Genomic DNA, 56,228 nt, shown 5'->3' on the forward strand with positions numbered 1-56,228 from the left:
GAACGCGATGCGCTGGTGGTAAAGAATTTCGAATCGGTCGGCATGGGGCTGTTTGAAACCGGCATGGCGTGGTTCTGGCCCAACTGGCGCATCGAGCGCTGGTTCAAGGTCAGCGGCCTGGAGCATATCCAAAAAGCGCGCGACAACCAGCAGGGCGTGCTGCTGATTGGCCTGCACTTTTTGACGCTGGAGCTGGGCGCGCGCATCTTCGGCATTCACAACCCGGGCATCGGCGTTTACCGCCCGCACGACAACAAGCTGATGGACTGGCTGCAAACCTGGGGGCGCATGCGTTCCAACAAGTCGATGCTGGATCGCAAGGACGTCAAAGGCATGATCCGCGCCCTGAAACAGGGCGATATCATCTGGTATGCGCCGGATCACGACTACGGCCCGCGCAGCAGCGTTTTCGTGCCGCTGTTCGCAGTGGACAAAGCCGCCACCACCACCGGCAGCTATGTGCTGGTGCGAATGGGTAAACCGGCGATCATTCCGTTCACCCCGCGCCGCCTGCCGGACGGCAAAGGGTATGAGCTGATCATGCAGCCGGCGGTGGAAAACTTCCCGCTGGATAATGAACTCGACGCCGCCGCCTTCATGAACAAAGTGGTGGAAAAAGAGATCCTGATGGCGCCGGATCAATACATGTGGCTGCATCGCCGCTTCAAGACCCGCCCGGAAGGCGAGCCTTCGCTTTACTGATAAAACCAACCCGCCGCCGGCGGGTTTTTTATTGCGCGCCTCTTGAGAATCGCCGGCGAGGGTGGGATGGTAATGCCTTTGCCGCCACCCCCTGGAGCCGCTATGTACATTGTCAGCCTGACCTACCATCGCCCGATCGCCGACGTCGACAGCCACCTTGACGGGCACATCGCCTGGCTTAAGAAATATTTTCAGGACGGCACCTTCGTCGCTTCCGGCCGCAAGAATCCCCGCACCGGCGGCGTGATCCTGGCCAAAGGCATTGAGCGTGCGCAACTGGACGCCATCCTGGCCGAAGATCCGTTCAACGCCGTGGCCCACTACGAGGTCACCGACTTTAGCGCCACCACCACCGCTGCCGGTTTCGAGGCGCTGGCCGGCTTATAAAACGCTGTAAATTCCGCGCGCCAAGCGCGGAATAAGGTTTAAACGTTATTTTTAAAACTTTATTTCATTTTTCGCCCAATCTTTGTCCCCTCATTTGCCGTCGCCGCGCTTGCGGCGCATACTTACCAGGCTAACTTTTCACGTTTTGCCCCTTCATCTTTGCCACCGGCAAAACGCGTCACCTTTCGGCAATGGACATTTATGGCTTCGGCAGCAGAACCCGTTAACTGGAAACGCAACCTTTTCGTCGCCTGGCTGGGATGCTTTCTCACCGGCGCCGCCTTCAGCCTGGTGATGCCGTTTCTGCCGCTGTACGTAGAGACGCTGGGCGTAACCGGCCATCAGGCGCTCAACATGTGGTCCGGTCTGCTGTTCAGCATCACCTTCCTGTTTTCCGCTATCGCCGCGCCGTTCTGGGGCGCCCTGGCCGACCGACGCGGCCGCAAACTGATGCTGCTGCGTTCGGCGCTCGGTATGGCGATCGTCATGGCGCTGATGGGCATGGCGCAAACGGTCTGGCAGTTTCTCGCGCTGCGTGCGGTGCTGGGGCTGCTCGGCGGCTTCATTCCCAACGCCAACGCGCTGATCGCCACCCAGGTGCCGCGCAACCGCAGCGGCTGGGCGCTCGGCACCCTGTCTACCGGCGGCGTCGGCGGCGCGCTGGTCGGCCCGCTGATCGGGGGGCTGCTGGCCGATTTATACGGCCTGCGCCCGGTGTTTTACATCACCGCCGCGGTGCTGTTCGTCTGCTTCGTGCTGACGTTGCTGTATGTCAAAGAACAATTCACCCCGGTGCAAAAGCGCGACATGTTGCATGCAAAACAGGTGTTCGCTTCGCTGAAAAACCCGAAGCTGGTGCTCAGCCTGTTCGTCACCACCATGATCATCCAGATCGCCACCGGCTCGATCGCGCCGATCCTGACGCTGTATGTGCGCGATTTGGCCGGCGCCACCCATAACCTGGCGTTTATCAGCGGGCTGATCGCCTCGGTGCCCGGCGTCGCGGCATTGATGAGCGCCCCGCGGCTGGGCAAGCTGGGCGATCGCATCGGCCCGGAACGCATACTGGTATTCATGCTGATCGTCTCGGTGCTATTGCTGATCCCGATGGCGTTCGTGCAAACGCCGTGGCAGCTCGGGGTGCTGCGTTTTCTGCTGGGGGCGGCCGACGGCGCGTTGCTGCCGGCGGTACAGACGTTGTTAATTTATAACTGCACCAATCAGGTGGCCGGCCGTATTTTCAGCTATAACCAGTCGTTCCGTGACGTCGGCAACGTCAGCGGTCCGCTGCTCGGCGCCGCAGTCTCCGCCGGTTACGGTTTTCGCGCGGTCTTCGCCGTCACCGCTTTAGTGGTGCTGTTCAACGCGGGTTATTCCTGGTGGTGTCTGCGGCGGCGGCCGAGCTATTTGCGGGAAGACACACTGCAGGAAGAGCAATAGCTGCATTTATCGCCAGTTGCCTCCGTTGACCAGATCAATGGCGCATTTCCCCCACTTTTAATAATGCCTCCTTCGGGCTGGCGTATTTTCGCCCCACCCAGAACATTCTTATCCCAACGCTTTGTTTATCAACAATTAATTAACTTTCAGCGTATAAAACCCGCTGTCAATCATATTCCTGTCATAACCAACAGAAAAACCAGAAAAGGAGATGCTTGTCGACTTTTCGTCTAAAAAATGGGATACAGGTACTAGACAAAACCAACGACCAGTTATCAAATGGTTAAATAATATCACGCCAGATGTGAAACATCGGCCAAGTGAAGAAAAGGTCAGCACGCTTTCCACGGTTTATCAGCGTTGCAGCCGCGGTGTTTGTCGGGTAATCCGCATTGGGCGGATCGCCTTCATTAAATACACATACATACCACAGTACGGGCTGCAGCCTTGCAGCGCCTTTTATTGGGAAATCGTTATGCAATCCTCTGTCAATAAGTCAGAAAGCCGGACCTTCTTCGGCCATCCCTATCCGCTGGGTTCTCTGTTCTTCACCGAAATGTGGGAGCGTTTCTCGTTCTACGGCATCCGTCCGCTGCTGATCCTGTTTATGGCCGCCACCGTGTACGATGGCGGTCTGGGTCTCGCGCGCGAGAACGCGTCGGCGATCGTCGGCATCTTCGCCGGCAGCATGTACCTGGCGGCACTGCCGGGCGGCTGGCTGGCGGACAACTGGCTCGGCCAACGCAAGGCCGTCTGGTACGGTTCGATCCTGATCGCGCTCGGCCACCTGTCGATCGCCCTGTCCGCGGTGATGGGCACCAACCTGTTCTTCATCGGCCTGATGTTCATCGTGCTCGGTTCCGGCCTGTTCAAAACCTGTATCTCGGTGATGGTCGGTACGCTGTACAAAAAAGGCGATGCGCGTCGTGACGGCGGTTTCTCGCTGTTCTACATGGGCATCAACATCGGCTCGTTCATTGCCCCGCTGATCTCCGGCTGGTTGATCAAGTCACACGGCTGGCACTGGGGCTTCGGCATCGGCGGCATCGGGATGCTGGTGGCGCTGGTGATCTTCCGGGTATTCGCCGTACCGGCGATGAAACGTTATGACCACGAAGTGGGCCTGGACTCCACCTGGAACAGCCCGGTCGCGAAGAAAGAAGGCGTCGGCGTCTGGTTGCTGGCGCTGGCGGCCATCCTGGTGGCGGTCATCGTGCTGATCGCTCAGGGCACCATCGTCATCAATCCGGTCGAGGTGGCCAGCGTGCTGGTATACGTCATCGCCGCGTCGGTCACCCTGTACTTCATCTATCTGTTCGCCTTTGCCGGCCTGAGCCGCAAAGAGCGTGCGCGCCTGCTGGTGTGCTTCATCCTGCTGATCTCCGCTGCGTTCTTCTGGTCGGCGTTTGAACAGAAACCGACCTCGTTCAACCTGTTCGCCAACGATTACACCAATCGCATGATCGGCGGCTTCGAGATCCCGGCGGTGTGGTTCCAGTCTATCAACGCCCTGTTCATCATCCTGCTGGCGCCAGTGTTCAGCTGGGCCTGGCCTGCGCTGGCACGCAATAACGTGCGTCCGAGCAGCATCACCAAGTTCGTGATCGGTATCCTGTGCGCCGCCGGCGGTTTCGGCCTGATGATGTTGGCCGCGCAGAATGTGCTGAGCAACGGCGGCGCCGGCGTATCGCCGATGTGGCTGGTGGGCAGTATCCTGATGCTGACGCTGGGTGAGCTGTGCCTGAGCCCGATCGGGCTGGCCACCATGACGCTGCTGGCGCCGGAGAGAATGCGCGGGCAAATGATGGGGCTGTGGTTCTGCGCCAGTGCGCTGGGCAACCTGGCGGCCGGTCTGATCGGCGGCCACGTCAAGGCCGACCAACTGGATATGCTGCCGAATCTGTTCGCTCGCTGTTCAGTCGCGTTGCTGATCTGCGCCGCCGTGCTTATCGTGCTGATCGTGCCGATTCGCCGCATGCTGGAAAATACCCAGTCCAAGAGCGCGCAAAAACCGGCGACCAACGTCTGACGGATAACCCGTTTTTCTCTCGCAAACCGGCGCTCGATGCGCCGGTTTTTTTATGCTTGCCAGGCCTGATGTTGCAAGACCACCCGGTAGCCGTCAGGATCTTCAAAGGTTTGCCCCGCGCGATCCCAATAGGGATTATAGGCGGCGACCGCCAAGAACCCCGCCGCCCGCATCCGCTCACACGCGGCCCGCCATTCGTTCTCATCCGGCAGATAAAATACCAGCAGATGATCCTGCGTCGGCGCCTGCCCGACCCGCACCCCGCGGTGCTGCGTGAACTCCAGATGGTAGGCATGCTGCGGATGCCCAATCATCATGCCGTCGAACCCCTGATGATCGACAAACTCGCCCAGTTTTTCGAAACCCAGCCCGCGGCAATACAACGCGGCAATTTCCTGCAACCGATCGGTGGGGCGCCCGATGCGCAACACCGCTTTGGCTATCGACATGTACGCCTCCGCCTCATGATAACGTCATACAGCGCCATGCCCGCCAGCATCGCCAGCAGGAACGGCCATACCCGTTGTATCTCCGCCCCGGCCAATACCCAGGCCGGACCGGGGCAAATGCCCGCGATGCCCCAGCCGATGCCGAACAGCGCGCTGCCGGCCAGCAAACGGCGATCCACACGCCTGGCGGCCGGGATCTGCAGCGGCTCGCCCAACAGACTCCGCTCGCGTCGCCGCGCCCACAGGAAGGCCGGGGCTGCCACCGCGATCGCCCCTGCCATCACCAACGCCAGCGAGGGATCCCACATGCCGGTAACGTCGAGAAACGCCAACACCTTGGCCGGATTGGCCATGCCGGCGATAATTAACCCCAGACCGAAAATCACGCCGCTCAGCAGCGCCAACAGCGTTTTAAGCATTTTCAACCTCCCAACGTATGGCGCATCAGCCACACGGTCATAAAGCCCAGCAGCATAAACACCGCCGTGGCGGCCAGTGAACGCGGCGCCAACCGCGCGACGCCGCACACGCCGTGCCCGCTGGTGCAACCGCTGCCCAATCGAGTGCCCAAGCCCACCAACAGCCCTGCGGCCGCCAGCCAGCCGTTGCCAACCGAGATCTCACCGGGCGGCAACGCCGCAGCGGCAGCATACAGCCAGGGAGAGAGCAGCAACCCGCCAATAAATGCGGCGCGCCAGCCCCGCTCCCGGCCGCCCGCGCTCAATAAACCGCCGGTAATGCCGCTGATACCGGCGATCCGGCCATTGAACAGCAGCAGCAGCGCTACCGCGCCGCCGATAATGGCCCCGCCCGCCAACGCGGAATACGGCGTGAAGTGCTGCCAGTCAATGGTCATCGCGGTTCTCCGGCTGTGGGCAATACAGTTGATACAGGGTCGTGAGCAGCGCCAGCACTTTGGCATCGGCCACCGCATAGTAAATCTGCTTGCCGGCTCGCCGGGTGGAGACCAACCCCTCCTCGCGCAGCACGCCAAGCTGTTGGGACAGCGTCGGCTGGCGGATATCCAGCGCCTGCGCCAGCTCACTCACCGCCATCTCGCCCTGACTGAGCCTGCACAGTAACAGCAGCCGATCTTCGTTGCCCAAGGTACGCAGCATCGCACCGGCCTGCGCCGCCGCCTTGCGCATCGCATCAATATCCATTGCCTCTCCATCAATTTATAAAATTATATAATATAATTTTATAAACCATTTTGCCGTGCCGCGCCACAGACTGGTGTGAAACAGCGCCGCATGGCATGCTGTCCTCCCCCTTTTGCCGCGCGGAGCCTGCTTACGATGCTGTTGTTTCACGACGTTCTGCCGCCCGATCGGCCTGTACGGCCATTAGCCAGAGATTATCGCCACGGCGACAGCGAGCCGGACCACTACCATAACTGCGCGCAGCTGATTCACAGCCTGAGCGGCGTGGTGCAGGTCACGACCCGGCTCGGCAGTTGGGTGGTGCCGCCCGGCCGCGGCGTCTGGGTGCCGGCGAAAGTGGTGCACAGCCTGCGTATCACCGGCCAGGTGGCGGCCAGGACGTTGTTCGTCGATCCGTTGGCGCGCGCCGATCTGCCGGCCCAATGCCAGGTAGTGCAGGTTTCCCCGCTGCTGCGCGAGTTGATTATCTGTGCGATGGAAATTGCGCCCGGCTATCCAAGCGGCGGGCGCGATGAGCGCGTGATGGAACTGATTCTGGATGAGTTGCGAATGCTGCCGATTCTGCCGCTGCACCTGCCGGAACCTCGCGAAGCCTCGCTGCTCGCCCTGTGCCGCCATATCCAGGCCACGCTGGCGCAACCCTGGACGCTGGAACAGGCTGCCGCTCATCTCAGCGTCAGCGGACGCACTCTGTCGCGGCGCTTCCAGCGAGAAACCGGGCTGCATTTTAGCGATTGGGTGCGACGCGCCCGTTTGCTGGCGGCATTAAACGCGCTGGCGACCGGCCGCTCGGTGTTGGAAGTGGCGCTGGATCTCGGCTATGACAGCCCCAGCGCGTTCAGCGCCATGTTCCGCCGGCTGCTGGGAGTAGCGCCCAGCGACTATTTCAGCCGGACTGCGCCGACGTTGGCGCCAGATAGCGCCCGGCGACGTTGAACAGCGCCTGCAGCGAGGCGCTGGCGGAGTCGGCGTCGATGCCAACACCGTAAGTCGCCTCACCTTGCGGCAGCGTACAGCGAATATAGGCCACCGCTCGGCTATCGCTCTGATGTCCCAACGTATGCTCGTGATAATCCTCGATCGCCAGCGACAAGCCGAAGCGCTGACGCAGCGCATCCACCGCGCTGGAAAGCAGACCGTTGCCGGCCCCCTGCAGGCGCAGTGGCTCTCCCTCGCAGGCAACTCGCGCGTTGAAGCTGTAGGCCTCTACCCCATGGCTTTCCGTTTGGTAGCTTAACAGCTGCAAACGCGGCTGCTCCACCAGCCCGTAAGTATCGCGGAATAAACGCCACAGCTGCGCGCCGCTCATTTCTTTGCCGCTGCCGTCGGTCGCGCGCTGCACCACTTGGCTGAAATCAATCTGCAAACCGCGCGGCAACGCCAACCCATGATTCTGTTCCAACAACCAGGCGGCGCCGCTTTTGCCGGACTGGCTGTTGACCCGGATCACCGCTTCATAGCTGCAACCGACATCGGCGGGATCGAGCGGCAGGTATGGCACCTGCCAGCGGCCATCTTGCCGCTGCCGTTGCGCGGCGAAACCTTTCTTGATCGCATCCTGATGCGAACCGGAAAAGGCGGTAAACACCAACTCGCCGGCATAAGGATGGCGAGGATGCACCGGCAGCTGATTGCACTGCTCCACCACCTCCACCACCTGCTTCAGGCGGCTGAAGTCCAGACCCGGCGCCACGCCCTGGGTATAGAGATTCAACGCCAGCGTGACCAGATCGACGTTGCCGGTGCGCTCTCCGTTGCCGAACAGGCAGCCTTCGACCCGATCGGCGCCGGCCAGCAAGGCCAGCTCCGCACAGGCCACGCCGGTGCCGCGATCGTTATGCGGATGCACGCTGATCGCCACATCGGCGCGACGGCTGAAGTGCCGGCAAAACCATTCGATCTGATCGGCATACACGTTGGGCGTGCTCACTTCCACCGTCGCCGGCAGGTTGATGATCATCGGCCGCTGCGGCCCCGGCTGCCAAACCTCCGCCACCGCTTCGCAGATCTCCAGCGCGAACTCTAACTCAGTAAAACAGAAGGTTTCCGGCGAATACTCGAAGCACCAGGCGGTATCGGGCTGTGCCTCGCACTGCCGGCGGATGCGCCGCGCGCCGTTCACCGCCAGCGCCACGGTGGCGGCCTTATCCTGGCGGAACACGATATCGCGAAACATCGGCGCCGTGGCGTTATACAGATGCACGATAGCCCGCGGCGCCCCCTGCAGCGCTTCGAAGGTGCGATCGATCAGATCGTCGCGCGACTGCGTCAGCACCTGGATCGTGACGTCGTCCGGGATCAGCCGCTCGTCGATCAGCGCGCGTACAAAGTCGAAATCCGTTTGCGACGCCGAAGGGAAAGCCACCTCGATCTCCTTGAAACCGCACTGCAACAACAATTGATAGAATTCGCGCTTGCGCGCGTTATCCATCGGCTCCGCCAGCGCCTGGTTGCCGTCGCGCAGATCGCTGGAGCACCAGCGCGGCGCCTGCCGCAGCGTACGCGCAGGCCATTGGCGGTCCGGCAACGCCACCGGCGGGAACGGTCGGTATTTGCTTGAAGGGTCGATTAACATGGGCTTCTCCTGACGCCAGAGTGAACGATGCGTCATTATTTCCCGCCATCGCCTCCTCTTCTCCCGCTTTGCGGACAACCATCGTCGCAAAGCGGACAACAAAAAAATTTGCATCCTGCGCCAGTGAGACAACAATTAGTTTTGACGTTTCCCCCACCGCACCGGCAGTGCGCCGGACGCTTTACTCTCATTGTCAACGGAGGCGAACATGAGCCTGTATGCAACCCTGGAAGAAGCCATCGAGGCCGCACGCGAAGAGTTTATCGACACCGCCGAAGGCGGCAGCGGTGACGAGCCGCCGGTGCCCCAGCAGTTCAATCTGCAAAAGTACGTGATGCAGGATGGCGACACGATGTGGCAGGCGGAGTTCTTCGAAGAAGAAGGAGAGGCGGTGGAATGCCTGACGCTGCGCAGCGGTGCGGCGGCGCAGGCGATCTTCGACGGTGACTACGACGAGGTGGAAATTACCGCCGAGTGGATAGATGAAAACACCCTGTACGAATGGGAAGAAGGCGACTTTCAGCTCGAACCGCCGCTGGATACCGAAGAAGGCCAGGCCGCAGCCGATGAGTGGGATGAACGTTAACCTGCGCCGCGCTTTCATCGCCAAGGAGGCCGCATGATTATTCGCCGGGCCCGCCCTACCGACTACCCCGCCATTTTGCAGCTACAGGGGGAAAACGTGCCGGAAGCGCTCGACGAGAGCCAAAAACGGCAGGGATTTATCGTATCACGCATGAATGAGGTGCAGCTGGCGACGATCAACCGCGGCATCGGCATATGGGTGGCCGAACAGGAGAACCAACTGGCGGGGTTTGTTTGCCTGATGCCCGCCGACGCGCAACCGCGGCCGCCGGTGGTGGATGCGATGCTGGCGACGCTCGCCACGCAATCCTTCGCCGGACGGCCGCTGCGTGAGCAGCGGGTATTTCTCTACGGCCCCGTCTGCCTCGCCGCCGCCTGGCGCGGCAAAGGCGTGCTGAAGCGCCTCTACGCCGCGGTCAAAGCGCACACCCGCGATGATTACGACGTGGGCGCGTTGTTTATCGACGACGACAATCCGCATTCGTTGGCCGCTCACGTGCAAGGGCTGGGGATGACGGCGCTGGCGCCTTTCCATTGCGGGCAGAAAGGCTATCAGCTGGTGGTGTTCGCCACCCGCTGAACGAAATTACTCGTAGGGGCCATGCTGCGCATCAAACGGCAGCATAAAGGTGTCCACCACCATCGACAGCGGCACGTCTATCACCGTGACATAGCGCCAGGGCGTATCGCGCAGATCCCACTGCACGCCGGGATAATACTGGTGACCATGCCCGGCGCCGGGCACGGTGCGGCTGATAATGCTGCCGCAGCCGGTGAGTGCCATCACACCGGCCGCCACGCAGGCCAGCCGAAGGTAGGAAGAGAGCTTCACGACATTGACTCTGAGCAAGGGGTTGTTTCGCGAGTGAACAACGCATCGGCCGCAGTCTATCACAGTTCCCGTTATCCACCGGCGTCGGCGCACGTAAGCAAAAGGTAAAAAAAACGGGGAATGCGCCATGCGCATTCCCCGTCTGAGCGTTGCCGTTAAGCGATTAACGCCGGCCCGTAGGGTGCGCCAGCGGGTTGTGCGGCAACTGCTGATAGTGCTCACGCCAGGCGGCGCCTTCCGGCAACAGCCAGACGCGCTGATGCAAACGAGCCAGCGTGACCGGATCGCTCAGCAGCTCCAGACGTTTGCCCTTCACCAGCTTCTCCGGTCCCAGCTGCAGTGCTTCGTTCACCCGCTCCTCGCGGTTGCGATCGAGCGTCGCGCGCAGATGGTGACGCGCCGTCGCCAACGCCGTCGCCAGCGCGTTGAAGGATGGGTTGACCACCGCATGCATAAAGCCGTTGGTCAGCGCGCGGTTGCGGTTGAGATGCAGATATTCTTCCGTCGCCAGCAACTCGCGCGGCGGGTTGTACTCTTCCGGGATCAGGAACAGCTTGGCGCGTTTGCTTTTCATGCCCAGCGTTGCGCGGCTCGACAGCACCGACACGAACGGCGACAGGATCAGCGAAAACACGATCGGCGCCAACCACCACAGGAAGCGCAGATCCAGCCACGCCATGCCGCCGGCCCACACCAGGCCCAGCAACATCTGCGAGCCATGGCGGCGGAACGCTTCCCCCCACGGCGTATCGTCATCGTCACGCTGCGGCGAATTCCACACCACTTCCCAACCGAGGAAGGCGCTCACCACGAATACGGTATGGAACAGCATGCGCACCGGCGCCAGCAGCACCGAGAACAGCATTTCCATCAGCATCGAAATGAACAGACGGAACGCCCCGCCGTACTCTTTCGCGCCCTTGGCCCAGATCAGCACAATACTGAGCAACTTCGGCAGGAACAGCAGCACCAGCGTGGTGGAGAACAGCGCTATCGCCAGCTCGGGCCGCCACTGCGGCCAGACCGGGAACAGCTGCCGTGGCTGCAGGAAGTATTGCGGTTCCATCAGGGTATGCACCACCTGCAAGGCGGTGGAGAGCGCCAGGAACATGAACCACAGCGGCGCCGACAGGTAGGACATGACGCCGGTCAGGAACACCGCGCGGTGCACCGGGTGCATGCCTTTCACCAGGAACAGGCGGAAGTTCATCAGGTTGCCGTGACACCAGCGACGGTCGCGCTTCAGCTCGTCCAGCAGGTTTGGCGGCAGCTCTTCATAACTGCCCGGCAGATCGTAAGCGATCCACACGCCCCAGCCGGCGCGGCGCATCAGCGCCGCTTCAACGAAGTCGTGCGACAAGATGGACCCGGCGAAAGAGCCCTCGCCCGGCAGCGGCGCCAGCGCACAGTGCTCGATAAACGGCTTCACGCGGATGATAGCGTTGTGCCCCCAGTAGTGCGACTCGCCCAGCTGCCAGAAATGCAGGCCGGCGGTGAACAACGGCCCGTAAACGCGGGTGGCGAACTGCTGCACGCGCGCATACAGGGTATCCATACCGGACGCCTTCGGCGCCGACTGGATGATGCCGGCGTTCGGGTTGGCTTCCATCAGACGCACCAGCCCGGTGAGGCATTCGCCGCTCATCACGCTGTCGGCATCCAGGATCACCATGTAGCTGTACTCACCGCCCCAGCGACGGCAGAAGTCGTCGATGTTGCCGCTCTTGCGTTTTACGCGACGGCGGCGGCGGCGATAGAAGATGCGGCCGTGGCCGTCGACATCGCGGCACAGCTCCATCCACGCCTTTTGCTCCGCCACGCAGATGTCCGGATCGTAGCTGTCGCTCAGCACGTAGATATCGAAGTGTTCCAGCTGACCGGTCGCGGCGACGGACTCATAGGTCGCACGCAGGCCGGCGAACACGCGTTCGACGTCTTCGTTGCAGATCGGCATGATCAGCGCAGTGCGGTGCGCCGGGTTGATCGGCTCATCGCCCTTGATGGTGGAGGAAATGCTGTATTTGTCCTTGCCGATCAGCAGCTGCAGGAAGCCCATCAGCGCGGTCCAAAAACCGGCCGAGACCCAGCAGAACAGCACGGCGAACAGGATCAGAATGCCGGTTTGCAGCACATACGGCAGCAGCTGCAGCACCGACTGCATCAGATCCTGATCCAGCATGGCGATAGGATCGATCAGCGCCCAGCCCTGATAAGGCAAGATGGTTTTCATATACCAGGTAGCGATGCCGGTTTGCACCAGCATCAGCACCAGCAGCACATAGCGGCGCATGGAGCCGACGGTACGCCAGCGGTTTTCAGCCTCGGCCTCCTCTTTGGTGGCGTGCCGATTGTGCGGCGAACGCCCCAGCAGAGAATCCCAGAAGCGCGCCACCGGGTTGGTGCGCCAGGCTTCCGGGAACATGGTGGTTCGTTTGATCGGCGGCGTCGCCTTCAGAATGGCGCGCCCTTCGGCGTCGGTGTCGAAGTCGTCATCGCTGACCGCATCCGGCCAGGCGTTTTCGATACGCGGTTTGACCGAGGCCAGCGCCACGTCATCCGCCGACAGGCTATTGACGTTGGCGTCAGCGGCGCCCATCTGCCGATGGAGCGCCTCCAGTGCCTGAGCGTCATCCGCCGTTTGAGGGTTGAGCGCCTCCGACCGCTCGGCGGTCAGAGGCAGCGCCGCAAGATAATCCTGGGCGGGTTGAGTAGGCTTATTCATTGGCAGGTAGCTGATAGCTCCAGGTTTCCGACAGAGTCTTATCGCCATTGACCAGTGCCGCACGCATTTCTACCGGCTTCTTGTCGTCTTTCACTTTCAGACGCACCGTCAGGCGCCAGCCTTTGGTCACTGGGTTATAGCGGACGTTGTTTTCTACCATCTCACCGTTGTCGCCGATGCTGATCTGAGAGGCGACCGGCGTATTGGCATCCAGCCCTTTCAGCACCGGGCCAACGAAGTCGACCAGGAAGGCCACGCTGCCGTCTGGCTCGCGAATCAGGTTGGACTGCTTCACGTCGCCGGTCGAACGCATGGTACGAGCCACATAGGCGATATCTTGCGAATGCAGTTTGTCTTCATCGCGGGTGAAGTTCAAACGGTAGCTCAGCGTCAGCGGCTTTTTGGCCTCCGGCAAGGTATCCGGCGTCCAGAACGCGACGATGTTGTCGTTGGTTTCATCCGCCGTCGGGATCTCCACCAGCTCGACCTTGCCTTTGCCCCAGTCGCCCTTCGGTTCGATCCAGGCGCTCGGACGCAGATCGTAACGATCGTCCAGATCTTCATATTCTTTGAAGTTGCGACCGCGCTGCAGCAGACCGAAGCCTTTCGGATTCTCGACGGTATAGGTGCTGACGGACAGGTGTTTAGGATTGTTCAGCGGACGCCAAATCCACTCGCCGTTGCCGGCATGGATAGACAGACCGTTGGAATCGTGCAACGCCGGGCGGTAGTTCAGCGTCGGCGACGGCTGGTTCGGCCCGAACAGGTACATGCTGGTCAACGGCGCCAGGCCCAGTTTGCCCACCTTGTCGCGCAGGAACACTTTGGACTCGACGTCCACGGTGGTGTCGCGACCCGGGATCACCGTAAAACGGTAAGCGCCAGTGGCGCGCGGGGAATCCAGCAGCGCGTAGATCACCAGGTGCTTGTCGCCCTGCTTCGGACGCTCAACCCAGAATTCGCGGAAACGCGGGAACTCTTCGCCGGACGGCAAAGCGGTATCGATAGCCAGGCCGCGAGCGGAAAGCCCGTAAACCTGCCCTTTACCCACCACGCGGAAATAGCTCGCGCCCAGCAGGCTCATGATCTCATCGTTTTTGTCGGCGCTGTTGATCGGGTAGAGCACCTTGAAGCCGGCAAAACCGAGATTTTTCACCGATTCAGGGTCGTGTTTGACCGAACCGAAGTTGAAGTAATCCGGGCTGTACTTGATCTGTTTTACGCTGGTGGAGGTGACTTCGTTGATTTTCACCGGCGTGTCGAAGTACATCCCCTGATGATAAAACTCAAGCTTGAAAGGGGTTTTCAGCTTGCTCCAATAGGCTTTATCGTGATTGAACTGAATCTGCTGATAGTCTGCGAACTTCATCTCGCGGAACTGAGAAGGAAGGTTGCTCTTCGGGGCTTCGAAACCTTTCGCCGCCAGATCCTGCGCCTGCTTGGCGACATCATCAATAGAAAAGGCCCAAGCCGGCGAACTGAACAGCGTGAACAATACGGTCGCACCTAACCAACGAACGCTCGCGGCGCGTGGTTGTCCGGATAATATATTAACTAGCACATCCCCCCCTATTCGTGTGCTCAAATCATTTAAATCCATATTAATGGATTACTCAGCTTTCCGACAACATGATAAATGGATGGTTCATGTTTACGGCTCATTGTTTAAGCAGCTGATGGAACACCAGCGTAGCAAGCCGCGCAACAAGACGCTATGGAAAAATGCGGGGGGCTATAGTAGGGTTCCGGATAACAATTTAACGTTTGACGACTTATTAAGCGTGTTAATGAACTCTCGATTAAATCACCAGCGGTAATCTATGACTAAAGGCAGCAAACAGCGCGAGTTTTTCCTCGACTCCATCAGAGCCTATTTGATGTTGCTCGGCATTCCGTTTCACCTCTCCCTGATTTATTCCAGCCACGCCTGGGCGGTGAACAGCGCGTCGCCCTCCTTCTCGCTCACGGTGCTGAACGACTTTATCCACGCCTTCCGCATGCAGGTGTTCTTCGTGATATCCGGCTACTTCTCCTACATGCTTTACGAGCGCTACGAGCGCCACCAGTGGCTGAAGGTCAGGCTGGAGCGAGTGGCGATCCCGCTGTTGAGCTCCATCCCGCTGATCACGGTGCCGCAGTTTTTCATGCTGAAATATTTCACCGATAAATTAAACGGCTGGGATGAATTTTCTCTCTATCAGAAAATAAATGTAACAGTTTGGGAATTGGTTTCTCATCTGTGGTTCTTATTGACGCTGTCATTGTTAACCTGCGCCTGTTTTTATCTGTTCCGTAAAATCAAGCGTCAACCCCGTGAACATATTCCAACGTTAATAAACAGAATGCGCGGATTAGGAAACATCTCACTGTATTTCTTTATTTATGCGGTATGCTATTCGGCCGCGCACCGTATTATTTTAATTTTCGCCCCACAGCTATTATCCAACGGCCTGTTCAATTTCGTGGTGATGGAGACGATGTTCTACCTGCCGTTCTTCCTCCTCGGCGCCTATGCGTTTAAGTACGTGTGGCTTAAGGAGATTTTTCTGCGCCGCTCGCCGCTGGCGCTGCTCGGTTCGCTGCTGCTGTTTATCGCATATATGCTGAACCAAAAGATGTTGGCGCACAGCAGCTATATGTTCGAGCTGGAAGTGGTGATCAAAACCCTAATGGGGATCCTGATGACCAACGTAGTGTTCTCTTTCGGGCATAACCTGCTGAATTATCACTCGCCGCGCATCACCTATCTGGTCAACGCCTCGCTGTTTATATATCTGGTGCACCATCCGTTGACCCTGATATATGGCGCTTTCGTGACGCCGTATATCGGCAACAACCTGTTGGGATTCTTGCTGGGCCTGCTGTTTGTGTTCTCTCTGGCCTTCGCGCTATATGAACTGCACAAGCGCATTCCGGTGCTGCGCTTCCTGTTCTCCGGCAAGCCGCAATAGGCTTCCCACCCCATTTCTGGGTGATGATTTATCATCCAGAAATTAACCTCACCAATGATAAAGCGCCTCACTACCTCGGCGCAGCGATAGCTGCCCTGAGCATTTTCCTAATATTAATCCTAATCCCCGGGATACATTGCAAAACGGCAACTGCCTGTTACGCTCATTATTCATACTTATAAATCAGTTGCGTTACTTTCTGGGCTAGGTACACATATGAGAGAAGCATGGGTCGATTATGCCAAGGGAATCGGCATCATTCTCGTGGTTTTTGGCCACGTCAATCGGGGTCTATACAGCGCGGGCATTCAGCTTTCTGGTTCATCCTATCTACTGACAGACAGCATCCTCTACAGTTTTCATATGCCACTGTTTTTCTTCCTTTCCGGCCTGTTTTTTACGCAGTCCTTGGATAAAAAGGGAAAAACACGCTTTGTGATCAGCAAGATAGACACCATCGTTTATCCCTATGTCATCTGGTCGCTGCTGCAAGGCATGGTGGAAGTGCTGTTGTCGCGCTATACCAATAACCCTGCCAGCCTGGGCGATATCCTGTCGCTGTTTACGCATCCGCGCGCGCAGTTTTGGTTCCTGTATGCCTTGTTCATGGTCTTTATTTTGGCCACCTTGCTGTATAGCAAAGAAACATACCGCTATCTCTTGCCGGTATTGATCGTTATCAGCGCGGGGCTGTATGTCTACCAAGACAGCCTCACCAAAGCCTTCCATTTTGATTACATTACCCGATTCTTGATCTTCTTCCTGCTGGGCGTTTTTGCCATTCGCTACGCTTCGCTCATCGCCAATCTGGGTTTCGGTTCGCTGCTGGCCTCCCTGATCGCGTTTATCGCGTTGCAGTGGGGATTCCACGGCTATTCAGGCTTGCTGTATACCGATACCGGAAGTTTCTCCCTGTTACTGGCGATTGAAGCCATCTTCTTCATCGTCAACCTGTCGGTTCTGTTGGCCAAAACGAATCTTTCCTGGCTGCGCCGACTCGGCGAATTGAGCATGGTCATCTATTTGATGCATATCCTCGCGGCCAGCGGCTTACGCATCGTACTGACCAAGTTTATGCATATCAGCCATTGGCCAACACAAGCGATCGCCGGCACGCTGTTCGGGCTAATCGCCCCTGTTATCGCCTATGCGCTGATACAACGCCTGCATCTTACTTTTCTGTTGGAGCGTCCTCGTTTCAATAGCCGTCTGCGAAAAGAAAAAATCTCCTGAAGGCGGTTCAACCGCCTTCACGTTTTCTCCCCGTCGCTATACTTGATGGCGCAACCTATCGGTTGCGTCATCTCTCTCTTGCCATGCAGAGCACACATTGCTCAGCCTGGCGTCGCCCGTTAGGGCAAAGTGATACGGCTGCATAGATAACCTAGCCGTTATAACTGCAATGCATAAGTAGAAATCCGGATCCCTGCCTTACGGTAGTGATTGGGCTCAACACCCCCGAAGGGCTGCGCGATCGTTTAATTTATTCGATGGCGTTAGCTGCATCTCCCTTCCGTCACGACAGAGAGGATTTTGAATGACCGATAAGACCCCCCCGGCTCAAGAAGCCATAGCGGAAAACGCCACCCTGCTGAAGATCCTCGGCAGGTTGCTGTCCGCGCTGGACGCTTCGATCAGCGGCAAAGAACGCAGCGTTTTGGTCGCTGAGCTTTCCAACTTCAATCTCGACGGTATTTCTGAAGCGGAAAGCAAGCTGGCCACCGAACTGATCAAACGGGCGCTGGAATCGCTCGATCATTAATCCTACCGCGCCTGCAAACCATTAAGCCTGCCTGCGCGGGCTTAATGGTTTTTCCTCCGCCGAATGGGACATTATTGCCGAAACAGAAATACAGCAGCCTGATAATGTTAGATAAAAGGCAGAATTTCCCCTCTTCTCCTCACTTTCGTAGTTCAAACGTGCCAACAGGCAATAATTGATCGGTTGTTTTCACAATCAGCCTTGGCGTTTTACCCACTAAACACGTTATCATCGGCACACGCGCAGTGCCCCCTATTCCCAGCCTCAGGAGAGCAATATTTTGGATGCCAGCACCATTAACAGTTTGTTCGTCATCGGTGCCGTGCTGGTGGGGGCAAGCATTCTGCTCAGCTCATTTTCTTCCCGGCTCGGCATTCCGATCCTAGTGATCTTCCTGGCGATCGGCATGCTGGCCGGCGTCGATGGCCCCGGCGGCATCGTCTTCAGCAATTACCCGGTCGCTTATCTGGTCAGCAACCTCGCGTTGGCAGTGATCCTGCTCGACGGCGGCATGCGTACCCGGGTCAGCTCTTTCCGCGTCGCCCTGTGGCCGGCACTCTCTCTCGCCACCGTCGGTGTAGTGATCACCGCCGGTCTGACCGGCATGGCCGCCGCCTGGCTGTTCAATCTCGATCTGCTGCAGGGGTTGCTGATCGGCGCCATCATCGGTTCCACCGACGCCGCCGCGGTCTTCTCCCTTTTGGGGGGCAAAGGTTTGAACGAACGCGTCAGCGCCACGTTGGAGATCGAATCCGGCAGCAACGATCCGATGGCGGTGTTTCTCACCATCACGCTGATTGCGATGATCGCCGCCGGGGAAACCGCACTGAGCTGGACCTTCCCGCTGCATCTGATGCAGCAGTTCGGCATGGGCATCGTCTTCGGTCTGGGCGGCGGCTGGCTGCTGCTGACGCTGATCAACCACATCAAACTGGCGGACGGCCTCTATCCGCTGCTGGCGGTAAGCGGCGGTATTCTTATTTTCGCACTGACCACCGCGCTGGACGGCAGCGGCATTCTGGCGGTGTATTTGTGCGGCCTGCTGCTGGGCAACCGGCCGATCCGCAACCGTCACGGCATCGTACAAACCTTCGATGGCCTGGCCTGGCTCAGCCAGATTGGCATGTTCCTGGTGCTCGGGCTGCTGCTCAATCCGCACGAGCTGCTGCCGATCGCCATCCCTGCTCTGCTGCTGTCGCTGTGGATGATCCTGTTCGCCCGCCCGCTGTCGGTGTTTATCGGCCTGCTGCCGTTCCGCAGCTTTACCCTGCGCGAACGCGGCTTTATTTCCTGGGTCGGCCTGCGCGGCGCGGTGCCGGTGATTCTGGCGGTATTCCCGATGATGGCCGGGCTGCCCAACGCACAGCTGTTCTTCAACGTGGCGTTCTTCGTGGTGCTGGTCTCCCTGCTGCTGCAGGGCACCACACTGTCGTTCGCCGCTAAAAAAGCCAAGGTGATCGTACCGCCGGCGCTGACGCCGATCTCCCGCGTTGGGCTGGATGTACACCCGGAAAACCAGTGGGAACAGTTCGTGTATCAGCTTTCGGCGGAAAACTGGTGCGTCGGCGCGGCGCTGCGTGAGCTGAAAATGCCGCCCAATACCCGCATCGCCGCCCTGTTCCGCGGCAAAGAGCTGCTGCATCCTAGCGGCAGTACCCGGCTGCGGGAGAACGATATTCTGTGCGTCATCGGCCATGAGCACGATCTGCCGATCCTCGGCAAGCTGTTCAGCCAGGCGCCGGCCGTGACGCTCGACGAACGCTTCTTCGGCGACTTTATCCTGCAATCCGACGCCCGTTTAAGCGACATCTCGCAGGTTTATGGCCTCAATCTGCAAGACGACGTCGACGAGCAGCAGACGCTGGGGCAGTTCGTCATTCAGCTGATCGGCGGTGAACCGGTGATCGGCGACCAGGTGGAATGGGACGGCCTGACCTGGACCATAGCCGAAATGGACGGCAATCAAGTCAGCAAGATAGGCGTCCGAATCGTAACCGACTGACGCTACCGCGGGCGGCGTTACCCGATGAGGGAACTTCTGGCCTTAAGAACGTTCTTAATCACTATCAAGATGCATGAAATAGAGCGTCGCTGAATGATATCCCTTTGATATAAAAACTAACAGCGACGTCCACAGGGATTAAGGATGTGAACGGCAAGACTCGATTTCTTTCGGTGATGATGCTCATGGCGCTGGGCGTAGCGGCAGCCGATCTCAGCATCGCCGGTTTGGTCCATAGACTTTTAATTGGATAATTTCAACGTGACGCAGCAGGAACAAGAAAAAGACATTCTGGGGAAAATACTGGTGACGGTGTCCGCGCTTTGCCTGATTCTGGTGGCGGCGTTCCTGATCTGGGGATTCGTGCTGGATTGATAATACCCAGCGACGCTCAGACATAAAAAAAACCGCCGCGGCGGTTTTTTTTATGGGGCAGGCGATCAGATCTTGCAACCTTCGCAGTCCGCTTCGTCTTCGAGGAACTCGGGGACCTCTTTTACCTTCTGCGCCGCTTTTTCTTCGGCTTTCGCCAGTTCGGCATCGATATCAAAATCGAAAATATCATCACTCATCGCTTGGTCCTCATTCTGCTTCGCGTTCAAACGCTGAGTATAATCGACAAGCCGCCGGCCGGAAACCTTTCAGTTTGCCGCCGCCAACTGAGGTGTCTCATCCTGCGGCTTTTTTCCGTAGGCCATGTCGTACACGTCGTAGAAGTCGATTTCGCCCTTGTTGCCGATGATCACGCGCATCTTCTGTTTCAGCGCGGCGCCGATAGATGGCTCATCCAGCAGCTGCTGCACCGCATAAGGCGACAGCGCGCGGGTGAAGTACCACTCGCCGTTGTAGCAAACTCGCAGATCCAGCACCCCGATGTCCTCGAAGCGGTACACCGGCCGGATCTCGATCAGCAGCATGGCGAACATGAACAGCACGAAAGCGGTGAAGCCCAGGAAGGCATATATCCCCATGTACGGCACCTGATACATCACGGCGATCACCGCGAAATAACCGGCGAACATGGCAAGGCACAGATAGCGGTGAGTGCGGGCGAATTCGCTGTTGAAGCGCGGCTTGCCGTCCCGCCCTTCACGCCGATTGATCTGTTCAATCTCTTTAACCAAGATGCTTTTAATCGCGTCCATCGTTACAACCTTATGCTGGAAACAGCATTGCCATCAAATCTCACCGCTAAAAGTAACACAAGTACAGTTTCGCCGGGTAGATCAGTTAGCCAACTTAATGGCGGCAACTGTTATAGTTCGACTTCAGCGCGGCTGGGCGGCCTTGCCTTGTGCAAACATGAACATACGCTGCGCCACATCGTCGGCCTGTTTGATCTTCTGCTTTTGCGGTTCGTTGCTGCGTTGAATGGCGCGGGCGTAAGCGATTTCATGAGCCTGATCGATCATCGCGATGATCCGGTCACGTTCGGTCTTCTCCATATTGCCCAACATGGTGGTGATAATCGCCTGATAAGCGTTGGACGCGGCGCTCAGCGCTTTCTCTCTCGCCTCGAGGGCGGCGACGCGTTGCAAGAGTTCCTGCAGTTGCTCGGAGTGAGACATATCGACCTCCTGTTGCCGGGCAGCAAGCCTGCCTGATTACAGTTTAGCAAAGGATCGAAAGAGAAAGAGGAAGGAAAGCCAGCGGTTACGGTAAAGCACACCCGAAAATCCCAACGAGGAGCCGATAGTGCAAATCAACCCGGGTGCGCTTTACGATAAGCGCGGTGAGATGAAGGAAAGAAAGCTGGCGCGCTATGCAGGACTCGAACCCGCGTCTATCAATTTTCAAGCCAAAACAAGCCATTATAAAACCAATCACTCTGCCAACTGAGTTAATAGCGCATTCCTTCGCTTCGGGGCGTCATTATCCATAACAACATTATGGACTCAAGCTTTTTTAGCATAATGCCCTGAATTTACGGATAAGTCTTAGGTTATCGATAGCGTTATAGCATTACGGCAGCTCAATAATCCGATAATCGCCGGCCATGAGCGGCTTGCACAAAATCTTGTAGCCATCGCTATCAAAATGGCTGGCCGCGCTCTGGAGCCGCTGCGCCTGCGCCAGGCTGTTGACCGAACCCAGATAAAACCAATTGTGAATCACATGGTACTGACGCAGCGTCTCGCCCTGTTCTTCCAACGCCACTCGCCCGGCGAACGGCCAACAGGCGATGCGCAGCTGTTCAAGCGCCGCGCCGAGCCGCAGCGCATGCTCCTGCGCCGACTCCACGCCACAGCAGGCGCCCGCGCACTTGCGCAGGCTGTAGCGGAAACAGGCTCGCCCTGCCGGCAGCTTGTCGATCCCCAGCTTGCCGTAACATAAACGATGCTCGTCGGCGATGGCGCGCAGCTTTTCCAGCGCGGCGTGGCGATTGGCAAACAGCCCGTAGAGATGGGGCGTAACGGCGAAATCGATCTCTTTGGCGTGAGCAATCGTCACCGTGTCTGCCTGCACGCGCAGCGCGCACAGCTGCTTCGAGCGCCGCAGGCGCTTGTTGAACAGCGGCTGTTGCTGTTTGATCAATTGCGCCTCCAGCAGCAGTGCCCCCAACTCGCCGGCGGTCTCGATAAAGCTGATGCGTCGGGTTTGCCGCAGCATTTTAGCCTCGTCCTGCGCGCGGAAATGCGCCATCACCCGGCTGCGTATATTGACGCTTTTACCGATGTAAAGCGGCAGGCTCTCGCTTTGACCGTGAAACATATACACACCCGGCCCTTTGGGCAACGGCGCCAGGCAGGCGCGCAGGTGCTCCGGGTATTGATAAATGTCGAGTTCCGGCTCGAGGCGGTTTGGCATCATGGCGGCGGTATTGTCCTGCTGATGAATGAACACTGGTTTTTTAGCCAGTATAACGCGCCCTGCAGCCGGTTGCACACCCGAAGGATAATAACTCGCCGTGATCTTTGGCGGGAAAGCCTTTACCATCCCCTTTCCAGCGGGAAAGCGCCTCACGTTTAGCGCCAGTTCAAGCTGGCGCTGCCATGATGGCAGACTGGAACCGCCGCTTTTATCGTTATGGAAAACCTGGGTATGTCACCACTGAAACTCCCCTCCCGCCGTCTGGCGTTGATCGCCGCCATCGTTTTCATCGCCGTCGCTGTCGCGCTGGCCATCTACTGGCAACGCCCGCCGCAGCAGGATTGCGTTACCGCGCCGGCCCGCCTGGGCGATATCGAGAACGCCGTGCTGGCCACCGGGCGACTGGATGCCGTCGAGCGCGTTAACGTCGGTGCGCGGGTCTCCGGTGAAGTCAAATCGCTGAAGGTCAAACTGGGCGATCGCGTCACCAAAGGGCAGCCGATCGCCGACATCGACGATCTGCAACAGCGCAACGATCTGCGCAACGCCGAGGCGGCGCTGAACGTCATCAAGGCCGAATTGCAGGCCAAACAGGCGCAGTTGAAGCAGGCGGAATCGCGTTTCAAACGCCAGCGCCGCATGCTGAGCGACGAAGCCAGCTCGCGTGAAGACTTCGAGACCGCCGAGGCCACGCTGGCCACCACCCGCGCCGAACAGCTTTCGCTCAATGCGCGCCTGGTGCAGGCGCAGATTGAAGTCGACAAGAAAAAAATCGATCTGGGCTATACCCGCGTGGTCGCGCCGATGGACGGCATCGTCATCGCCGTGGTGACGCAGCAGGGGCAAACGGTCAACTCCAGCCAAAGCGCGCCGACCATCGTCAAGCTGGCGCGGTTGGATATGATGACCATCAAGGCGCAGATCTCCGAAGCCGACATCACCCGCATTTCACCGGGGCAAAAGGCGTACTTCACTATTTTTTCCGATCCGGATAAACGGTACGACGCCACGCTGCGCACCATCGAGCTGGCGCCGGAATCGGTGATGAAAGACGACTCGCTCGCCGGCACCAGCTCCGCGTCCGGTTCCGGCACCTCGAACGCCTCGGTCTATTACAACGCGCTGCTGGACGTGCCCAACCCGGAGAACCGCCTGCGCATCGCCATGACCGCGCAGGTTTCCTTACTGCTCGGCGACGCGAAGAACACCCTGCTGGTGCCGATCCAGGCGGTGCATAAAACCGAAGGAAAAGTGCAGCAGGTGCAGGTGCTGACTCAGGATCAGCGGCTGGAAACGCGCGAAGTGACCACAGGCATCACCAACAACGTCGATATTCAGATCCTCAGCGGCCTGAAAGCCGGTGAAACCGTGGTGCTGTCGCAGCCCGCCGCCAAGTCGGCTGAGGATGGCATTTTCCTGTGAACGCGATCATCGAGCTAAAAGGCATCAGTCGAACCTACACCAACGGCGGTCAGACGCTGACGGTGTTGAAAGACATCGATTTGACCATCGCCGCCGGCGAGCTGGTGGCGATCATCGGCGCCTCCGGTTCCGGCAAATCGACGCTGATGAACATCATGGGCTGCCTCGACGTGCCGGATCGCGGCGACTACTACATCAGCGGCCAGAACGCCGCCCACCTGTCGCCGGACGAACTGGCCCGCCTGCGCCGCGAGCATATCGGCTTTATCTTCCAGCGTTACCACCTGATGCCCGATCTCAGCGCGCTGGGCAACGTCGAAATTCCGGCTATCTACGCCAACGCCCGGCGCGATCAGCGGCGGCGGCGAGCGGCGCAACTGCTGGCGCGGTTGGGCCTTGAGGGACGCGAAGACCACAAGCCCGGCCAGCTTTCCGGCGGCCAGCAGCAGCGCGTCAGCATCGCCCGCTCGCTGATCAACGGCGGCGAAATTATCCTGGCGGACGAACCGACCGGCGCACTGGACACCCAATCCGGCCAGGAAGTGCTGGCGATCCTGAGCGAATTGAATCAGCGCGGCCACACCGTGGTGATCGTGACCCACGATATGAACGTGGCGCAGCATGCGCACCGCGTCATCGAGCTGCGAGACGGCGTGATCATCGCTGACAGCGGCCGCAAGTCGGCGTCCGGCCCATCGCTGCCGCCGCCGAACCGCAGTCGGCAAAGCGGCTGGCAAAGCCTGATTGACCGCACCCGCGAATCGCTACATATGGCGCTGAAAGCGATGAACGCCCATCGCCTGCGCACCGCGCTGACCATGACCGGCATTATCTTCGGCATCGCCGCCGTGGTAACGGTGGTGGCGCTGGGCGAAGGCGCCAAGCAGCGTACGCTGGAGAATATCAAGGGGCTCGGCACCAACGTGGTGAGCATCTATCCGGGGCGCGACTTCTTCGACGACGCCATCGACAGCATCCGCACCCTGGTGCCGGCCGACGCCGACGCGCTGGCGCAGCAAAGCTTCGTCGACAGCGTCAGCCCTGAAGTCAGCGCGTCCGACAGCATCCGTTTTCGCAGCAAATCCGCCACCGCCTCGATCACCGGCGTCGGGCGCGACTATTTCCGCGTCAACGGCATCACGCTGGTGCAAGGCGCCACCTTCCGCGACGATCGCAACGCGCTGCAGGAAGTGATCATCGACGATAACGCGCGCCAGGCGCTGTTCGGCGATTTTGGCGTCGAGCCGCTCGGCCAGATCGTATTTCTCGGCTCGGTGCCGGCGCGGGTGGTCGGCGTCGCCAAAAGCGAACGCAACTATGCGCCTAACCGCATCAGCGTCTGGATGCCCTACAGCACGGTGATGTACCGTATGGTCGGCAAGACCACGCTCAGCGGCATCACCGTGCGCCTGAAGGACGACGTCGCCAGCGAAGCCGCCGTCAGCGCCATCACGCAGTTGCTGACCCAACGCCATGGCGTCAAGGATTTCATGACGTTCAACCGCGATCAGTTCCGTAAATCGATCGAACGCACCTCGATGACGCTCAGCCTGCTGATCCTGATGGTGGCCTCGATCTCGCTGGTGATCGGCAGCCTGGGCGTGATGAACATCATGCTGGTCTCGGTAACCGAGCGCACCCACGAGATCGGCGTACGCATGGCGGTCGGCGCACGGCGCGGCGATATCATGCAACAGTTCATGATCGAGGCGGTGCTGGTCTGTCTGATCGGCGGCATTTTGGGCATCGCGCTGTCGTTCGCCGCCGGTTCGCTATTCACCTCGCTGGCGGGCGGCATGTTCACCGCCATCTATTCCTGGCAAGCCGCCGCGACGGCGTTTTTCTGTTCAACCTTAATCGGCATGATCTTCGGTTATCTCCCCGCCCGTAAAGCGGCAAGGATGGATCCGGTCGTTTCATTGGCCAGCGAGTAACCCATGAAAATTCTCTCTCCCCTGGCGTTAAGCCTCGCCGCCCTGCTCACCGCCGGCTGCGGCAACGCCCTGAAAAGCGACTACCGGGCGCCGCAGGTCAACTATCCTGCGGGGTGGCAATACGCCGCCGAAAACGCCGCGCCGACGCCGTTCGACTGGCGTGATTTCCACGATCCTGAGCTCGATCGCTGGCTGCAACAGGTGATGGCGAGCAACAACGATCTGGCCGTCGCCGTGCTGCGCGTCTACCGCGCGCGGCTCGAGGCGGAACGCGTCGGCATCAGCACCGCGCCTGACGTCAGCGCCTCGTTAAGCAGCGGCATCAATCGCCCGTTGTCCGAGTCCTCCGCCTGGAATAAAACCAGCGGCGCGACTCTCTCTACGAGCTATGAAGTCGATCTGTGGGGCAAACTGGCTCGCCAGCGCGACGCCGCCGAGTGGGCCAGCCAGGCTTCCGAGCAAGATCTGCGAACGGCGCGGCTGACGCTGCTGGCCGACGCCGCCACCAACTACTGGCGCATCGGTTTTCTCAATCAGCAGATCGGCGTCAGCCAGGCGAGCATCGCGTATGCCAAAACGACGCTGCGGCTGGCCAACGCCCGTTATCAGGCCGGCAGCATCTCGGCGCTGGACGTGGTGAACGCGGAACAAAACCTGTTGACGCAGGAAAGCCGGCTGTTGACGCTGCAACACGATCGTCAACAGGCGCTGAATGAACAGGCGGTGCTGCGGGGCGCGCCATCAGGCCAGGCCACTATCGCGCCCGCGCGTCTGCCGACGACGGCGATGCCGCAGATCAACACCGGCATTCCCGCCAGCGTCTTGAGCCGTCGTCCGGATCTCAACGCTCAAGAACTGCGGTTGCGCGCCGCCCTGGCCAACGTCGACGAGAAACGTCTGCAATACTATCCCGCGTTCAGCCTGACCGGTTCACTGGGCGCCAGCAGCAGCGCGCTGCTGGAATTCCTGCGCAACCCGACGGGCAGCCTCGGCGCCGGCCTGACGATGCCGTTCCTGCAATGGCGACAAATGGGCGTGGAGATCAAGATCGCCCGCAATGACTATGAACAGCTGGTGCTGGAGTTCAGGCAGGCGCTGTACAAGGCGATGGGCGATGTGAACAACGCCCTGTCGCTGCGCGCGCAACTGCTGGCGCAAGAGACACAGCTGCAGGCCTCGCTGGCGCTGGCGCGCAAATCGGAACGGCTGAACGAAGTGCGTTACCGGCAGGGCGCCGTCACCATAACCGACTGGTTAAACGCGCAGGAGCAACGCCGTCAGGCGGAACTGGCGGTGGACGAAAACCGCTTCGCGCAGTACCAGAACCTGGCGAAAATCTATCTGGAGTTCGGCGGTTCGTCGGCGCCCTAATCCAAACTGCCTGGCCAGTGGGTCAGGCGTTTTTTTAGCGGCGAACACATCAATTTTTCCGGTTTTATCTCCCGCACTCTCTATACTTGAAACATCACCAATTAGACGAAAAATCGTCAAATCGCACATTTATTAGACCATTCTCGCACCAAATCGGTGCAAATACTTAAGTTAAACTGCTGGATTTGATCGCCGCAAGATATAACGTTAAGCTATAGATGCAAAATAATTAGTCACCTAAATGACATAACCTTGGCATAAATGACGGTATTTTGTGATCCACATCCCAACTTAAATGTGGATAATGAATCGTCTTGAACCGCGATTCGATTAGCCTATTTGATAACTCGAAAACAACAGTGAACGGAGATTACGCTTTCACGAACAACGAATAATTCATTAAGGGATGATTATATGAAGTTAAGAAAAAAACGACATAAACCGATGCACATTAACGACATCACCATCATCGATGACAGCAAACTCAAGAAGGCGATCACCGCAGCGGCCCTGGGCAATGCGATGGAGTGGTTCGACTTCGGCGTATACGGCTTTGTCGCCTACGCACTTGGCCAGGTCTTCTTCCCCGGCGCCTCGCCCGGCGTACAAATGATCGCCGCGCTGGCGACCTTCTCCGTGCCCTTCCTGGTGCGTCCGCTCGGCGGCCTGTTCTTCGGCGCCATGGGCGACAAGTTCGGCCGGCAAAAAGTCCTCTCGGTCACCATTATCATCATGGCGGTCAGCACCTTCTGTATCGGCCTGATCCCGTCCTATGCGTCGATCGGCATCTGGGCTCCGATCCTGCTGCTGCTGGCCAAACTGGCGCAGGGCTTCTCCGTCGGCGGTGAATATTCCGGCGCGGCGATCTTCGTCGCCGAATACTCGCCGGACCGCAAACGCGGCTTTATGGGGAGCTGGCTGGATTTCGGCTCCATTGCCGGCTTTGTGATGGGTGCAGGCGTAGTGGTGCTGATCTCCAGCATCGTCGGCGAAGCCAACTTCCTCGACTGGGGCTGGCGCATTCCGTTCTTCATCGCCGCGCCGCTGGGCCTGATCGGTCTCTATTTGCGCCATGCGCTGGAAGAAACCCCGGCGTTCCAGCAGCACGTGGATAAGATGGAGAAAGAGGATCGCAACGCCATCGAAAATCCGCCGAAAACCTCGTTCAAAGAGATCGCGGCCAAACACTGGAAAAGTTTGCTGGTGTGCGTCGGTATCGTGATTTCCACCAACGTGACCTATTACATGCTGTTGACCTACATGCCGAGTTACCTGTCGCATAACCTGCACTACTCGGAGGATCACGGCGTTCTGATCATCATCGCCATCATGATCGGCATGCTGTTCGTGCAGCCGGTGATCGGCCTGACCAGCGACCGTATCGGCCGTAAGCCGTTCATCATCGGCGGCAGCATCGGCCTGTTGGCGCTGGCGATCCCGTGCTTCATTTTGATCAACAGCAACGTCATCGGCCTGATCTTCGTCGGTCTGCTGGTGCTGGCGGTGCTGCTCAACTCCTTCACCGGGGTGATGGCCTCGATTCTGCCGGCAATGTTCCCGACGCACATTCGCTACAGCGCGCTGGCGATTTCGTTCAACATTTCGGTACTGATCGCCGGTGCGACACCGACCGCCGCTGCCTGGCTGGTCGAAGCGACCGGCAACCTGTATATGCCGGCCTACTACCTGATGGTTGTGGCGGTGATCGGTCTTATCACCGGTCTGTACATGAAAGAGACCGCCAACAAGCCGCTGCGCGGCGCGACGCCGGCCGCTTCTGACCGTACCGAAGCGAAAGAACTGCTGCAGGAGACCTACGACAATATCGAACAGAAAGTCGAGGACATCAACGCGCAGATCGCCGAGCTGGAAAAGAAAAAGCAGATCCTGATAGACCAGCACCCCAAGCTGGACTGATCGCCGCTGAAAGACAAAAGCCACCCGTTTGGGTGGCTTTTTTACTTTGATTTCAAAAGAAATAATGCGCAGCGCATTTTTATGACAATCAGGATTGGTGGTACGCTTTGCCGCACACTCTTTATTGATGAAGAACATAATCATGAGCAAAATGGACCTTCCCATCATCATCGGCATCCTGGTGATGCTGACCCTGTGGCTCGGCGCGCTCTTCAACATTGGCGATATCACCTGCAGCATTTCACGTCTGTTTCACTGGATTGAAAGCCAACGCGGCTAACCCGACGCCGCCGCAGGCGGTGGAAAACTTCGGCTATGATTGATAGACGTTACGCTATTTTCCGAGACTGTCGCTCGCGATAAAGAGGACTGCATCATGACCGACTATGAGTTCTACAATCAGATCCTGACCCGGCTGGCCGCCAATCACCCCGGCACGCTGGATGAAAAAACCTACGAACTGTGGAAGCAGGACGCCACCAGCCCGCACGCCTTCGCCGATCCCTTCGCCTATCTCAAAACCAAGGGGCTGATACAAGCCTACGTGATGAGCGACATCGACGAGAACAACTATGATATCGATCCGCACCAAACGCGGATCACCACCGCCGGTCTTGAGTTCATGCGCAACGGCGGGTTTAAGTAAGCAAAAAAACCGCCGGGCGGCGGTTTTTTATCCTAAAAAGCCTGCGGACCGGTGGTTCAGGCGGGGAAAGGCCGATAAAAAATGCGCAGCACTTCGTTGTCGCCCTGGCGTAAAAAACCGCCTTCCGGCTGCCAGCGCAGATCGCGCGCCAGATTGAGATTTTCCCAACCGACCGCGCCCCCCACGCCGATGCAAAGATTTTTATTGCCCGCGGCAAATCCCGCGCCGGTGCCGATCATGGCATGCAGTAAACGGGGCGCCGCCGCGTCGCGCAGGGAAAATATACCGATAAAACATCCCTGCGGCGCGCGCAGCATATCCGCCATGGTGCGGATCTCGGTATCATCAGGGCTGACGAAATGTTTGTATTGCTTATCGAACACCGTCAGCCACAGCTGCTTGTATTTCGCCTTGCTGAGCGCGCCTGAACGATGAGCGCAAAGCACCACCGCATCCCAGCACATCTCCCCGCTCAACGAAAGGTACTCTTCCGTATCGGCTTGCGGCTTGTCAGCGTAATGCCGCGCAAACTCAGCCGCATTCAAATGCGGCGGCACAGCCTGTTTGGCAACGTCACTCTTGTAGCGCTTGAAATTCAACCAATGCATGGGAAGTATCCTCTTCACCCGCGAGATTAATGAATCTGAAGCCGTGGATGAGACGAGCCATCAAATCCAGGGCGTCGTCGGCGATGGCGGTTTCGTCATCATCCAGCCCCTGCTCCACCGACCGCTCAATCGCGTTCATCACCGCCGGAGCGCTGGTTTCTTCCCCCTGCGCCACCACGTCTAATACGGCTTTGCCGATCGCCAGACAAAGCTCATGATCAAACTCAACCTCTTTATACGGCTGCATAATCACCCCGATAAATTTTCACCCAAGAATACTAGACCACAATGGCGTATCGCGCCTGCCATCGTAGCGCAGCAAGGTATGCAGCCAAAGATAAATGCATCAGGCTCCGGGTTGATAGCCCGAAGCCCGATAAAGAGCAGGTTATTGCGGTGCTTGTTCGGCGGGGCGAATAATAAAACAAGTGGCGGTTGCTGAAGCCAGCTGCTTCCCTTCCGCCGTTTTGAGCGTGCCTTCAGCGAAAGCGACGTTCTTCGCCGCATAGACCAGACGCCCCTCGGCGATCAGATCAGTTTCCTTCGGCACAGGGCGCAACATTTTAACCTGCAGATCGACGGTGCCATAGCCAATCCCCGCGCCCAGCGTACTGTGCACCGCGCAACCGGTCACCGAGTCCAAAACCGTGGCGGCGAAACCGCCATGTACGCCCCCCAGGGGATTCAGATGGCGCCCGTCGGCCCGCGCCGCGATGCGGATATACCCCTCTTCCACCGCGACCGGTTTCATGGGCACGGTTTCAGCGATCGAGGCCGGTGGGATCTTGCCAGCCATCGCAGCCTGTAATAACGCCAGCCCGGTCATTTTTGTCGGGTCCATTGCTCTCTCCTCTGGTGGTAAACCGGTTATATAGGAGAGGTCTGACCTCTTAACTTGCTTTTTCGTGCTGATGTCGTCAGCCGCCTGCTCTTCAGATTCTCTGAACGTGACCGTCATCACTCTTTAGAGCTAATAACCACAATTTTTTAGCGCCTTTAGATTTAAAACAACTTTCTACTGTAAACACCGCCGGAAACTGAACGCAGTTAAGTTCAACATTATTAAGGCGTATCTATCATGGATTTCTTTCTGCAATTAGCGGTTATATTGGCATGCCTGCTGTATGGGGCGCGTAAGGGCGGCATTGCGCTGGGGTTACTGGGCGGCATCGGTTTGATGATCCTGGTGTTTGGCTTTCACCTGCAGCCCGGCAAACCGCCGGTAGACGTGATGCTGGTGATCATCGCGGTGGTGGCGGCCTCCGCCACCCTGCAGGCTTCAGGCGGGTTGGACGTCATGCTGCAGATCGCCGAGCGGATGCTGCGGCGCAACCCGCGTTATGTCTCGATCATCGCCCCCTTCGTCACCTGCATTCTCACTATCCTGTGCGGCACCGGCCATGTGGTGTACACCATCTTGCCGATCATCTATGACGTGGCGATCAAAAACAATATCCGCCCGGAACGGCCGATGGCGGCCAGTTCGATCGGCGCACAGATGGGCATTATCGCCAGCCCGGTGTCGGTGGCGGTGGTGTCACTGGTGGCGATGCTCAGCAGCTACACCTTCAATGGCCGCCATCTGGAATTCCTCGATCTGCTGTCTATCACCATCCCTTCGACGCTGTGCGGCATTCTGGCGATCGGCATCTTCAGCTGGTTCCGCGGCAAAGACCTGGACAAAGACCCGGAGTTCCAGAAGTTCATCTCGGTGCCGGAAAACCATCGCTACGTCTACGGCGACGCCGCTACCCTGCTGGACCGGGTATTGCCACGCAGCAACTGGATCGCCATGTGGATTTTCCTCGCCACCATCACCCTGGTGGCGGTGCTGGGAGCCTTTTCCGGCCTGCGGCCCAGCTTCGGCGGCAAGCCACTTTCCATGGTTCTGGTGATCCAGATGTGCATGCTGATGGCCGGGGCGTTGATCGTTATCATCACCCGCACCAACCCGGCGTCTATCTCTAAAAACGAGGTATTCCGCTCCGGCATGATCGCCATCGTGGCGGTGTATGGTGTTGCCTGGATGGCGGAAACCATGTTCGGCGCGCACCTGGCGCAGATCGAGGCCACACTGGGTGTGTTAGTGAAAGAGTACCCTTGGGCCTATGCGCTGATCCTGCTGCTGGTGTCGAAATTCGTCAACTCGCAGGCCGCCGCACTGGCGGCGCTGGTGCCGGTGGCGCTGGCGATCGGGGTTAACCCTGCCTATATCGTCGCTTCGGCGCCGGCCTGTTACGGTTATTACATTCTGCCAACCTACCCCAGCGATCTGGCGGCAATCCAGTTCGATCGCTCCGGCACCACCCGCATCGGCCGCTTCGTGATCAACCACAGCTTTATTCTGCCCGGCCTGATCGGCGTCAGCGTCTCCTGCGTCTTCGGCTGGATCCTCGCTGCGGCGTTCGGTTTCTTATGAGTTGTACTTCGGAGCCCTGCGGGGCTCCCTGCAAGCAGGATGACAATCCATGGGTATAAGACATGACAAGACAGGGAAGAATGCAGGTGTAATGCGAATGACAGAAACAAAAAAACCGCCTCTCGGCGGTCTACGACATTACTACTTATTGCTTTGATTATTCGGTATTTTCGTTCCCTGGTACCCGGGGCGGGACTTGAACCCGCACAGCCATAAGCCGAGGGATTTTAAATTCACCTTGTTAATCTTACATATCCATAATAATTCTGTTGTTCCGTTTGGGGCCGCCGCGCCGCTGGTCTGGAACGCGGTTTACGTTTGGATGTATGAGGGGGAGTAGTCCACGGCGACCTCATGATCACCATCTGATGACTGCCAATCTTCCCGCCCCTGAGCTGGTCGGTTTTCCGACCAATTTTCTCCGATGCGCACGGGCGTCTCGCTGTTAGCCCCCGTCCCGGAATCGCTGAAGTCGTCCGGCTGGTTGGTTACCACCGGGTTGAAAACGCGCATTTGGTCATAGGCCGACCCGTCTAGCACGTCGCTATGCGCCCACAGAAAACAGGGCAACAGCGGCGCCTCAAATGCGTCGAGAATGCGTTTTTGTCTGTTGGTTATCGTGACTTCACGAACACCGCAACCGGTGCCTTTCAGCGCCTGACGCAGCAACTTGCCGGCGAAACTGCCGGGCCCGTTCACTTCAACCACCACCTGCGGTATCTGGTACCGGATCACCAGTTCGCGGATCTGCACTACCTGGCCGCCGATGATTTTGTCGCGCTCGTTGAACTCGGCCAGATCGCCGATCAGCTCCTGGCACACGTGCCAGTACAGGTGCCCGCGTGCGTCGGTCAGCACCAACGATCTGCTGGCTGCCCCGCCACATCGAGGCGGTGCGGTTCGCGCACCGGGTTTCCTGCTGCACGTTGTACTCGCGGATACGCTCAGGATCGAGGCGGATTCTGCGTAGCAGTCCACCGTCGTTCTTGGCGGTTCAGCGAAAGTGATGCCCGTTGCCGTCAACTGGCAATCGACGCCCTCTGCGAGCAGGCGCGCGCCCTTATGGATGCCAACAAAAACATACTCCGGCCCGAACGTCAGTCTATAGCTGCGCACCGTCGCCTTTTTTCATCGATGCGGTGCTCTTTCTCGAAAAGCTTGATCGTCAGGCAGTCGGCGCCCGGACAGGTATCCGATTCGGCTTCCTTCAGCACGACGTCGGTTAACTTGTCACTCAGCACATTAAGGCGGGTTTTGTAATCGTTGTGCATAAAAAAGCCCCATGGTTGTCATGGGGCTATGATGTGGCGGGTGGTTGGTTTCCTGGCTATCGTAGAGACATCGAAATGTTAGATGCTCTTATGCCAGTTTTTGTGAAACTCGTTTTCCCAGATTCATCATTGGCTGCTCAATAAACTTAAACGTGCCCATTGATACAATTAGCGAGACAATTATTGATATAGGCACAAGCATTAAATATCCAAACCCAACATTAACTTCCAGCCTTACAAAAAGATATAGAGAGAAGTAAATAACCAACATATGAACCATATACACAGAATAAGAAACCTTGCCAATAATCTGCATGATTCTATTATCAAACAATTTTGTTATGAGATTCCCACGTTCACTCTTCATACTTATCAGAACAGCAAAGAATGTCGCAAACCATATTACATAGCCGATGCAATCCTTCTTTAGCAACAACACCGATGACACAACAACAAAGAAAGAAATAACCTTAAGCTTAGCCAGAGTAATAATCGGGAAAATATCACGATAAAAGAAAAATGAAATAAACCCCATCAAGAAAGCAGCCATGCTTCCACCAGCAAACGCTTTATTATGAAGTACCTTGCTCAAAAGAATCATGGCGACCAGGAAAGATAACGCAAGTAAAAACGCCCTGTTAGAAGAGGATGTCATTAACTTACTAAAAAAAACAAACAACATAGGAGCAATCAGATAGAACTGCCACTCAACGGAAGCGCTCCAAGCCTGGCCTACGATTGTTGTGCCAGCAAGTGGCAATACCCTCTCAGGAATTATCCCCTGGAGCAGGAAAAGATGCGGAATGAGATGAGAAAACTGGTTACTTAGATAGGTATCCACCTGATAAATTCTATGCTCCGTTGATGGTGAGAACGGAGCAATAGTTAATATATCCCTGTAGAAATACATGCTCGAGATTGATGCGGCCAGAACCACCAGATATATAGGGAAAAGCCTCATCCATCTTTGAGTTATATATTTCTTATAAGACACCTTGCTTTTATTTAATAGGTTAAAAATAACAAACCCGCTGAGAACTATAAAAACGTCAACTGCAAAATCATTCAACAACGTGATGGGTATTACTTTGTTCATTGTGGGAATGGCTTCATACGCGTGTCCTGCAACAACCCACAAAGCCATTAACCCTCTAAGCCCATCCAACTCTTTGATGTGTTTCATTTTTAAAAATGTCAACCGCAACAATCCTAAAGGTTTGCGAATTTTACATTTCTTTTGTAAAGATATCCATCAAAATGTTACTTCATGCCAGGGTCTACCTGATTAATAAGCGAAGCTATTCAGAACAGGTTATTGCCTGGTAAAAACGTGCAGGCATTGTGTATAACACGATCCCCGGCGTCGCCGTTCAGCACGCCGGGGATGACGTCAGTCAGCGTACCCAACAGGCCGACCATGCCACCCGATGCCTTTTCCGCTATGTTGTTGTATTCCATCAGTGGCCCGAGAATACCCGACCGATACAGACCTTCGAGCACCAGGTTTTGAGGCGTCATCTCCACCTCTTTGCCGTTGGCCGGCTGTTTCAATGCATACGTCATGGCGCTGGCTTATCTTTGCTGCCCCGGCAAGGCGATCTTCTGACTCTGTCGAAATCTCAGCTGTTGCCGAAGGGGATTTTTATCAAGCAGGGAAAAACAGGCAAGAAACAGATCAAGGCATGACAGGCCGGCTTAAAGCGGCGATTGATCTCGCCGCCAGCCTGCCGCTAAAGGATGGTGTAGTGAGCATGTACGTTCTACAGCAGCCTCGGGGGCACCGGTATACGAGGGATGCCGCTGGCAGGCCAGCCAGTGAGCGATCTGCCGCCGAGCTCCCAGAGCTGAGTTTTGATTTCACTTTCCATGCTCTTAAAGCCAACGGCATTTCTGATCTGGAAGGCTCACTCACCGAGAAGCAGGCGATTTCAGGGCACAAGAGCATCAGCCAAACAGCAAGATACGACAGAAAAACCAAGATTGTGCCGGTGGTCGGCGGACAGCAATTATTCAGTGCGCGCGCATAGAGTAAAATTGATGTTAGGAATGGGAGTGCAAAAACAAAAAAACCGCCTCTCGGCGGTCTACGACATTACTACTTATTGCTTTGATTATTCGGTATTTTCGTTCCCTGGTACCCGGGGCGGGACTTGAACCCGCACAGCCATAAGCCGAGGGATTTTAAATCCCTTGTGTCTACCGATTTCACCACCCGGGCTCGGGAAAGTTGGAGGCGCGTTCCGGAGTCGAACCGGACTGGACGGATTTGCAATCCGCTACATAACCGCTTTGTTAACGCGCCTTTATTCTGTTTGCCTTTTCAGGCCAAAGCCGGTGATTCACCCACTTCGTTTTGTTCTTTTTAACTGCGATGTTGAAATCGCATATCTTAATCATCTGATTCTTAAGTAATTTATTTCGTTACCGCCGAATCGATGGACTGCATTATGGACTAAACCCCCCACCTTGGCAACCCCCCGAAATAGCAAAAAGTTCTCTAACGCTTTCAACTGCTTATTTTGTGGGCGCACTGTTCACAATGCCAACGGAAAGACAAGCGGAATGTTGATTTTATATGCATCGGCTCGAGGATTCACGGGCAAATCGGATCTTTTTTCTCGACATGAATCGCTTACGCACCTCTCCCCGGCTTTTCACCCGCTTATAGATGATGGGATATCATGCAAAACATCATCATGGGAGACATCGCGCAATCTCCACCGCCCTGAACGGCCAACGTAACTGCAAAGCTGGAGACTGACGTCAGGCTTTCCAGCGCACGATGGGTCGGCATCAATCCCCCACAAAGCACCGGCAGACGCCCAATCAAATGTGCCTGTTTTCGCTGTTCAACGGGGCATCCTACGGCAGGAAAACGACAGGAGAGATAGGGACAATAGTCGATGCAGGAAGATGCAGACAGGTTTCGCCGGACGGCAAAGGAATAGAAAACGAAAAAAGGGGCCGAAGCCCCTTTCTCTTACCTGCCGAATCGCGGGGATTCAACAGGCCAATATTTGGAGCGGGAAACGAGGCTCGAACTCGCGACCTCAACCTTGGCAAGGTTGCGCTCTACCAACTGAGCTATTCCCGCATTACCAGAACTGACTGATTTCTTTGCCATCTTTCGGCAATTCATCGTTGTCGTCTGATGCGATGCATTCTACTTACCTGACGTGATGAGTCAATAAAATTGTTGGCTCACCACGATCGTTTGCCGATTTTTGCAGCGTATCGATCACGGTTCCAGCAGATCGTTGCGTGCCGCGTTCAAATATTGGAACATCGACCAGAAAGTCAGCACCGCTGCGATATACAATAAGCCAATCGCCACATACTCTACGGAGCGATCCGGCCGCCACAGCAAGCCCACCAGTGACATCATCTGCGCCATGGTTTTCACTTTGCCTATCCAGGACACCGCCACGCTGCTGCGTTTGCCAATTTCCGCCATCCACTCGCGCAGCGACGAAATGATGATTTCACGGGCGATCATGGTGGCCGCCGGCAGCGTGATCCACCAGCTGTGGTAGTGTTCCGCCACCAGCACCAGCGCCACCGCCACCATCACTTTATCCGCGACCGGATCCAAAAACGCTCCGAAGCGTGTCGTTTGTTTCCAGCGACGTGCCAGGAAGCCGTCAAACCAGTCGGTGACGGCGGCAAACACAAAGATAACGGCGCAAACCATCGGAGCCCAGTTGAACGGCAGATAAAACGCCAGCACAAAGAATGGGATCAGAACTACGCGAAACAGGGTAAGCCAAGTCGGTATATTCAATTGCATAATGCTACGGTAACTATCTGGCTAGAGTGGAAATTAAGAGTATGTTGCTACATTGCCCTCAGTGTTTCAATGCATTGTAGATCTTTTCTGCCAATGCTTGTGAAATACCCGGCACTTTTGCAATTTCCTCCACGCTGGCGTTCAACAAAGGTTGCAGTCCGCCCATATACTTCAACAGCACCTGGCGCCGTTTCGGCCCTACGCCTTCAATCAGCTCCAATGCGCTGGTATTTCTGACTTTCGCCCTTCTCTGCCGGTGACCGGTAATGGCATGATTGTGCGAATCGTCGCGGATGTGTTGGATCACATGCAGCGCCGGCGAATCCGGCGGCAGAGAAATCCCTTCACCTTCCGGGACGAAGAACAACGTTTCCAACCCTGCCTTGCGGTCGGCACCTTTGGCGATGCCGATCAGCAGCGGCTTATTCTTGTCCCAGGTAACATTCAGCGATTTGAATACGTCGATCGCCATGCCGAGCTGCCCTTTACCGCCGTCGATAAAGATGACATCCGGGATCTTTTTCTCTTCCAGCGCTTTGCCGTAACGGCGCTTCAGCACTTGCGTCATCGCCGCGTAGTCATCGCCAGGAGTGATGCCGCTGATATTGTAACGCCGATACTCCGCTCGCACGGGGCCGTTTCCGTCGAACACCACGCACGAAGCCACGGTCTGCTCACCCATGGTATGGCTGATATCGAAGCACTCCATACGGTTGATTTCCGTCAGGTTCAGCACTTTGGCCAACTCCGCCAGCCGCTGATGGATCGTCGACTGTTGCGACAGCTTGGTGGTCAACGCCGTTGCCGCGTTGGTGCGCGCCAGTTTCAGATAACGGGCGCGATCGCCGCGCGGTTTGCTTTGGATTTGGATCTTGCGCCCCGCCAACTCGGAAAGCGATTCCGCAAGCAGGTCTTTTTCCGGCAGGCTGAAATCCAGCAGGATCTCGCCGGGCAGCGTACGCGCCTGGCTGCCTTGCAGATAGAACTGGCCGACAAAGGTCTGCACCACCTCGCCCATATCCGTGCCGCCCGGCACTTTAGGGAAATAGCTGCGGCTGCCCAGCACCTTGCCCTGACGGATGAACAGCACATGCAGGCACGCCATACCGGCATCGAACGCCACGCCGATCACGTCCAGATCGTCGCTGTCGCCCGACACGAACTGCCGTTCGGTGACGCGGCGCACGGCCTGAATTTGATCGCGAATGCGCGCCGCCTCTTCGAAATTAAGCAGTTTGCTGGCTTCTTCCATACGCTCAATCAGCTGGTGCAATACCTGCTGATCTTTGCCAGAAAGAAACAGCCGCACGTAGTCCACCTGCTGCCGGTACTCTTCTTCGCTCACCAGGCCGGCAACACAAGGCCCCAGACAGCGGCCGATCTGATACTGCAGGCACGGACGCGAACGGTTGCGATACACGCTGTTTTCGCACTGGCGGATTGGGAACAGCTTCTGCAGCAGCGCCAGCGTTTCGCGCACGGCGTAAGAGTTGGGGAAAGGCCCGAAGTATTCGCCTTTGGCGTGTTTGGCGCCGCGATGCACCGCCAAACGGGGATGGGTATCCGCACTGAGAAAAATCAGCGGATAAGATTTATCGTCTCGCAAAAGAACATTATATCGCGGTTGGTACAATTTAATGTAGTTATGTTCCAACAACAGCGCTTCTGTCTCAGTATGGGTAACCGTTACGTCTATTTGCGCGATATTTTTAACCAGCGTCTCGGTTTTACGGCTGCTGACCTGCTGCCGAAAATAGCTGGCGAGACGCTTTTTCAGGTCTTTGGCTTTACCGACGTAGATCACCGTACCCGTGGCGTCGTACATACGGTAGACGCCGGGCTGGCTGGTGACGGTACTCAGGAAGGCTTTGGCATCAAAACGGTCATTCACTGCTTAACAACGTCTCCGCATTGAACAATCCATGTCGGATGGCCAGGTGAGTCAATTCGACGTCGCCGCTGATATTCAGTTTGCTGAACATGCGGTAACGGTAGCTGTTCACCGTTTTCGGGCTGAGACTCAGTTGCTCCGAGATCTCATTCACTTTTTTGCCTTTGGTGATCATCAACATGATCTGTAACTCGCGTTCAGACAAGCAGCTGAACGGCGTTTCAGCCTGCGGTTCCAACTGACTCAGGGCCATCTGCTGGGCGATATCAGACGCGATATAGCGCTGCCCGGCATGCACGGAACGCAAGGCGTTAATCACTTCCTGCGGCGCGGCGCCCTTGCTCAGGTAACCGGCGGCACCCGCCTGCATCACCTTCGCGGGCAAAGGATTTTCAGTATGGATGGTCAACATGATGACTTTGACGTCGGGTGCATAACGCACAATCTTGCGCGTGGCTTCCAGCCCGCCAATGCCCGGCATATTCATGTCCATCAGCACGATATCGACAGCGTTGCCACGGCACCATTTTACGGCGTCTTCACCGCACTGAGCCTCACCGACAACTTTTATACCTTTGATATCTTCAAGAATGCGTCGTATCCCTGCGCGCACCAGTTCGTGGTCATCAACAAGAAGAACGCTAATCAAGGAAAAATCTCCAAAAAAAGGGAGTAACGCAATCGGCCTCTGTTTTCGCCAGAGATATTACTTGTTTTTCAGACAAGAATGAACACAGATTAATACATACTTCCGAATAACTTTGCGGAGCAGAGCTGATTTTTCAATTTTAGCCGTCTATGCCGCCGATAAATCGTCATGTCGGAAAAGATCGGGCGACGAAAATAATTTCGTCGCGCTGCGTCTGACACAGGATAGCGCGACAATCATGCCGCGAGGGAGAAATCTGTGTAAGCAATCACGACATGAATAATATTAACACGGCTGTTGGCTGTTTGTAATCATTTGATATTTAAAGGCGTAACAAAATCCGCGGCTAACGCGGGTCTGGCAACCCACGGTGGAAACTATTATTCCCGGCAAACGCCGGTAAAATCGGCGCCTCCGCCCCCAATAATTATAATAACCTCGATTGTTCAACAATAACGTACCGGAAAAATACTTGTTAACCACCTCGAAATAACTTGCCGAGAGTAGATGATTCAGACAGGCAATGAGCGAACGTTGCCCACTTGCGTGACCTGAGCAAGCCCGGTGCAGATGGCAGACTCATGCTATGCTATACTCCGCGCCCAGTTAAATTCGCCGCCGCGCCAGGGGCTAATTTTTAGCCCGCGCGCGGTGCGCCAAAGCAGCTTGTATCAGGCTACGGCCTCAAAAAATCAGGAGAGAAAATGAGCAACGTTGATTTCACTACGTCTGCAAACCCGGAAATCTTGGCGACCGAAGTTGCCTGCCTCAAAGCTACGCTGACGCTGATCTTGAAGTCGATCGGCCAGGCCGACGCCGGGAAAGTCATCATCAACATGGAACGTTTCATCGCGCAGATTGAAGATCCGACCCAGGCAGAAATCTTCAAGAACAGCATTCAGCAAATCAAGCACGCTTACCGTCAGTAAGCGTTGCGCCCCAGACCCGCACTTCTTGTGGGTCTGCTTTTCACCACTCTACGCCACACCCCATTGATCTTGCACGTGCTTTCGGGCAGTGTGTTGACTTTCTCCCCCACACCCGAGACCGTTATGGGCATCATTGTCAAAGCGCTGATCGGCGCGCTGGTCGTGGTTCTGATCGGCCTGTTGGCCAAAACGCGCAACTATTATATCGCCGGTTTAGTCCCGCTCTTTCCCACTTTCGCCCTGATTGCGCATTACATTGTCGGCAGCGAACGTTCAATTGCGGCACTGAAAACGACGCTGATTTTCGGCATGTGGGCGGTATTGCCCTATCTGGTGTATTTGATTTCGCTGTATTTCCTGATTAACAGTCTGCGGCTGTCGTTAGCGCTGGGTGCGGCGGTACTGTGCTGGATTGCGGCGGCGTGGCTATTAATTACGCTGTGGGGATGGTGGCAAGGGCATTAACGCCCTTGCCTGAGCTGTTACGGCCGCCCTGCCTGCAACACGAAGCCTCGCTGCCGATCGCCGGCGATGCGCAGATAGCGGCTTTCACCGGCGCGCAGCGTCATCGGCACGCTGCCGCTGGTTTCACGCCAAATACATAGAGAGTTCTCGATCATATCTTGCCCGATACTGACCGAAATATTGCCTGGCGGCACGCGAAACTCTGCTTTTTCTTTCGCCTCGAGTGAAGCGGCAAACTCCCCATTCACATAGACGCCGGTACGGCAGCTGCCCGCCAGCATGCCGCTGTCGCGCACCACGACCACCGTAGCGTAAGGCGTATCCGGGATATTCTGATAGAGCATCAGACGGCTTGGGGGGGGCAACTCAGCCTGTTGCGGCGGTACGGCTTGAGTCGCACACCCCGTCAGCAGTGCAGAGGCAAATAACAACGCGGCGTAATGCTTCATCCTTGGCTCCTGAAGAAAATAATGCTTATCGTAACAAGAGAATAGCTGTCTCCAGTAGCATTCATACCGCAGAGACGAAAAAATCGGATAACTTCCCACTCCTCTCACGAACCTGCAGGGATAAGAAGATTCTGCATTAAAGCCATTGAAATAAAGGCGATTCTTGCAGATTTAAAACTTGATCATGCCACGTTGGATATCTGCCGCAAAAGCACCACTGACGTAACTGAAACCATCCTGCGTGACATAAACCCGGGTATGACCGGTCTCTGATAACACCGCCACCATATATCCCAGGCTGATCATTTCATGGGACGGAACGTTCATCGGGGTTAGAAATCCGCGCCCACGGCACCACTGATAAAAGCGGGTTCGCCCATATCCCAACACGGCGCCAACATCGGAGAGGTGCTTAAAAGTATCATAATCCTCTGATGGTGAAGGTAAACCGTCATGACTTTCAGGCGTTTTCTTTATCCCAGACAAAATAAACTCCTTTTTTTGACTCTGTCGCCTACGGTTATCCTTCCTCTAAAATGAATTTAAAAAATCCAAATTTAAAATGCAAATGAATTCCCTGTAACTAAAAATCCTTCCCCAGAAAAAACCTGAAAACAAAACCCCAATAAAAAAACAGAAATAAAAAAATACGGTATTAATACCGAGCATTAAATCCTTGGCATGGGTAAATATCCTAAATAAAAATAATATTCATACCCGATAAGAAAATGCTTAGCTTGCATATTATTTCCCTCATCAAAACGATGCAATTGCGGTCGGCTCATTGCGGCATAAAGAGAATGAATAAAATCAATGCCACATCGTCCAGCCCTCGTCGTGATGTCGCGGATCCTTACAGACTGCCCTCAATGCACCACATCCTCTCTCAACGCGGCACTTCCTCAATCACACCTAAACAATAACCATTATCATTTCCAATTGTTCCGCCAGTTTATTACACTTTCCTACCTCGTCAGTTAGGAACATTCCTAGGCTGCGAGCCTCAGGATAGAGAAAGAGTTAGGGACACCATGAAGAATTGCCGTTGTTTGATTGTTTTTCCGTTATTGATGTTGACCGCCTGCACCCAATGGGAGAGGCCTGGCGCGGTTGAGAGTACCCGGAACGCCGAATATGCCGAATGCCGCAGCCGCGGATACGATCGCTTCCCCCCGGACGTGGTGCGGGACGTGGAGTTCAGCTACGAAAACAAATACATTCCTTGCGAGAAGAATAAGAAAGACTGTCCATCGGGATACCGCTACGACAAGGAACCGTCGATTAAAACAGTGCAGACCGATCGCAATCAGTCCGCCCGAGACGCCACCATCGAAGCCTGTATGTACGGCAAAGGCTGGCGGGAGAAAACCTACTATTGGCCGCAATGGTGATGTGGCGGCGTTTGCCTGAGGCGAAATGCCCGCAACCCCATTCAACCGTCGTCATCACATCGGCTCAGCCCCAGCGCAACCAGCGTTTCCGTCCTGACCGGCGTTAAAGGCACACGCGGCGACGGTAAAGGCCAGCTCAAAAGCTGCCTCGCCGCCGTTGCGCAGACTTTACCCTGGCATGCCCCCATGCCACAGCGGCTGCTCATCTTCGCCGTGTTCCAATCCGGCTGATGGCGTACCTGTTCCAACGTAACGTCTTCGCAGCGGCACAGTAACGTTTGCGGATTGGCCAGCGAATTCAAGCGCTCATCGAGCGCAAAAGCGGCCGCTATCGCCGTGGCGAAACGCCGCCACCGCCGCCGCTGCGCCGCCAGGCGCTCTGCCTTTTCCCGCTGCCCGGTGGCGGCATAACCGGCAATGGCGCCTTCGGTGAGCGCCAATTCACTGCCGCCGACGCCGGTACACTCCCCGGCGGCATAAATTTGCGCTTGGCAGGTTTGCTGCCAATGATTCACCGCCACGGCGTCGTGTTCTATCCGACACCCCAGCAGCATCGCCAACTCAATGTTCGCCACCAGACCAAAACCGCAGGCCAACCTGTCGCAGGCGATCGTTCTTTCCCGCCCGCCGTTATTGACACGCACCGAGGTTAAACGGTCTTGCCCCAACGCCGCCAGCACCCGGCTGTCGGCACGATAACGATGCGGCATCAGAGAAAACGCCTGACGCAGTTTGGCCGGCCAGCGCCACAAGCCGCCGGCAAACGCCGCCAACCGCCAAAGCGGCGCCTGCTCCGCCAACATGACCACCTCTCCGCCGGCCTGTTTCACGCTGTCGGCCACCGCCAACAGCAGCGGACCACTGCCGGCTATCACCACTCGCTCGCCGCGGATCGCCAATCCCTGCTTGATTTGCGCCTGTAGCCCACCGGCACCGGTCACCCCCGGCAGCGTCCAGCCGGGAAACGGCAACAACAGTTCACGCGCGCCATTGCATAAAATCAGCTTTTGATAGCGAATCACGCCGCAGCCTTCGGCGTCTTCATATGCCAATCGGTTAGCGCCACACTGCGCCACCAGCTTGCAGCCGGACTGCCGTGCAATATTTTCCCGCGCCGCCACCGCCTGCCGATAGCGGTTCGCCGTTTCAGGCAACGTCGCCTGCGGTCCATCGCGCCAGATTTGCCCGCCGGGATGCGGATTATCATCAATCATTCGCACCTGGCCACCACTTTCCGCAGCGGCCAGCGCCGCCGCCATGCCGGCCGGCCCAGCGCCGACGATCAGCACCTCACAGTCGAAGTTACTCATCATCGTTCCTCTCTATGCGCATGCCGGCTTGGCACAGCGTTTGGCACGCCAGGCGACGCAGACCGTTAATGGTCACCCGGCACTCCTGACAAACGCCCATGCCGCAAAAGGGAGCGCGCGGTTGGTGTGAAACAGATAACCGACAACGATCGTCGCCGCACAGGCTGAGCGCCGCAGCAACGCTGAGACCAACCGGCACCTGTCGGTGTTCTCCATCGATGCTCAACGCGATCGTATTTTGTCTTTCATTCATACAGGCAACTCCTCGGCGGCAAACGCCCGCGCAGCCAAATACGGGGAATCGTCAATCTCCGGCGTTTGCCGGCCAATCTGCGCAGTAATCAGCGCAGCGCTGCCGAGTGCAGTCGTGACGCCCAATCCCTCATGCCCCAGAGCCAGCCACAGCCAGGAATGCCGCGGATGCACGCCCAACAGCGGCAGCCCGTCGGCAGAGGCGGCGCGCAACCCTGTCCAGCAGCGAATGATGTTCATCTGCGCCAGTGCGGGCAAGAAATGCTGCACACGCGTAAGCATTGCCGCCAACAGCGGCATGTCCAACGCCGAATCGACGGCGTCGAACTGGCGGGAAGAGCCGATCAGCCATTGTCCGGTGGGCCGCGCCTGCACATTGAAAGCCACCGACGTGCCGTTGCTGGCATGCGCGCTGGCGCCATACCCCAGCTCCACCAGTTGATGCCGCACCCGCGGCGGGTAGCGATCGGTGATCGCCAGTTGGCCCTTCTTGGCGTGAAGCAAAGTCTGTGGCAATAGGTTATTGGCCCTAAGGCCGCAGGCCAGGACCACCACCGGCGCGACCAGACGTCTGCCGTCCGCCAGCCGCACGGCTTCCTCCTCCAACGCTGTCGCTTCACCATGCACCACGTCAATTGCCGCACCACCGTCGGCCAACAGCCAGCGAGCCGCGAGCGGCGCATACACAATGCCGTCGCCCGGCACCCGCAGTCCACCGGCCAGGCCGTGCCGCAGCATCGGCTCCATGACGGCGATCTGCTCTGCCGCCAGCAGTTCCGCGGCCACGCCCTGCTCCGCCAGCCGCGCCCGCTTTTGCTCGGCGATGGCCATTTCATCCGCTTGATCCGCCAACCACAGCGTACCGCAGCCGCGCCAGGCGCAGGCTTCCGGCATGCGCCCCGTCACTTCGCGCCACAACCGCAGCGAATAAGCGCTTAACGCCAGCTCGGCAGGATTATCGTCCATGCAAACCAGGTGCCCCATACCGGCTGCGGTGGCGCCGGCGCGGCGGTCGTCCACCACCGAGACACGATACCCTTCCCGCGCCAGCCGCCAGGCGCAAGCGGCGCCGATGATACCGGCGCCGACCACGATGACATCGGCTCCCCGCTCGGCGCCCATCAGCGTATTCCCCAGACGAAGGGATCGCGTTCGTCGAGCAACAGTTGGCTATCGGCGCACACATAGGCCTGCCCGCGAATAAAGGGGGCAATGCGATCGCCGTTCCAACGATAATAGGCCTGGAATTCGCTGCCGATCACGCTGGCCTGCCGCCACTGCGTGTCCGGCGGCAGTTTGCCGTCCGCCGCCAGACACGCTAGTTTGGCGCTGGTGCCGGTACCGCACGGGGAACGGTCATAGGCTTTGCCGGGACACAGCACGAAGCTGCGGCTGTCGGCCTGCGGATCGTCACCGAACAGTTCGATATGGTCTATCGCGCCGCCGTCTTCACCGCGGATGCCCGCCTGTTCCAACGTCTGCCGCACCGCCCAGGTGAATGCGGTCAACGCCTCCAGATTGTGTTTATCGATGAGCAACGGTGACTCGCCGATCAGGAAGAACCAGTTGCCCCCCCAGGCGATGTCGCCCGTCACCGGCCCGTGACCGGCAACCTCAATCCGCACCTGGCGGCGGTAACGATAAGCCGCCACATTCTCCACCGTGACGCTGCCGTCATCATGCAGCGTGGCGCTTACCGGGCCGACCGGGGTCTCGATCAGATGGCGCCCGGCGTGGATGCGCCCCAGATGAGCCAGCGAAGCGATCAGCCCGATGGTGCCGTGCCCGCACATGCCCAGATAGCCGCTGTTGTTAAAGAATATCACCCCGGCGGTGGCCTGTGGCGAGCAGGGGCGGCACAGCAACGCCCCCACCAGCACGTCATTGCCACGCGGTTCGAGCATCACCGCGCAGCGCCAATCGTCATAATGTTGTGCGAAACGCGCCCGCCGTTCCGCCATGCTGCCCTCGCCAAGATCGGGAAAACCTTCCACGATCAGGCGGGTCGGCTCTCCGCCGGTATGAGAATCGATCGCCCGCAAAGCGGTGATATGCGCAGAAAGTGCCATCGGCGTCTCCTGGGTTAATGAGATGTTACCAATGGCATTAGCCTGAACGAATGTGAGCATGACGGCTTGATGCGTTTCGGCGCAGCGAATGAAGAAATCAGCACAGTGACAAAAGTCGGGACTGACGCGCCGCGGGAATGAACTTAACGATTGTCATAATAATAACTTATTTATCATATTGTTATTTCCATGCTAAACCCTTGCCTAGCGAGAAACGCCGCAGTTTTCAAGCAACCGCCAAACACCGTCCGGCAAAAGTATGCGGCAATCCGCATATTTGGCAGCCCGCCGGAAATAGCGCTTGCTTCGTTACAAAAAAGTTAATATTGATGCGAAAGCGCCAACCTGGCCCGCCTGTTTTTCCGGCTAACGACCGAAAAGGGACTGCTATGCGATCCACTTCAGACTACCCGCCTCCGGTTTCTCTCTCGCCGCCTTCGCTAGTGGGGCTGCCGGAGCAGGAGGACGTTTTTGCCGTCGAACATCTGTCGCGCCTGTGCGACGGACTGGCGCAGCAGCGCCCGAACAACCTGCGCGATCTGCTGAATACGCTGGCGCTGATCGCGCCGTTGCTGAACGCGATTCCCAACGTCGTGTTCTTTATCAAAGACGCCCAGGCGCGCTACCTGCTGGCCAACCTGACGCTGGCCAGGCGCTGCGGTTTCAAAACCGTCACGCCGCTGCTGGGTAAAACCTCCGCCGACGTTTTTCCCGCTCAGCTCGGATCCGGCTATACCGAGCAGGATCTGCGGGTATTGCGCCACGGCGTGCTGATCCAGGATCAGCTGGAAATGCACCTGTACAACGGCCGAGAAACCGGCTGGTGTCTGACGCAAAAGCTGGCGCTGTATGACGCGCAGGGAAAAATCATCGGTATGGCGGGTATTTCTCACGATCTGCAGGAGGCCAGAGCCAATCACCCGGCCTACCAGCGGCTGGCGGCGATCGACGTGCATATCCGCCGCCACTACGCCCGACCGATCGCGCTTGAAGAGCTGACGGCGCTGACCGGGTTATCGGTGGCGCAGATCGAACGCTACTGCAAACGTATCTTCCACCTCACCCCGCGCCAGATGATCCACAAAGTGCGGCTGGAAAAGGCCACGGAACTCCTGGCCGGCGATCTGCAGATCACGGACATCGCGCTGCAGTGCGGCTATACCGATCACAGCGCCTTCAGCCGTCAGTTCAAAGCGATGACCGGTTCCACGCCGCGCGATTTTCGCCTGACGCTTTCCGCTTAACGCGCTGATTTACCCCGTTAACCCTCTCTTCTCACGGCGTACCGGCGCCCGATTTTTCACGCCCGCTTTCCGCCGCTATTGTGCCAATTTCGTCGCGGCAATCGGCGAAAAGCGTCAAGCCTCCCTGCGCAATACCGGTCAATCTGTCGGTGAGCCTTACCAAAGATTCACTTTTCATTAACACTTTCGGACGACAGGACAACACGATGAGCCATAAAACCATAAGCTGGAGCGGCGTATTCCCGGCGGTGACGACCCAATTTCGCAACGATTTCTCTCTGGATCTCGACGCCACCCATACGGTGATCAAAAACCTGGTGCGCGACGGCGTCTCCGGCCTGGTGGTGTGCGGCACCGTCGGTGAAAATACTTCGATGACGGTGCAGGAAAAACTGGCGGTGATCGAAGTGGCGAAAGACGCCGCCGACGGTAAAGTGCCGGTGATCGCCGGCATCGCCGAATTCACCACCGCCTTCGCGCAGAACATGGCGCGCGAAGCGCAAAAGGCTGGCGTCGACGGGATTATGGTGATGCCGGCGCTGGTCTACTCCGCCAAACCGCACGAAACCGCCGCGCACTTCCGCAGCGTCGCTGGCGCGACCGATCTGCCGATAATGGTCTACAACAACCCTCCCATTTACAAAAATGACGTCACGCCCGACATTCTGACCTCGCTGGTCGACTGCGAGAACATCGTGTGCTTCAAAGACTCGTCGGGCGATACCCGCCGCTTTATCGACCTGCGCAATGAAGTCGGCGATCGCTTCGTGCTGTTCGCCGGGTTGGACGATGTGGTGCTGGAAAGCATCGCCGTCGGCGCGCAAGGCTGGATCTCCGGCATGTCCAATGCCTTCCCGCGCGAAGGGGAAACCCTGTTCCGGCTGGCGAAGGAAAAACGCTATGAGGAAGCGTTGGCGCTATACAGCTGGTTTATGCCGCTACTGCACCTCGATGCCCGCCCCGATCTGGTGCAGTGCATCAAACTCTGCGAACAGCGGGTCGGCCGCGGCAGCGCTGTCACTCGCCCTCCGCGCCTGGCGCTGCAGGGAGAAACGCTCACCGAGATCAACGCCGTGATCGATAAAGCGCTGGCCACCCGCCCTGCGCTGCCGAACGTCGGCCTGTGACGCCTTCATCGCCCGGCCATGCCGGGCGTCATGCTTTATCTACCGGGGGAAACGATGCCCAACGATCGCTACGCCGCCATCAGCGGCCAACAATTTATCGGCGACCAGCGCCGCGCCGAAGGGGAAGCGTCGCTGTTTAGCCTGCGCGCCGACGACGGTCAGCCAACCGGCTACCGCTTCCACCAGGCCACGGCGGCAGAAACCGCCGCCGCCGCAGAAGCCGCTGCCACGGCCTTTGCGCCCTATTCGCAACTCAGCGCCGAGCAACGCGCGAACTTTTTGGACACCATCGCCGAGGAGCTAGATGCCTTGGACGAAACCTTCTTCGCCCTCGCCACACAGGAAACGGCCCTGCCGCCGGCGCGCTTGAGCGGCGAACGCGCCAGAACCAGCGGCCAGATGCGGCTGTTCGCCACGCTGCTGCGGCGCGGCGACGTCGAGGGTGTGCGTATCGACTGCGCGCTGCCGCAGCGCTCCCCCCTGCCGCGCCCCGATCTGCGCCAATACCGCACGGCGCTCGGCCCGGTGGCGGTATTCGGCGCCAGCAACTTCCCGCTGGCGTTTTCCACCGCGGGCGGTGATACCGCCGCCGCGCTCGCCGCCGGCTGCCCGGTCGTGTTCAAGGCGCACAGCGGCCATATGATCACCGCCGAGCTGACCGCTCAGGCGATCGAGCGCGCTCGGGAACGCACAAGGATGCCCGCCGGCGTCTTCAACATGATCTTCGGCAACCGCGTGGGGGCTGATTTGGTACAACATCCGGCGATTCAGGCAGTGGGATTCACCGGCTCGCTGCAAGGCGGCCGAGCGCTGTTCGATCTGGCGATGCAACGCCCTCAACCTATCCCGGTCTTTGCAGAAATGTCGAGCATCAATCCGGTAGTGATCCTGCCCAAGGCGTTGGCGCGGCGCGGGCAGCACATTGCGCAGGAGCTGGTCTCTTCCTTCACACTCGGCTGCGGTCAGTTCTGCACCAAGCCCGGCGTGATCGTCGCGCTGCGCGGCGCCGCCTTGGATCGGTTAACCGAAACGATGAGTGCCCTGGTCAACGCCGCCGAGCCGCAGCCGATGCTGAATGCCGGCACCCTGGAGCACTACCGTCACGGGCTGGCGGCCCTTGATGCCCACCCGGGTATGCGGCGGCTGGCAGGCCGAAGCGAAACGCCCGCTCTTCGGGCGGCGGCGCAGCTTTATCAGGCGGAGGAGGCGCTGTTGCTGCAGGTTGACCCGCTGCTGCAACAAGAGGTCTTCGGCCCGGTCAGCATCCTGGTGGCGGTGGATAATGAAATGCAGCTGCATGCGGCGCTAACGGCATTGCAAGGCCAGTTGACCGCCACGCTGCTGGCGGACGACGACGATCTCGATGTGGCCGCCGGTTTGACGACACTGTTGGCGCGCAAAGCCGGTCGGGTGCTGTTCAACGGGTATCCGACCGGGGTGGAAGTGTGCGACGCCATGGTGCACGGCGGCCCTTACCCGGCGACCAGCGACGCACGCGGCACCTCGGTAGGCACGCTGGCCATCGAGCGTTTCCTGCGGCCGGTCTGTTTGCAAAACACCCCTGCGGCGCTGTTGCCGCCGGCGCTGCAGGACGCCAACCCGCTCAACCTGCTGCGACTGGTTAACGGCGTTTACACCCGAGATCCCCTGGTTTCACCTGCCCAACATTAGCCCGGCCGCATCTGCCTGCCACTCAATAACAAAAGGGTAATACCATGACAACCCAAGGCAAATTCAAGAAGCAGCTTACGCTCACCGATCTGACGTTCATCGGTCTGGGCGCCATCTTCGGCTCCGGTTGGCTGTTCGCCGCCAGCCATGTCTCCTCCATCGCCGGCCCGGCCGGCATTTATTCCTGGCTGATCGGCGGCCTGGCGGTGCTGCTGCTCGGCATCGTCTACTGCGAGCTGGGCGCCGCCTTGCCGCGCGCCGGCGGCATCATTCGCTATCCGGTATTCTCGCACGGCGAACTGATGGGTTATCTGCTGGGGTTTATCACGCTGATCGCCTTCTCCAGCCTGATCGCCATCGAAGTCGTCGCCGCCCGGCAGTACGCCGCCGCCTGGTTCCCGTTCCTCAGCCAGCCGGGTTCCGGCGATCCAACAGCGATCGGCTGGCTGGTGCAGCTGGCGCTGCTGTGCTTTTTCTTCGCGCTCAACTATTACAGCGTCAAAACCTTCGCCAAATCCAATAACCTGATCAGCGTGCTGAAGTTTCTGGTGCCGCTGTTGGTGATCGTGGTGTTGTTCAGCTTTTTCAAACCGGAAAACCTGCACAGCCAGGGCTTTGCTCCCTTCGGTTCCGCCGGCGTTGAGGCCGCCATTTCCGCCGGCGGCATCATCTTCGCCTACCTCGGCTTGACACCGATCATTTCGGTCGCCAGCGAGGTGCAACGGCCGCAGCGCACCATTCCCATCGCGCTGATCCTGTCGGTAGTGCTGTCCACCATCATCTATGTGCTGCTGCAGATAGCGTTTCTCGGCAGTATCCCCAGCGAGATGCTGAGCGGCGGCTGGGCCGGCATCAGCCAACAGTTCTCCCTGCCGTTCCGCGACATCGCCATCACGCTGGGCATGGGGTGGCTGGCGTTTCTGGTGGTCAGCGACGCGATCGTTTCGCCGAGCGGCACCGGCAATATCTATATGAACGCCACGCCTCGCGTGATCTACGGTTGGGCGCGCGCCGGCACCTTCTTCAAACTGTTCACCCGGGTCGATGGCGAGTCAGGTATTCCCCGCCCGGCGCTGTGGCTGACCTTCGCTCTCTCGGTATTCTGGACGCTGCCGTTCCCATCCTGGGAAAAACTGATCGGCGTGGTATCCACCGCACTGGTGCTGAGCTACGCCATCGCCCCGGTGACCGCCGCCGGGCTGCGGCGCAATGCGCCCGATATGCCGCGTCCGTTCCGGGTCCGCGGTTTCTGCGTGCTCGGCCCGCTGTCGTTTATCATTTCGGCGCTGATCGTCTTCTGGTCCGGCTGGGATACCGTCTCCTGGCTGCTCGGCTTGCAGATCCTGATGTTCTTCATCTACATCCTGTTCAAGAATCAGGTGCCGACCCACGCCGTTAGCCTCCGACAGCAAATTTGGTCCTCGCTGTGGCTGATCGTCTTCTATGCGCTGGTGATCGGGCTTTCCTACCTCAGCAGCTTCGGCGGCATCGGCGCTATTGCTCATCCATGGGACACCCTCACCATGGCGGTGATTGCGCTGGCGATTTACTACTGGGGCGCCTATACCTGTTTACCCCAGGCCAATTTTATCGGCGATGAAGAAGAATGACCCCAGGGAGGACATCGAAATGACATCCATGCATGTGCTGTCGCTGGAACAGGCTTATCAACTGGCGTTGCGTACGCTGCGCAACAACGGTTTCAATCAGGCGCATGCCGAAGCGGTGGCGCAAAATGTCACTCAGGGCGAACGCGACGGCTGCGCTTCTCACGGGCTGTACCGGCTGTTGGGCTGCGTGCGATCGCTGCGGGCAGGCAAGGTTTCTGCCGATGCGATGCCCAGGTTGCTCGACCAGGCGCCGGCTATCTTGCGCGCCGACGCCGGCGGCGCGTTCTCCCTGCTGGCCTACCGCACCGCCCTGCCGGCCTTTATCGAGAAAGTGCGCGCCAACGGCCTCGCCGCGCTGGCGATCAACCGCTGCGTGCATTTCTCCGCGCTGTGGGCCGATATCGAACCGCTGACCGAGCAGGGGTTGGTGGCCTTGGCCTGCACGCCCAGCCACGCCTGGGTGACGCCGGCCGGCGGTTCGCGACCGCTCTTCGGCACCAACCCCATCGCCTTCGGCTGGCCGCGTCCGGATCGGCCGCCATTTTTGTTCGACATGGCCACCAGCGCGGCGGCGCGCGGCGAAATCGAATTACACCGCCGCGCTGGCACCCCGCTGCCTGAAGGCTGGGGCATTGATAAGGCAGGCAATCCGTCCACCGATGCCGCCAGCGTGTTGGAGGGCGCGATGCTGACCTTCGGCGGGCATAAGGGCTCGGCGCTGGCGGCGATGGTTGAATTGCTGGCAGGGCCGCTGATCGGCGATATGACCAGCAAGGAATCGCTGGCCTATGACGATGGCACCGGTTCGTCGCCTTACGGCGGTGAGCTGGTCATCGCGTTGGATCCCGAGCGTTTTCTCGGTGCGGATAAGGCGAAATATTTCGCCGGAGCGGAGGCGATGTTTGCCGATATGCAGGCGCAAGGCGCCCGCATCCCCGGCGAACGCCGTTATCGGCAACGGCGCCAGAGCGAGCAATACGGCGTGGAAATCCCCAAGGCGTTGTACGACGACATAGTGGCGCTGTGCGATTAACGCTGGATTAATGCCCCGCGCCGGCAACCCGGCGCGGGGAGAAGCTTATCCAGCCTGAGCCAGGTCGCTGTGCAGGCGTTTGCGCCACACCGGTTTGGTGTCCCAGCGGGCGAAGTGTTTCGCCTCTTTACCCGGCTGCACCTGATGCCACATGTCTTCTTGCCACCGGATCGGTTCCTTTCCTCGCAACGTTGGGCGGGTCTGTTTAATCGTCCGTTGCAAGACGTCTGCTTCTTCCGCAGTAATGGGCGGCGCCTGTCTGGCGGCGTCCAGCGCACGGCTTCCCAGCGGCGCCATCACCTGATACAACACGTTGACCTGCTGCAGCGTCGCTTGCTGATTAGTGCTCATGCCCTTACCCGACCAACCGTCGAAGTTTTCACCGGGATCGTCCCCCTGCGCGCGATACTCATTACCTGGCCCCTCGACGATATTCCATCCTTGCCAGGTCACCAGAGTGTGTAATCCATCGCGATCCTGCAGGTTCTTATTCTGGATCTGTTTGAGCACCGCGGCGCGGTTTGGCACACCGATCAGATTCATAAACTCGTCCAGCGCGTTCCAATGCTGCCCCGCCACCAGACCATTCCAGACATTACGCAAACAGTTCCAGGGAATGGTGTGATGCCAGGTCAGCGTGATAAGCGGTTTGGTTGACGCATGTTGCCAACGGCTCGGTTCACTGCCCCGATCGCCTCTGATAATCCCATCGACTTCTAATGGCATAGCTGCCCCTCTTCTGGCTGAAATGAAAAATATGCGCAAGGCCGGTGGCCCGGTTGGCATAAAAACGTCAGCTAAAATCGTAGCAGTTCAGACTGGGATGGCAATAAAACGCAAAGCACGCTCTGCAGCCGGCCGGTAACCGCAGAACGTGCCCGAAAATGGTGAGTTTAAGATAGATTATCTGACCACCATCACCGAAATATTGGCATGGCGAACGATAGCGGCGGCGTTGGACCCCAGCAGATAGGTTTTCACGCTCGGGCGACGCGAACCGATGATGATCAGATCGGCGTCGATCTCTTCCGCCAGTTCCAACACCTGATCGCGTGCAGAACCGAAGCTGACGGTGTAATTGAGGCGATCCAACGGCAGATCGATTTCCGACATGATTTTCTTCAGTCTATCCACCGCCTTCACCTCCGCCTGATTCTCAAACTCCTTGAGACCAAACGAATAGGCAGTAACAAACGCCGAAGCATCCGGCAGCGCATGGAAGAAATGCACTTTAGCGCCGGACATCTTCGCCAAATATTCCACATGCTTCAGCGCATGCTCGGTCAACAGGTCCTCTTCAATATCGATCGGCACTAAAATAGTCTTGTACATATCACGTCCTTTCTATGTAAACCGGGTGCCAACAGAATACTGCCGCGCACGGGCGCGGTGAATCGCTTTATCACGCTTTTGTGATCGGGGGGTAAATACTGATAAGGATAGTTTTTAATTTAACAAAATATAAACATTACACCGATAACGGATAGGCGCTTAATTATTTATTACTCGAGATTAAATCAGCTGTAAATAAACCGCTTTGGCGGTAGCGGCGGTCTTATTGGCGACAGAAAGTTTTTTAATCGAGTTGCCGATGTGGAAATTGACCGTGCGCTCACTCACCCCCATCAACAACGCGATCTCTTCCGCCGTTTTCCCTTCGCTGCACCAGCGTAAAATGTCTTTTTCGCGCAGCGTCAGCACATCTTTTATCGCGTCATCATTCACCGATATCAAGGCCTCCCGCAGCGTTTTATGGGCGGTTTGCGCCAGCCAAAGGAAAAAAGTTTCATTTGCCGCACGCACTTGCGGCGTTTGCTCGGGTAGCGCTTTACCGGCAAACGTCAGGATCCCCAACCTGCCATAGCAATCCTTGACCGACTGCGACCAACCGGCGCACAGGCCGAATTGCGCCATACGCCGCCAAAGCGTCGGCCGCTCATGATAAAAGCTTTCGTCCCACTGGAACTGCAGCGTGGAATGGTGAGCACGCTCAATAACCGGATCCTGCAAATACACCCGCTGCCGCCGATAATCTTCGAGATAGTTCGTTGAAATATTCCCTTCGATCAGCATCTTGGGGCTGCTGGCCGGATAACAGGAAAACACGATGTAAGAGAAATAATCAAACCCCAACGCCTCGGCGCAGGGCCCCAGCTGCGTCAGAAAGCATTCGCGATCGGCCAGGCTGCCAATCACCTCCGCCATGAGCCGTTGAGTGCGGGTATCCATAACGCAGGTTCTCCAGATAGCGATGTCGATTTATCGATAGGTCAGGTTCACTATAGAATATCGCCGCCCGGCGCCAGTAGCCGTTTCATATAATAAAAAATACCAACGCTATAACGAAAACAGC

The 56,228-nt window shown here is 57.8% G+C and carries 56 protein-coding genes, 4 tRNA genes and 3 pseudogenes (1 of these 63 running past the window's edge); 28 read left to right on the forward strand and 35 right to left on the reverse strand.

Features of this window, described 5'->3' with window-relative positions:
- The 4 genes from ACP39K_RS12150 to ACP39K_RS12165 all read left to right on the forward strand — a co-directional run.
- Positions 1-702, forward strand: the 3' portion of a protein-coding gene (locus tag ACP39K_RS12150; protein WP_015377426.1) for a Kdo(2)-lipid IV(A) acyltransferase. Its footprint begins 219 nt before the window's first position; only the last 702 of its 921 coding nucleotides appear in the window; its start codon lies beyond the left edge, outside the window; it ends in the stop codon at positions 700-702.
- A gap of 102 nt (positions 703-804) precedes the next feature.
- Entirely contained in the window at positions 805-1,089 is a 285-nt protein-coding gene (locus ACP39K_RS12155; protein WP_016928212.1) for a YciI family protein, read from the forward strand.
- Positions 1,090-1,290: 201 nt separating this feature from the next.
- A complete protein-coding gene (gene mdtG, locus ACP39K_RS12160) occupies positions 1,291-2,529 on the forward strand; it encodes a multidrug efflux MFS transporter MdtG (RefSeq protein WP_016928213.1) in 1,239 nt (412 codons plus the stop codon).
- Between the two features lie 475 nt (positions 2,530-3,004).
- The gene (locus ACP39K_RS12165) at positions 3,005-4,558 is read left to right on the forward strand and encodes a peptide MFS transporter (protein ID WP_016928214.1); all 1,554 of its coding nucleotides are present in this window, start codon (positions 3,005-3,007) and stop codon (positions 4,556-4,558) included.
- A 50-nt stretch (positions 4,559-4,608) separates the two neighbouring features.
- Here ACP39K_RS12165 and ACP39K_RS12170 read toward each other — a convergent pair whose 3' ends face one another.
- From ACP39K_RS12170 to ACP39K_RS12185, 4 genes are read right to left on the reverse strand one after another with little or no spacing between them, the layout of a single operon-like run.
- Positions 4,609-5,007: a VOC family protein gene (locus tag ACP39K_RS12170; RefSeq protein WP_016928215.1), complete on the reverse strand. Its 399-nt coding sequence runs from the start codon at positions 5,005-5,007 to the stop codon at positions 4,609-4,611.
- Complete coding sequence (locus ACP39K_RS12175; protein WP_497008534.1) at positions 4,998-5,426, reverse strand: DUF6691 family protein; 429 nt, start codon at positions 5,424-5,426, stop codon at positions 4,998-5,000. Before ACP39K_RS12175 ends, ACP39K_RS12170 begins: the two co-directional genes overlap by 10 nt.
- A 2-nt stretch (positions 5,427-5,428) precedes the next feature.
- Positions 5,429-5,863 (reverse strand): YeeE/YedE family protein, encoded by a 435-nt coding sequence (locus ACP39K_RS12180; RefSeq protein ID WP_033640757.1) that lies wholly within the window; start codon positions 5,861-5,863, stop codon positions 5,429-5,431.
- The gene (locus ACP39K_RS12185) at positions 5,853-6,170 is read right to left on the reverse strand and encodes an ArsR/SmtB family transcription factor (RefSeq protein ID WP_197788407.1); all 318 of its coding nucleotides are present in this window, start codon (positions 6,168-6,170) and stop codon (positions 5,853-5,855) included. Before ACP39K_RS12185 ends, ACP39K_RS12180 begins: the two co-directional genes overlap by 11 nt.
- A gap of 135 nt (positions 6,171-6,305) precedes the next feature.
- Here ACP39K_RS12185 and ACP39K_RS12190 point away from each other — a divergent pair, with 135 nt between their 5' ends.
- Complete coding sequence (locus tag ACP39K_RS12190; RefSeq protein WP_016928219.1) at positions 6,306-7,106, forward strand: AraC family transcriptional regulator; 801 nt, start codon at positions 6,306-6,308, stop codon at positions 7,104-7,106.
- Here ACP39K_RS12190 and leuA read toward each other — a convergent pair.
- A complete protein-coding gene (leuA, locus tag ACP39K_RS12195; RefSeq protein ID WP_033640758.1) occupies positions 7,057-8,745 on the reverse strand; it encodes a 2-isopropylmalate synthase in 1,689 nt (562 codons plus the stop codon). The genes ACP39K_RS12190 and leuA overlap by 50 nt on opposite strands.
- Positions 8,746-8,953: 208 nt before the next feature.
- Here leuA and ACP39K_RS12200 point away from each other — a divergent pair, with 208 nt between their 5' ends.
- A complete protein-coding gene (locus tag ACP39K_RS12200) occupies positions 8,954-9,331 on the forward strand; it encodes a MysB family protein (protein ID WP_004927872.1) in 378 nt (125 codons plus the stop codon).
- Positions 9,332-9,364: 33 nt separating this feature from the next.
- Positions 9,365-9,910, forward strand: a complete 546-nt coding sequence (locus ACP39K_RS12205) for a GNAT family N-acetyltransferase (RefSeq protein WP_497008535.1) — start codon at positions 9,365-9,367, stop codon at positions 9,908-9,910.
- A gap of 6 nt (positions 9,911-9,916) precedes the next feature.
- On the opposite strand, the gene ACP39K_RS12210 is transcribed toward ACP39K_RS12205, so the two are convergent.
- From ACP39K_RS12210 to mdoG, 3 genes are all read right to left on the reverse strand, one after another.
- A complete protein-coding gene (locus ACP39K_RS12210; protein WP_015377417.1) occupies positions 9,917-10,162 on the reverse strand; it encodes a YceK/YidQ family lipoprotein in 246 nt (81 codons plus the stop codon).
- Between the two features lie 163 nt (positions 10,163-10,325).
- Positions 10,326-12,884, reverse strand: a complete 2,559-nt coding sequence (gene mdoH, locus ACP39K_RS12215; RefSeq protein ID WP_016928223.1) for a glucans biosynthesis glucosyltransferase MdoH — start codon at positions 12,882-12,884, stop codon at positions 10,326-10,328.
- The gene (gene mdoG, locus ACP39K_RS12220) at positions 12,877-14,445 is read right to left on the reverse strand and encodes a glucans biosynthesis protein MdoG (RefSeq protein WP_025302384.1); all 1,569 of its coding nucleotides are present in this window, start codon (positions 14,443-14,445) and stop codon (positions 12,877-12,879) included. The genes mdoH and mdoG overlap by 8 nt, the downstream gene beginning before the upstream one ends.
- A 259-nt stretch (positions 14,446-14,704) precedes the next feature.
- On the opposite strand from mdoG, the gene mdoC reads away from it, so the two are divergent.
- The 5 genes from mdoC (at position 14,705) to ACP39K_RS12245 (ending at position 19,974) form a co-directional block, all read left to right on the forward strand.
- Positions 14,705-15,835: a glucans biosynthesis protein MdoC gene (mdoC, locus tag ACP39K_RS12225; protein WP_016928225.1), complete on the forward strand. Its 1,131-nt coding sequence runs from the start codon at positions 14,705-14,707 to the stop codon at positions 15,833-15,835.
- A gap of 216 nt (positions 15,836-16,051) precedes the next feature.
- Positions 16,052-17,068 carry an acyltransferase family protein gene (locus tag ACP39K_RS12230; RefSeq protein WP_060444304.1) on the forward strand — a complete coding sequence of 339 codons (1,017 nt, stop codon included), beginning with the start codon at positions 16,052-16,054 and terminating at the stop codon, positions 17,066-17,068.
- A 304-nt stretch (positions 17,069-17,372) separates the two neighbouring features.
- Positions 17,373-17,597: a hypothetical protein gene (locus ACP39K_RS12235; RefSeq protein WP_016928227.1), complete on the forward strand. Its 225-nt coding sequence runs from the start codon at positions 17,373-17,375 to the stop codon at positions 17,595-17,597.
- A 280-nt stretch (positions 17,598-17,877) separates the two neighbouring features.
- Positions 17,878-19,599, forward strand: a complete 1,722-nt coding sequence (locus ACP39K_RS12240) for a potassium/proton antiporter (RefSeq protein ID WP_015377414.1) — start codon at positions 17,878-17,880, stop codon at positions 19,597-19,599.
- Positions 19,600-19,845: 246 nt separating this feature from the next.
- Entirely contained in the window at positions 19,846-19,974 is a 129-nt protein-coding gene (locus ACP39K_RS12245; protein ID WP_016928228.1) for a hypothetical protein, read from the forward strand.
- Between the two features lie 65 nt (positions 19,975-20,039).
- On the opposite strand, the gene ACP39K_RS12250 is transcribed toward ACP39K_RS12245, so the two are convergent.
- The 5 genes from ACP39K_RS12250 to cho all read right to left on the reverse strand — a co-directional run bounded on the left by ACP39K_RS12250 (position 20,040) and on the right by cho (position 22,410).
- Positions 20,040-20,171, reverse strand: coding sequence for a hypothetical protein (locus tag ACP39K_RS12250; protein WP_015377413.1), 132 nt, complete (start codon positions 20,169-20,171; stop codon positions 20,040-20,042).
- 69 nt (positions 20,172-20,240) lie between these two features.
- Positions 20,241-20,744: a YlaC family protein gene (locus ACP39K_RS12255; protein ID WP_016928229.1), complete on the reverse strand. Its 504-nt coding sequence runs from the start codon at positions 20,742-20,744 to the stop codon at positions 20,241-20,243.
- A gap of 123 nt (positions 20,745-20,867) precedes the next feature.
- Positions 20,868-21,167 carry a sigma-S stabilization anti-adapter protein IraP gene (locus tag ACP39K_RS12260; protein WP_016928230.1) on the reverse strand — a complete coding sequence of 100 codons (300 nt, stop codon included), beginning with the start codon at positions 21,165-21,167 and terminating at the stop codon, positions 20,868-20,870.
- A 185-nt stretch (positions 21,168-21,352) separates the two neighbouring features.
- Positions 21,353-21,449 (reverse strand) — tRNA-OTHER (locus tag ACP39K_RS12265).
- A 112-nt stretch (positions 21,450-21,561) separates the two neighbouring features.
- On the reverse strand, positions 21,562-22,410 hold the full coding sequence (gene cho / locus ACP39K_RS12270; RefSeq protein WP_048795274.1) for an excinuclease Cho: 849 nt from the start codon (positions 22,408-22,410) through the stop codon (positions 21,562-21,564).
- A gap of 231 nt (positions 22,411-22,641) precedes the next feature.
- Between cho and etsA the strand changes: the two genes are divergently transcribed.
- The 6 genes from etsA (at position 22,642) to ACP39K_RS12300 (ending at position 29,700) form a co-directional block, all read left to right on the forward strand.
- Positions 22,642-23,832, forward strand: coding sequence for a macrolide efflux RND transporter periplasmic adaptor subunit EtsA (etsA, locus tag ACP39K_RS12275; RefSeq protein ID WP_497008536.1), 1,191 nt, complete (start codon positions 22,642-22,644; stop codon positions 23,830-23,832).
- Entirely contained in the window at positions 23,829-25,766 is a 1,938-nt protein-coding gene (locus ACP39K_RS12280; protein ID WP_049191090.1) for a MacB family efflux pump subunit, read from the forward strand. Before etsA ends, ACP39K_RS12280 begins: the two co-directional genes overlap by 4 nt.
- A gap of 3 nt (positions 25,767-25,769) precedes the next feature.
- Positions 25,770-27,137, forward strand: coding sequence for a macrolide efflux RND transporter outer membrane subunit EtsC (etsC, locus tag ACP39K_RS12285; protein WP_033640762.1), 1,368 nt, complete (start codon positions 25,770-25,772; stop codon positions 27,135-27,137).
- A gap of 414 nt (positions 27,138-27,551) precedes the next feature.
- Positions 27,552-29,054, forward strand: coding sequence for a glycine betaine/L-proline transporter ProP (proP, locus tag ACP39K_RS12290; RefSeq protein ID WP_004927916.1), 1,503 nt, complete (start codon positions 27,552-27,554; stop codon positions 29,052-29,054).
- Between the two features lie 142 nt (positions 29,055-29,196).
- Positions 29,197-29,334, forward strand: a complete 138-nt coding sequence (locus ACP39K_RS12295; RefSeq protein ID WP_162531381.1) for a hypothetical protein — start codon at positions 29,197-29,199, stop codon at positions 29,332-29,334.
- 96 nt (positions 29,335-29,430) lie between these two features.
- Positions 29,431-29,700: a hypothetical protein gene (locus ACP39K_RS12300; protein ID WP_016928237.1), complete on the forward strand. Its 270-nt coding sequence runs from the start codon at positions 29,431-29,433 to the stop codon at positions 29,698-29,700.
- 56 nt (positions 29,701-29,756) lie between these two features.
- Here the strand turns inward: ACP39K_RS12300 and ACP39K_RS12305 are convergent, their stop codons facing one another.
- The 3 genes from ACP39K_RS12305 to ACP39K_RS12315 form a co-directional block, all read right to left on the reverse strand.
- Complete coding sequence (locus tag ACP39K_RS12305) at positions 29,757-30,308, reverse strand: hypothetical protein (protein ID WP_033640764.1); 552 nt, start codon at positions 30,306-30,308, stop codon at positions 29,757-29,759.
- Positions 30,274-30,555 (reverse strand): hypothetical protein, encoded by a 282-nt coding sequence (locus ACP39K_RS12310; RefSeq protein WP_016928239.1) that lies wholly within the window; start codon positions 30,553-30,555, stop codon positions 30,274-30,276. Before ACP39K_RS12310 ends, ACP39K_RS12305 begins: the two co-directional genes overlap by 35 nt.
- A 141-nt stretch (positions 30,556-30,696) precedes the next feature.
- Complete coding sequence (locus ACP39K_RS12315; protein WP_497008537.1) at positions 30,697-31,149, reverse strand: PaaI family thioesterase; 453 nt, start codon at positions 31,147-31,149, stop codon at positions 30,697-30,699.
- Between the two features lie 237 nt (positions 31,150-31,386).
- Between ACP39K_RS12315 and ACP39K_RS12320 the strand changes: the two genes are divergently transcribed.
- Entirely contained in the window at positions 31,387-32,727 is a 1,341-nt protein-coding gene (locus ACP39K_RS12320; protein ID WP_497008538.1) for an anaerobic C4-dicarboxylate transporter, read from the forward strand.
- 312 nt (positions 32,728-33,039) lie between these two features.
- On the opposite strand, the pseudogene ACP39K_RS12325 reads toward ACP39K_RS12320, so the two are convergent.
- The 3 genes and pseudogenes from ACP39K_RS12325 to ACP39K_RS12335 all read right to left on the reverse strand — a co-directional run.
- Positions 33,040-33,935 (reverse strand): annotated as a pseudogene (locus ACP39K_RS12325) (phage terminase large subunit); the annotation flags it as partial.
- Between the two features lie 151 nt (positions 33,936-34,086).
- Positions 34,087-35,196 carry an acyltransferase family protein gene (locus ACP39K_RS12330; RefSeq protein WP_497008539.1) on the reverse strand — a complete coding sequence of 370 codons (1,110 nt, stop codon included), beginning with the start codon at positions 35,194-35,196 and terminating at the stop codon, positions 34,087-34,089.
- A gap of 104 nt (positions 35,197-35,300) precedes the next feature.
- Positions 35,301-35,564: pseudogene (locus ACP39K_RS12335) on the reverse strand (hypothetical protein); the annotation flags it as partial.
- Between ACP39K_RS12335 and ACP39K_RS12340 the strand changes: the two are divergent.
- Positions 35,560-36,025, forward strand: a pseudogene (locus ACP39K_RS12340) (site-specific integrase); the annotation flags it as partial. The pseudogenes ACP39K_RS12335 and ACP39K_RS12340 sit on opposite strands and share 5 nt — an antisense overlap.
- Before the next feature lie 105 nt (positions 36,026-36,130).
- Here the strand turns inward: ACP39K_RS12340 and ACP39K_RS12345 are convergent.
- The 6 genes from ACP39K_RS12345 to uvrY all read right to left on the reverse strand — a co-directional run bounded on the left by ACP39K_RS12345 (position 36,131) and on the right by uvrY (position 40,325).
- A tRNA-Leu gene (locus ACP39K_RS12345) sits at positions 36,131-36,216 on the reverse strand.
- 10 nt (positions 36,217-36,226) lie between these two features.
- Positions 36,227-36,300 (reverse strand) — tRNA-Cys (locus tag ACP39K_RS12350).
- Positions 36,301-37,016: 716 nt separating this feature from the next.
- Positions 37,017-37,092 (reverse strand) — tRNA-Gly (locus ACP39K_RS12355).
- Between the two features lie 144 nt (positions 37,093-37,236).
- Positions 37,237-37,785 (reverse strand): CDP-diacylglycerol--glycerol-3-phosphate 3-phosphatidyltransferase, encoded by a 549-nt coding sequence (pgsA, locus tag ACP39K_RS12360; protein WP_004927937.1) that lies wholly within the window; start codon positions 37,783-37,785, stop codon positions 37,237-37,239.
- A gap of 58 nt (positions 37,786-37,843) precedes the next feature.
- Complete coding sequence (gene uvrC / locus ACP39K_RS12365) at positions 37,844-39,676, reverse strand: excinuclease ABC subunit UvrC (RefSeq protein WP_004927940.1); 1,833 nt, start codon at positions 39,674-39,676, stop codon at positions 37,844-37,846.
- Positions 39,669-40,325 (reverse strand): UvrY/SirA/GacA family response regulator transcription factor, encoded by a 657-nt coding sequence (uvrY, locus tag ACP39K_RS12370; RefSeq protein ID WP_004927947.1) that lies wholly within the window; start codon positions 40,323-40,325, stop codon positions 39,669-39,671. Before uvrY ends, uvrC begins: the two co-directional genes overlap by 8 nt.
- Before the next feature lie 704 nt (positions 40,326-41,029).
- Here uvrY and ACP39K_RS12375 point away from each other — a divergent pair.
- Both ACP39K_RS12375 and ACP39K_RS12380 read left to right on the forward strand, forming a co-directional pair.
- Entirely contained in the window at positions 41,030-41,254 is a 225-nt protein-coding gene (locus tag ACP39K_RS12375; protein ID WP_004927950.1) for a DUF2594 family protein, read from the forward strand.
- A 123-nt stretch (positions 41,255-41,377) separates the two neighbouring features.
- On the forward strand, positions 41,378-41,719 hold the full coding sequence (locus ACP39K_RS12380; protein ID WP_497008541.1) for a GlpM family protein: 342 nt from the start codon (positions 41,378-41,380) through the stop codon (positions 41,717-41,719).
- A 17-nt stretch (positions 41,720-41,736) separates the two neighbouring features.
- Here the strand turns inward: ACP39K_RS12380 and ACP39K_RS12385 are convergent, their stop codons facing one another.
- Both ACP39K_RS12385 and ACP39K_RS12390 read right to left on the reverse strand, forming a co-directional pair.
- A complete protein-coding gene (locus ACP39K_RS12385; RefSeq protein WP_028128013.1) occupies positions 41,737-42,168 on the reverse strand; it encodes a hypothetical protein in 432 nt (143 codons plus the stop codon).
- Positions 42,169-42,339: 171 nt separating this feature from the next.
- Positions 42,340-42,654, reverse strand: a complete 315-nt coding sequence (locus tag ACP39K_RS12390; protein ID WP_033633390.1) for a hypothetical protein — start codon at positions 42,652-42,654, stop codon at positions 42,340-42,342.
- Positions 42,655-43,199: 545 nt separating this feature from the next.
- Between ACP39K_RS12390 and ACP39K_RS12395 the strand changes: the two genes are divergently transcribed.
- The gene (locus tag ACP39K_RS12395) at positions 43,200-43,559 is read left to right on the forward strand and encodes a hypothetical protein (RefSeq protein ID WP_448174848.1); all 360 of its coding nucleotides are present in this window, start codon (positions 43,200-43,202) and stop codon (positions 43,557-43,559) included.
- Between the two features lie 41 nt (positions 43,560-43,600).
- On the opposite strand, the gene ACP39K_RS12400 is transcribed toward ACP39K_RS12395, so the two are convergent.
- From ACP39K_RS12400 to ACP39K_RS12415, 4 genes are read right to left on the reverse strand one after another with little or no spacing between them, the layout of a single operon-like run.
- A complete protein-coding gene (locus ACP39K_RS12400; RefSeq protein ID WP_497008577.1) occupies positions 43,601-44,869 on the reverse strand; it encodes an FAD-dependent oxidoreductase in 1,269 nt (422 codons plus the stop codon).
- Complete coding sequence (locus tag ACP39K_RS12405; protein ID WP_147826965.1) at positions 44,862-45,122, reverse strand: (2Fe-2S)-binding protein; 261 nt, start codon at positions 45,120-45,122, stop codon at positions 44,862-44,864. Before ACP39K_RS12405 ends, ACP39K_RS12400 begins: the two co-directional genes overlap by 8 nt.
- Positions 45,119-46,243: an NAD(P)/FAD-dependent oxidoreductase gene (locus ACP39K_RS12410; RefSeq protein WP_497008542.1), complete on the reverse strand. Its 1,125-nt coding sequence runs from the start codon at positions 46,241-46,243 to the stop codon at positions 45,119-45,121. Before ACP39K_RS12410 ends, ACP39K_RS12405 begins: the two co-directional genes overlap by 4 nt.
- Complete coding sequence (locus tag ACP39K_RS12415) at positions 46,243-47,190, reverse strand: 4-hydroxyproline epimerase (RefSeq protein WP_033640768.1); 948 nt, start codon at positions 47,188-47,190, stop codon at positions 46,243-46,245. Before ACP39K_RS12415 ends, ACP39K_RS12410 begins: the two co-directional genes overlap by 1 nt.
- Before the next feature lie 389 nt (positions 47,191-47,579).
- Between ACP39K_RS12415 and ACP39K_RS12420 the strand changes: the two genes are divergently transcribed.
- Positions 47,580-48,434: a helix-turn-helix domain-containing protein gene (locus ACP39K_RS12420; protein ID WP_497008543.1), complete on the forward strand. Its 855-nt coding sequence runs from the start codon at positions 47,580-47,582 to the stop codon at positions 48,432-48,434.
- Between the two features lie 31 nt (positions 48,435-48,465).
- On the opposite strand, the gene ACP39K_RS12425 is transcribed toward ACP39K_RS12420, so the two are convergent.
- Positions 48,466-48,612, reverse strand: a complete 147-nt coding sequence (locus ACP39K_RS12425) for a hypothetical protein (RefSeq protein WP_154213935.1) — start codon at positions 48,610-48,612, stop codon at positions 48,466-48,468.
- A gap of 28 nt (positions 48,613-48,640) precedes the next feature.
- On the opposite strand from ACP39K_RS12425, the gene ACP39K_RS12430 reads away from it, so the two are divergent.
- The 4 genes from ACP39K_RS12430 to ACP39K_RS12445 are packed head-to-tail and all read left to right on the forward strand — an operon-like array spanning position 48,641 to position 53,875.
- On the forward strand, positions 48,641-49,561 hold the full coding sequence (locus ACP39K_RS12430; protein WP_016928251.1) for a dihydrodipicolinate synthase family protein: 921 nt from the start codon (positions 48,641-48,643) through the stop codon (positions 49,559-49,561).
- Between the two features lie 54 nt (positions 49,562-49,615).
- Positions 49,616-51,232 carry an aldehyde dehydrogenase (NADP(+)) gene (locus ACP39K_RS12435; protein WP_497008544.1) on the forward strand — a complete coding sequence of 539 codons (1,617 nt, stop codon included), beginning with the start codon at positions 49,616-49,618 and terminating at the stop codon, positions 51,230-51,232.
- 44 nt (positions 51,233-51,276) lie between these two features.
- Positions 51,277-52,842 carry an APC family permease gene (locus tag ACP39K_RS12440; protein WP_497008545.1) on the forward strand — a complete coding sequence of 522 codons (1,566 nt, stop codon included), beginning with the start codon at positions 51,277-51,279 and terminating at the stop codon, positions 52,840-52,842.
- Positions 52,843-52,861: 19 nt separating this feature from the next.
- Positions 52,862-53,875, forward strand: coding sequence for an Ldh family oxidoreductase (locus ACP39K_RS12445; RefSeq protein ID WP_033640770.1), 1,014 nt, complete (start codon positions 52,862-52,864; stop codon positions 53,873-53,875).
- 45 nt (positions 53,876-53,920) lie between these two features.
- Here the strand turns inward: ACP39K_RS12445 and ACP39K_RS12450 are convergent, their stop codons facing one another.
- The 3 genes from ACP39K_RS12450 to ACP39K_RS12460 form a co-directional block, all read right to left on the reverse strand.
- Complete coding sequence (locus ACP39K_RS12450; RefSeq protein ID WP_033640771.1) at positions 53,921-54,601, reverse strand: hypothetical protein; 681 nt, start codon at positions 54,599-54,601, stop codon at positions 53,921-53,923.
- Between the two features lie 177 nt (positions 54,602-54,778).
- Positions 54,779-55,207 carry a universal stress protein gene (locus ACP39K_RS12455; protein WP_004927993.1) on the reverse strand — a complete coding sequence of 143 codons (429 nt, stop codon included), beginning with the start codon at positions 55,205-55,207 and terminating at the stop codon, positions 54,779-54,781.
- A gap of 180 nt (positions 55,208-55,387) precedes the next feature.
- Positions 55,388-56,104 carry a LuxR family transcriptional regulator gene (locus ACP39K_RS12460; RefSeq protein WP_028128010.1) on the reverse strand — a complete coding sequence of 239 codons (717 nt, stop codon included), beginning with the start codon at positions 56,102-56,104 and terminating at the stop codon, positions 55,388-55,390.
- Between the last annotated feature and the right edge of the window lie 124 nt (positions 56,105-56,228).

Source organism: Serratia sp. EC4 (genome assembly GCF_059652115.1).

Bases quoted from the DNA above. Each gene is read 5' to 3' on its own strand.
- mdtG (WP_016928213.1), top strand. From the start codon at position 1,291: ATGGCTTCGGCAGCAGAACCCGTTAACTGGAAACGCAACCTTTTCGTC.
- ACP39K_RS12455 (WP_004927993.1), bottom strand. From the start codon at position 55,207: ATGTACAAGACTATTTTAGTGCCGATCGATATTGAAGAGGACCTGTTG.
- ACP39K_RS12190 (WP_016928219.1), top strand. From the start codon at position 6,306: ATGCTGTTGTTTCACGACGTTCTGCCGCCCGATCGGCCTGTACGGCCA.
- ACP39K_RS12440 (WP_497008545.1), top strand. From the start codon at position 51,277: ATGACAACCCAAGGCAAATTCAAGAAGCAGCTTACGCTCACCGATCTG.
- ACP39K_RS12230 (WP_060444304.1), top strand. From the start codon at position 16,052: ATGAGAGAAGCATGGGTCGATTATGCCAAGGGAATCGGCATCATTCTC.
- ACP39K_RS12185 (WP_197788407.1), bottom strand. From the start codon at position 6,170: ATGGATATTGATGCGATGCGCAAGGCGGCGGCGCAGGCCGGTGCGATG.
- ACP39K_RS12405 (WP_147826965.1), bottom strand. From the start codon at position 45,122: ATGAATGAAAGACAAAATACGATCGCGTTGAGCATCGATGGAGAACAC.
- ACP39K_RS12260 (WP_016928230.1), bottom strand. From the start codon at position 21,167: ATGTCTCACTCCGAGCAACTGCAGGAACTCTTGCAACGCGTCGCCGCC.
- ACP39K_RS12155 (WP_016928212.1), top strand. From the start codon at position 805: ATGTACATTGTCAGCCTGACCTACCATCGCCCGATCGCCGACGTCGAC.
- cho (WP_048795274.1), bottom strand. From the start codon at position 22,410: ATGATGCCAAACCGCCTCGAGCCGGAACTCGACATTTATCAATACCCG.
- proP (WP_004927916.1), top strand. From the start codon at position 27,552: ATGAAGTTAAGAAAAAAACGACATAAACCGATGCACATTAACGACATC.
- ACP39K_RS12235 (WP_016928227.1), top strand. From the start codon at position 17,373: ATGACCGATAAGACCCCCCCGGCTCAAGAAGCCATAGCGGAAAACGCC.
- ACP39K_RS12430 (WP_016928251.1), top strand. From the start codon at position 48,641: ATGAGCCATAAAACCATAAGCTGGAGCGGCGTATTCCCGGCGGTGACG.
- ACP39K_RS12200 (WP_004927872.1), top strand. From the start codon at position 8,954: ATGAGCCTGTATGCAACCCTGGAAGAAGCCATCGAGGCCGCACGCGAA.
- ACP39K_RS12420 (WP_497008543.1), top strand. From the start codon at position 47,580: ATGCGATCCACTTCAGACTACCCGCCTCCGGTTTCTCTCTCGCCGCCT.
- ACP39K_RS12250 (WP_015377413.1), bottom strand. From the start codon at position 20,171: ATGAGTGATGATATTTTCGATTTTGATATCGATGCCGAACTGGCGAAA.
- ACP39K_RS12295 (WP_162531381.1), top strand. From the start codon at position 29,197: ATGAGCAAAATGGACCTTCCCATCATCATCGGCATCCTGGTGATGCTG.
- ACP39K_RS12445 (WP_033640770.1), top strand. From the start codon at position 52,862: ATGACATCCATGCATGTGCTGTCGCTGGAACAGGCTTATCAACTGGCG.
- ACP39K_RS12300 (WP_016928237.1), top strand. From the start codon at position 29,431: ATGACCGACTATGAGTTCTACAATCAGATCCTGACCCGGCTGGCCGCC.
- ACP39K_RS12315 (WP_497008537.1), bottom strand. From the start codon at position 31,149: ATGGACCCGACAAAAATGACCGGGCTGGCGTTATTACAGGCTGCGATG.
- etsA (WP_497008536.1), top strand. From the start codon at position 22,642: ATGTCACCACTGAAACTCCCCTCCCGCCGTCTGGCGTTGATCGCCGCC.
- ACP39K_RS12180 (WP_033640757.1), bottom strand. From the start codon at position 5,863: ATGACCATTGACTGGCAGCACTTCACGCCGTATTCCGCGTTGGCGGGC.
- ACP39K_RS12385 (WP_028128013.1), bottom strand. From the start codon at position 42,168: ATGAAGCATTACGCCGCGTTGTTATTTGCCTCTGCACTGCTGACGGGG.
- ACP39K_RS12175 (WP_497008534.1), bottom strand. From the start codon at position 5,426: ATGCTTAAAACGCTGTTGGCGCTGCTGAGCGGCGTGATTTTCGGTCTG.
- etsC (WP_033640762.1), top strand. From the start codon at position 25,770: ATGAAAATTCTCTCTCCCCTGGCGTTAAGCCTCGCCGCCCTGCTCACC.
- ACP39K_RS12425 (WP_154213935.1), bottom strand. From the start codon at position 48,612: ATGAAAAGTGAATCTTTGGTAAGGCTCACCGACAGATTGACCGGTATT.
- mdoH (WP_016928223.1), bottom strand. From the start codon at position 12,884: ATGAATAAGCCTACTCAACCCGCCCAGGATTATCTTGCGGCGCTGCCT.
- ACP39K_RS12380 (WP_497008541.1), top strand. From the start codon at position 41,378: ATGGGCATCATTGTCAAAGCGCTGATCGGCGCGCTGGTCGTGGTTCTG.
- ACP39K_RS12400 (WP_497008577.1), bottom strand. From the start codon at position 44,869: ATGAGTAACTTCGACTGTGAGGTGCTGATCGTCGGCGCTGGGCCGGCC.
- mdoC (WP_016928225.1), top strand. From the start codon at position 14,705: ATGACTAAAGGCAGCAAACAGCGCGAGTTTTTCCTCGACTCCATCAGA.
- ACP39K_RS12305 (WP_033640764.1), bottom strand. From the start codon at position 30,308: ATGCATTGGTTGAATTTCAAGCGCTACAAGAGTGACGTTGCCAAACAG.
- ACP39K_RS12460 (WP_028128010.1), bottom strand. From the start codon at position 56,104: ATGGATACCCGCACTCAACGGCTCATGGCGGAGGTGATTGGCAGCCTG.
- ACP39K_RS12375 (WP_004927950.1), top strand. From the start codon at position 41,030: ATGAGCAACGTTGATTTCACTACGTCTGCAAACCCGGAAATCTTGGCG.
- leuA (WP_033640758.1), bottom strand. From the start codon at position 8,745: ATGTTAATCGACCCTTCAAGCAAATACCGACCGTTCCCGCCGGTGGCG.
- ACP39K_RS12255 (WP_016928229.1), bottom strand. From the start codon at position 20,744: ATGGACGCGATTAAAAGCATCTTGGTTAAAGAGATTGAACAGATCAAT.
- ACP39K_RS12170 (WP_016928215.1), bottom strand. From the start codon at position 5,007: ATGTCGATAGCCAAAGCGGTGTTGCGCATCGGGCGCCCCACCGATCGG.
- ACP39K_RS12415 (WP_033640768.1), bottom strand. From the start codon at position 47,190: ATGGCACTTTCTGCGCATATCACCGCTTTGCGGGCGATCGATTCTCAT.
- ACP39K_RS12410 (WP_497008542.1), bottom strand. From the start codon at position 46,243: ATGGGCGCCGAGCGGGGAGCCGATGTCATCGTGGTCGGCGCCGGTATC.
- pgsA (WP_004927937.1), bottom strand. From the start codon at position 37,785: ATGCAATTGAATATACCGACTTGGCTTACCCTGTTTCGCGTAGTTCTG.
- ACP39K_RS12165 (WP_016928214.1), top strand. From the start codon at position 3,005: ATGCAATCCTCTGTCAATAAGTCAGAAAGCCGGACCTTCTTCGGCCAT.
- ACP39K_RS12450 (WP_033640771.1), bottom strand. From the start codon at position 54,601: ATGCCATTAGAAGTCGATGGGATTATCAGAGGCGATCGGGGCAGTGAA.
- ACP39K_RS12435 (WP_497008544.1), top strand. From the start codon at position 49,616: ATGCCCAACGATCGCTACGCCGCCATCAGCGGCCAACAATTTATCGGC.
- ACP39K_RS12395 (WP_448174848.1), top strand. From the start codon at position 43,200: ATGAAGAATTGCCGTTGTTTGATTGTTTTTCCGTTATTGATGTTGACC.
- ACP39K_RS12205 (WP_497008535.1), top strand. From the start codon at position 9,365: ATGATTATTCGCCGGGCCCGCCCTACCGACTACCCCGCCATTTTGCAG.
- ACP39K_RS12310 (WP_016928239.1), bottom strand. From the start codon at position 30,555: ATGCAGCCGTATAAAGAGGTTGAGTTTGATCATGAGCTTTGTCTGGCG.
- ACP39K_RS12320 (WP_497008538.1), top strand. From the start codon at position 31,387: ATGGATTTCTTTCTGCAATTAGCGGTTATATTGGCATGCCTGCTGTAT.